51 protein-coding genes (2 of these 51 cut by a window edge) are annotated in these 56279 nt (G+C 71.3%); 23 read left to right on the top strand and 28 right to left on the bottom strand.

Annotated features, from left to right (window positions below; genetic code table 11):
• On the top strand, positions 1 to 1109 hold the 3' portion of the coding sequence (locus Q9S36_RS23995) for an MFS transporter (protein WP_311287414.1). Its footprint begins 340 nt before the window's first position; 1109 of the gene's 1449 nt are visible here — the last part of the coding sequence; the start codon falls outside the window, past its left edge; the stop codon is at positions 1107 to 1109.
• Here Q9S36_RS23995 and Q9S36_RS24000 read toward each other — a convergent pair.
• Positions 1102 to 1896, bottom strand: a complete 795-nt coding sequence (locus tag Q9S36_RS24000; protein WP_311287339.1) for an SDR family oxidoreductase — start codon at positions 1894 to 1896, stop codon at positions 1102 to 1104. The genes Q9S36_RS23995 and Q9S36_RS24000 overlap by 8 nt on opposite strands.
• Before the next feature lie 128 nt (positions 1897 to 2024).
• Here Q9S36_RS24000 and Q9S36_RS24005 point away from each other — a divergent pair, with 128 nt between their 5' ends.
• Positions 2025 to 3347: a bifunctional o-acetylhomoserine/o-acetylserine sulfhydrylase gene (locus Q9S36_RS24005; protein ID WP_251453197.1), complete on the top strand. Its 1323-nt coding sequence runs from the start codon at positions 2025 to 2027 to the stop codon at positions 3345 to 3347.
• A 72-nt stretch (positions 3348 to 3419) separates the two neighbouring features.
• Here Q9S36_RS24005 and Q9S36_RS24010 read toward each other — a convergent pair whose 3' ends face one another.
• Positions 3420 to 4118 carry an SDR family oxidoreductase gene (locus Q9S36_RS24010; RefSeq protein WP_311287340.1) on the bottom strand — a complete coding sequence of 233 codons (699 nt, stop codon included), beginning with the start codon at positions 4116 to 4118 and terminating at the stop codon, positions 3420 to 3422.
• 112 nt (positions 4119 to 4230) lie between these two features.
• Here Q9S36_RS24010 and Q9S36_RS24015 point away from each other — a divergent pair, with 112 nt between their 5' ends.
• The gene (locus Q9S36_RS24015; RefSeq protein ID WP_311287341.1) at positions 4231 to 4671 is read left to right on the top strand and encodes a hypothetical protein; all 441 of its coding nucleotides are present in this window, start codon (positions 4231 to 4233) and stop codon (positions 4669 to 4671) included.
• Between the two features lie 95 nt (positions 4672 to 4766).
• A complete protein-coding gene (locus Q9S36_RS24020) occupies positions 4767 to 5972 on the top strand; it encodes a homoserine O-acetyltransferase (RefSeq protein ID WP_311287342.1) in 1206 nt (401 codons plus the stop codon).
• Position 5973: 1 nt separating this feature from the next.
• Here the strand turns inward: Q9S36_RS24020 and Q9S36_RS24025 are convergent, their stop codons facing one another.
• From Q9S36_RS24025 to Q9S36_RS24045, 5 genes are all read right to left on the bottom strand, one after another.
• Positions 5974 to 6714 carry an NUDIX hydrolase gene (locus Q9S36_RS24025; protein WP_311287343.1) on the bottom strand — a complete coding sequence of 247 codons (741 nt, stop codon included), beginning with the start codon at positions 6712 to 6714 and terminating at the stop codon, positions 5974 to 5976.
• 9 nt (positions 6715 to 6723) lie between these two features.
• Complete coding sequence (locus Q9S36_RS24030) at positions 6724 to 7965, bottom strand: MFS transporter (RefSeq protein WP_311287415.1); 1242 nt, start codon at positions 7963 to 7965, stop codon at positions 6724 to 6726.
• A gap of 94 nt (positions 7966 to 8059) precedes the next feature.
• On the bottom strand, positions 8060 to 8389 hold the full coding sequence (locus tag Q9S36_RS24035; RefSeq protein WP_311287344.1) for a thiamine-binding protein: 330 nt from the start codon (positions 8387 to 8389) through the stop codon (positions 8060 to 8062).
• Between the two features lie 25 nt (positions 8390 to 8414).
• Positions 8415 to 9653 (bottom strand): hypothetical protein, encoded by a 1239-nt coding sequence (locus Q9S36_RS24040; RefSeq protein ID WP_311287345.1) that lies wholly within the window; start codon positions 9651 to 9653, stop codon positions 8415 to 8417.
• 9 nt (positions 9654 to 9662) lie between these two features.
• Positions 9663 to 10511, bottom strand: coding sequence for an ADP/ATP-dependent (S)-NAD(P)H-hydrate dehydratase (locus tag Q9S36_RS24045; protein WP_311287346.1), 849 nt, complete (start codon positions 10509 to 10511; stop codon positions 9663 to 9665).
• 35 nt (positions 10512 to 10546) lie between these two features.
• Here Q9S36_RS24045 and Q9S36_RS24050 point away from each other — a divergent pair, with 35 nt between their 5' ends.
• Entirely contained in the window at positions 10547 to 11623 is a 1077-nt protein-coding gene (locus Q9S36_RS24050) for an NADH:flavin oxidoreductase/NADH oxidase (protein ID WP_311287347.1), read from the top strand.
• Between the two features lie 57 nt (positions 11624 to 11680).
• Here the strand turns inward: Q9S36_RS24050 and Q9S36_RS24055 are convergent, their stop codons facing one another.
• The 3 genes from Q9S36_RS24055 to Q9S36_RS24065 all read right to left on the bottom strand — a co-directional run bounded on the left by Q9S36_RS24055 (position 11681) and on the right by Q9S36_RS24065 (position 14519).
• Positions 11681 to 12778 (bottom strand): hemolysin family protein, encoded by a 1098-nt coding sequence (locus Q9S36_RS24055; RefSeq protein WP_311287348.1) that lies wholly within the window; start codon positions 12776 to 12778, stop codon positions 11681 to 11683.
• A complete protein-coding gene (locus tag Q9S36_RS24060) occupies positions 12775 to 14109 on the bottom strand; it encodes a hemolysin family protein (RefSeq protein WP_311287349.1) in 1335 nt (444 codons plus the stop codon). The genes Q9S36_RS24055 and Q9S36_RS24060 overlap by 4 nt, the downstream gene beginning before the upstream one ends.
• 224 nt (positions 14110 to 14333) lie before the next feature.
• Positions 14334 to 14519, bottom strand: coding sequence for a hypothetical protein (locus tag Q9S36_RS24065; protein ID WP_311287350.1), 186 nt, complete (start codon positions 14517 to 14519; stop codon positions 14334 to 14336).
• 436 nt (positions 14520 to 14955) lie between these two features.
• Between Q9S36_RS24065 and Q9S36_RS24070 the strand changes: the two genes are divergently transcribed.
• Entirely contained in the window at positions 14956 to 15909 is a 954-nt protein-coding gene (locus tag Q9S36_RS24070) for a hypothetical protein (RefSeq protein WP_311287351.1), read from the top strand.
• Positions 15910 to 16138: 229 nt separating this feature from the next.
• Here Q9S36_RS24070 and Q9S36_RS24075 read toward each other — a convergent pair whose 3' ends face one another.
• Complete coding sequence (locus Q9S36_RS24075) at positions 16139 to 17605, bottom strand: GuaB1 family IMP dehydrogenase-related protein (protein ID WP_311287352.1); 1467 nt, start codon at positions 17603 to 17605, stop codon at positions 16139 to 16141.
• A 174-nt stretch (positions 17606 to 17779) separates the two neighbouring features.
• Between Q9S36_RS24075 and Q9S36_RS24080 the strand changes: the two genes are divergently transcribed.
• Positions 17780 to 21556: a multifunctional oxoglutarate decarboxylase/oxoglutarate dehydrogenase thiamine pyrophosphate-binding subunit/dihydrolipoyllysine-residue succinyltransferase subunit gene (locus Q9S36_RS24080; protein WP_311287353.1), complete on the top strand. Its 3777-nt coding sequence runs from the start codon at positions 17780 to 17782 to the stop codon at positions 21554 to 21556.
• Positions 21557 to 21637: 81 nt separating this feature from the next.
• Positions 21638 to 22555 (top strand): YegS/Rv2252/BmrU family lipid kinase, encoded by a 918-nt coding sequence (locus Q9S36_RS24085; RefSeq protein ID WP_311287354.1) that lies wholly within the window; start codon positions 21638 to 21640, stop codon positions 22553 to 22555.
• A 12-nt stretch (positions 22556 to 22567) separates the two neighbouring features.
• On the opposite strand, the gene Q9S36_RS24090 is transcribed toward Q9S36_RS24085, so the two are convergent.
• Together Q9S36_RS24090 and Q9S36_RS24095 are read right to left on the bottom strand one after the other, a co-directional pair.
• Positions 22568 to 22810, bottom strand: a complete 243-nt coding sequence (locus Q9S36_RS24090) for a zf-HC2 domain-containing protein (protein ID WP_311287355.1) — start codon at positions 22808 to 22810, stop codon at positions 22568 to 22570.
• Positions 22807 to 23487 carry a sigma-70 family RNA polymerase sigma factor gene (locus Q9S36_RS24095; RefSeq protein ID WP_311287356.1) on the bottom strand — a complete coding sequence of 227 codons (681 nt, stop codon included), beginning with the start codon at positions 23485 to 23487 and terminating at the stop codon, positions 22807 to 22809. The genes Q9S36_RS24090 and Q9S36_RS24095 overlap by 4 nt, the downstream gene beginning before the upstream one ends.
• Before the next feature lie 63 nt (positions 23488 to 23550).
• Between Q9S36_RS24095 and aroA the strand changes: the two genes are divergently transcribed.
• From aroA to bcp, 3 genes are read left to right on the top strand one after another with little or no spacing between them, the layout of a single operon-like run.
• On the top strand, positions 23551 to 24921 hold the full coding sequence (gene aroA, locus Q9S36_RS24100; protein ID WP_311287357.1) for a 3-phosphoshikimate 1-carboxyvinyltransferase: 1371 nt from the start codon (positions 23551 to 23553) through the stop codon (positions 24919 to 24921).
• Positions 24918 to 25982 carry a ribosome small subunit-dependent GTPase A gene (rsgA, locus tag Q9S36_RS24105; protein ID WP_311287358.1) on the top strand — a complete coding sequence of 355 codons (1065 nt, stop codon included), beginning with the start codon at positions 24918 to 24920 and terminating at the stop codon, positions 25980 to 25982. Before aroA ends, rsgA begins: the two co-directional genes overlap by 4 nt.
• 20 nt (positions 25983 to 26002) lie before the next feature.
• The gene (gene bcp / locus Q9S36_RS24110) at positions 26003 to 26479 is read left to right on the top strand and encodes a thioredoxin-dependent thiol peroxidase (RefSeq protein WP_311287359.1); all 477 of its coding nucleotides are present in this window, start codon (positions 26003 to 26005) and stop codon (positions 26477 to 26479) included.
• Between the two features lie 7 nt (positions 26480 to 26486).
• Here the strand turns inward: bcp and Q9S36_RS24115 are convergent, their stop codons facing one another.
• Positions 26487 to 26885, bottom strand: coding sequence for a histidine kinase (locus tag Q9S36_RS24115; protein WP_311287360.1), 399 nt, complete (start codon positions 26883 to 26885; stop codon positions 26487 to 26489).
• A gap of 241 nt (positions 26886 to 27126) precedes the next feature.
• Here Q9S36_RS24115 and Q9S36_RS24120 point away from each other — a divergent pair, with 241 nt between their 5' ends.
• Complete coding sequence (locus Q9S36_RS24120; RefSeq protein WP_251453216.1) at positions 27127 to 27375, top strand: WhiB family transcriptional regulator; 249 nt, start codon at positions 27127 to 27129, stop codon at positions 27373 to 27375.
• 54 nt (positions 27376 to 27429) lie between these two features.
• Here the strand turns inward: Q9S36_RS24120 and Q9S36_RS24125 are convergent, their stop codons facing one another.
• The 3 genes from Q9S36_RS24125 to Q9S36_RS24135 are packed head-to-tail and all read right to left on the bottom strand — an operon-like array spanning position 27430 to position 30773.
• Entirely contained in the window at positions 27430 to 28917 is a 1488-nt protein-coding gene (locus Q9S36_RS24125; RefSeq protein ID WP_311287361.1) for a histidine kinase N-terminal domain-containing protein, read from the bottom strand.
• A 9-nt stretch (positions 28918 to 28926) separates the two neighbouring features.
• Entirely contained in the window at positions 28927 to 30147 is a 1221-nt protein-coding gene (locus Q9S36_RS24130; protein WP_311287362.1) for a P-loop NTPase, read from the bottom strand.
• Positions 30144 to 30773 (bottom strand): SAF domain-containing protein, encoded by a 630-nt coding sequence (locus Q9S36_RS24135; protein WP_311287363.1) that lies wholly within the window; start codon positions 30771 to 30773, stop codon positions 30144 to 30146. Before Q9S36_RS24135 ends, Q9S36_RS24130 begins: the two co-directional genes overlap by 4 nt.
• Before the next feature lie 100 nt (positions 30774 to 30873).
• Between Q9S36_RS24135 and Q9S36_RS24140 the strand changes: the two genes are divergently transcribed.
• Positions 30874 to 31155 carry a helix-turn-helix domain-containing protein gene (locus Q9S36_RS24140; RefSeq protein ID WP_251453220.1) on the top strand — a complete coding sequence of 94 codons (282 nt, stop codon included), beginning with the start codon at positions 30874 to 30876 and terminating at the stop codon, positions 31153 to 31155.
• A gap of 12 nt (positions 31156 to 31167) precedes the next feature.
• Here the strand turns inward: Q9S36_RS24140 and Q9S36_RS24145 are convergent, their stop codons facing one another.
• Positions 31168 to 31773 carry a hypothetical protein gene (locus Q9S36_RS24145; protein WP_311287364.1) on the bottom strand — a complete coding sequence of 202 codons (606 nt, stop codon included), beginning with the start codon at positions 31771 to 31773 and terminating at the stop codon, positions 31168 to 31170.
• A gap of 128 nt (positions 31774 to 31901) precedes the next feature.
• Here Q9S36_RS24145 and Q9S36_RS24150 point away from each other — a divergent pair, with 128 nt between their 5' ends.
• Positions 31902 to 32345 carry an Rv3235 family protein gene (locus tag Q9S36_RS24150; protein WP_251453222.1) on the top strand — a complete coding sequence of 148 codons (444 nt, stop codon included), beginning with the start codon at positions 31902 to 31904 and terminating at the stop codon, positions 32343 to 32345.
• A gap of 66 nt (positions 32346 to 32411) precedes the next feature.
• On the opposite strand, the gene Q9S36_RS24155 is transcribed toward Q9S36_RS24150, so the two are convergent.
• On the bottom strand, positions 32412 to 33638 hold the full coding sequence (locus Q9S36_RS24155) for a pyridoxal phosphate-dependent aminotransferase (protein ID WP_311287365.1): 1227 nt from the start codon (positions 33636 to 33638) through the stop codon (positions 32412 to 32414).
• Between the two features lie 89 nt (positions 33639 to 33727).
• Complete coding sequence (gene secA / locus Q9S36_RS24160; RefSeq protein WP_311287366.1) at positions 33728 to 36529, bottom strand: preprotein translocase subunit SecA; 2802 nt, start codon at positions 36527 to 36529, stop codon at positions 33728 to 33730.
• A 229-nt stretch (positions 36530 to 36758) separates the two neighbouring features.
• On the opposite strand from secA, the gene Q9S36_RS24165 reads away from it, so the two are divergent.
• The 3 genes from Q9S36_RS24165 to Q9S36_RS24175 are packed head-to-tail and all read left to right on the top strand — an operon-like array spanning position 36759 to position 40561.
• Positions 36759 to 37379, top strand: a complete 621-nt coding sequence (locus tag Q9S36_RS24165; protein WP_311287367.1) for a PadR family transcriptional regulator — start codon at positions 36759 to 36761, stop codon at positions 37377 to 37379.
• Positions 37380 to 37436: 57 nt separating this feature from the next.
• Complete coding sequence (locus Q9S36_RS24170) at positions 37437 to 39167, top strand: DEAD/DEAH box helicase (RefSeq protein ID WP_311287416.1); 1731 nt, start codon at positions 37437 to 37439, stop codon at positions 39165 to 39167.
• Positions 39168 to 39205: 38 nt separating this feature from the next.
• A complete protein-coding gene (locus Q9S36_RS24175) occupies positions 39206 to 40561 on the top strand; it encodes a hypothetical protein (RefSeq protein WP_311287368.1) in 1356 nt (451 codons plus the stop codon).
• Positions 40562 to 40623: 62 nt separating this feature from the next.
• Here Q9S36_RS24175 and hpf read toward each other — a convergent pair whose 3' ends face one another.
• From hpf to mtrA, 5 genes are all read right to left on the bottom strand, one after another.
• Positions 40624 to 41283 (bottom strand): ribosome hibernation-promoting factor, HPF/YfiA family, encoded by a 660-nt coding sequence (gene hpf, locus Q9S36_RS24180; protein WP_311287369.1) that lies wholly within the window; start codon positions 41281 to 41283, stop codon positions 40624 to 40626.
• Positions 41284 to 41371: 88 nt separating this feature from the next.
• Positions 41372 to 41902 (bottom strand): phosphoribosyltransferase family protein, encoded by a 531-nt coding sequence (locus tag Q9S36_RS24185; protein WP_311287370.1) that lies wholly within the window; start codon positions 41900 to 41902, stop codon positions 41372 to 41374.
• A 258-nt stretch (positions 41903 to 42160) separates the two neighbouring features.
• Positions 42161 to 43828, bottom strand: coding sequence for an LpqB family beta-propeller domain-containing protein (locus Q9S36_RS24190; protein WP_311287371.1), 1668 nt, complete (start codon positions 43826 to 43828; stop codon positions 42161 to 42163).
• A complete protein-coding gene (gene mtrB, locus Q9S36_RS24195; RefSeq protein ID WP_251453229.1) occupies positions 43825 to 45540 on the bottom strand; it encodes an MtrAB system histidine kinase MtrB in 1716 nt (571 codons plus the stop codon). Before mtrB ends, Q9S36_RS24190 begins: the two co-directional genes overlap by 4 nt.
• 7 nt (positions 45541 to 45547) lie before the next feature.
• Positions 45548 to 46228, bottom strand: a complete 681-nt coding sequence (mtrA, locus tag Q9S36_RS24200) for an MtrAB system response regulator MtrA (protein ID WP_251453230.1) — start codon at positions 46226 to 46228, stop codon at positions 45548 to 45550.
• 181 nt (positions 46229 to 46409) lie between these two features.
• On the opposite strand from mtrA, the gene Q9S36_RS24205 reads away from it, so the two are divergent.
• The 6 genes from Q9S36_RS24205 (at position 46410) to aqpZ (ending at position 52737) form a co-directional block, all read left to right on the top strand.
• Complete coding sequence (locus Q9S36_RS24205; protein WP_311287372.1) at positions 46410 to 47699, top strand: hypothetical protein; 1290 nt, start codon at positions 46410 to 46412, stop codon at positions 47697 to 47699.
• Positions 47696 to 48352: a DUF4129 domain-containing protein gene (locus tag Q9S36_RS24210; RefSeq protein WP_311287373.1), complete on the top strand. Its 657-nt coding sequence runs from the start codon at positions 47696 to 47698 to the stop codon at positions 48350 to 48352. The genes Q9S36_RS24205 and Q9S36_RS24210 overlap by 4 nt, the downstream gene beginning before the upstream one ends.
• Positions 48349 to 49530 carry a DUF4350 domain-containing protein gene (locus Q9S36_RS24215; RefSeq protein WP_311287374.1) on the top strand — a complete coding sequence of 394 codons (1182 nt, stop codon included), beginning with the start codon at positions 48349 to 48351 and terminating at the stop codon, positions 49528 to 49530. Before Q9S36_RS24210 ends, Q9S36_RS24215 begins: the two co-directional genes overlap by 4 nt.
• Positions 49527 to 50513, top strand: coding sequence for a MoxR family ATPase (locus tag Q9S36_RS24220; RefSeq protein WP_251453234.1), 987 nt, complete (start codon positions 49527 to 49529; stop codon positions 50511 to 50513). The genes Q9S36_RS24215 and Q9S36_RS24220 overlap by 4 nt, the downstream gene beginning before the upstream one ends.
• Before the next feature lie 11 nt (positions 50514 to 50524).
• Complete coding sequence (locus tag Q9S36_RS24225) at positions 50525 to 51826, top strand: DUF58 domain-containing protein (RefSeq protein ID WP_311287375.1); 1302 nt, start codon at positions 50525 to 50527, stop codon at positions 51824 to 51826.
• A 98-nt stretch (positions 51827 to 51924) separates the two neighbouring features.
• Complete coding sequence (aqpZ, locus tag Q9S36_RS24230) at positions 51925 to 52737, top strand: aquaporin Z (protein WP_311287376.1); 813 nt, start codon at positions 51925 to 51927, stop codon at positions 52735 to 52737.
• A gap of 60 nt (positions 52738 to 52797) precedes the next feature.
• Here the strand turns inward: aqpZ and katG are convergent, their stop codons facing one another.
• The 3 genes in view from katG to Q9S36_RS24245 are tightly spaced (at most 36 nt apart) and all read right to left on the bottom strand, a layout consistent with a single transcriptional unit that may run on beyond the window.
• The gene (katG, locus tag Q9S36_RS24235; RefSeq protein ID WP_311287377.1) at positions 52798 to 55146 is read right to left on the bottom strand and encodes a catalase/peroxidase HPI; all 2349 of its coding nucleotides are present in this window, start codon (positions 55144 to 55146) and stop codon (positions 52798 to 52800) included.
• Between the two features lie 33 nt (positions 55147 to 55179).
• The gene (locus Q9S36_RS24240; protein WP_396653837.1) at positions 55180 to 55662 is read right to left on the bottom strand and encodes a Fur family transcriptional regulator; all 483 of its coding nucleotides are present in this window, start codon (positions 55660 to 55662) and stop codon (positions 55180 to 55182) included.
• A 36-nt stretch (positions 55663 to 55698) separates the two neighbouring features.
• Positions 55699 to 56279, bottom strand: partial view of a stage II sporulation protein M gene (locus Q9S36_RS24245; protein ID WP_311287378.1) — the 3' portion only. The gene runs 415 nt beyond the window's last position; the window shows 581 of its 996 coding nt (coding positions 416-996); the start codon falls outside the window, past its right edge; its stop codon occupies positions 55699 to 55701.

Consider the following 56279-nt stretch of genomic DNA (forward strand, 5'->3'; position numbering starts at 1 on the left):
AGATCGCCCTCATCTTCGAGCGCGGGCGCCGGCAGAACCGGGGCGTGTCGACCACGCGGCGCGCGGCCGGCCTTCTGGTCGTCGGGTTGCAGGTCGGCGCCATCGCCGGCGCGCTCGCAGCCGGACGCATCTTCGCCGCCACCGGCGGCGACCTGACCCTCACGCTGATCGTCCCGGCGATCGCCGTGTCGCTCGTGGCCGTGGTCATCTGGCTCGCCGTTCCCGAGTCCGAGCCGACACCCGATCGCTCTCTCGACACGGGAGGCTTCGTGATCCTGGCGCTGGGGCTGCTGCTGGTCACCAGTGCGCTGACCTTCCTGCGGCTGAACGGAACGGACTTCGTCGTGGTCTGGCTGCTGCTGGCGCTCGGCGTGGGCGCGTTCGCGTGGTTCGTCCGCTACGAGCTCGGCCAGGACGATCCCGCGATCGACATCCGGGTGCTCCGCCGGCCCGAGATGTGGCCGGTCCAGGCGACAGCCTTTCTGATCGGGATCAGTCTTCTGGGTGCCCAGGGGCCGCTGTCCACCTACGCCGGCACCGACACGTCTCTGGGGTACGGCCTCGGCCTCGACGCGACCGGAAGATCCAATGTCATCGGGGTCTACCTCGTGTCCCTCATCGTCGGGGCGGTGCTCTTCGCCGTCACGAGTCGCCGGGCGCCTCCTCGCGCGATCCTGATCGTCGCCGCAGGACTGGTCGGGGTGGGGTACGCCCTGTTCGTGCCGTTCCACCAGGAGCTCTGGCAGGTGCTTCTCAACCTCTCGATCGCAGGCCTGGGCTCCGGCGCCCTCGTCGGCGCCATGCCGGCTGCGGCGGCCGCCGCAGCCCCCCGGGGCCAGACGGGGGTCGCCTCGGCGCTGACCAACACCACGAAGACCGTCGGCGGCACGTTCGCCTCGGCGCTGTTCGGCGTCGTGCTGGCGGTCGGGGCAGGCACGCTCGCCAGCGAGACGGCCGCATCGCTCGGCGGCTACCAGCTGGTGTGGGCGGTGTGCGCGGCCGGCGGCTTCCTCGCGGCGGCGCTCCTGTTCGTCGTGCCGAAGGTCGCCTTCGCGGACGACGCGCCCGCGCCGGCGGACGCGGCGGCAGGAGAGTCTCAGATCATCTGACGGGGCCGTCGAGCACGCGCGCCCGCAAAGGTCCGCGCGCGAGCAGATGCTGTGCCGACTGCGCCACCGGGCGCATCGTGACCAGGTCGAGGTTGACGTGTCCGGGCGCGTCCAGCGCGTAGGCGATCACGTCCGCGACATCCTCAGCGACCAGCGGTGCCGGCACATCGTCGTAGACCCGCTCGGCGGCGTTGCGGTCTCCGCCCAGCCGGTTGAGGGTGAACTCCTCGGTGTGCACCATTCCGGGAGCGATCTCGACCACCCGGATCGGCTCGCCGTTGAGCTCCAGCCGCAGCGCGTGCGCCAGCATCGCCTCGCCCGCTTTGGCGGCGTTGTATCCCGCGCCGCCCGGGTAGGCCGTCTGGGCTGCGGTCGATGTGACGAACAGGGTGTCGGCGTGGCCGTCCACGGCGGCAGCTTCGCGGAGCAGCGGCAGCAGCGCGGCGACGAGACGCTGGCCCGACAGCACGTTGACCTCGAACATCCAGCGCCAGTCCTCCGGATCGCCGTCCTCCACGCGATCGGCACCGCGCGCGCCTCCGGCGACATGGACGAGGGCATGGACAGGCCCGGTCTCGGCGAGCCACTCGGCGAGGGCATCGACGTCGACGCCGCTCGTCAGGTCGGCGGCGTAGGCCACCGCGCCCGTCTCGGCCTGCAGCTGCTCCAGCCGTGCGGCGCGCCGAGCTACGGCGACGACCCCCCAGCCGCGCTGTCGCAGCATCCGCACCGTCGCCGCTCCGATCCCCGAGCTCGCACCTGTCACCACTGCACGCCGCGTCGTCATGAGCTCCACGCTACCCCCGCGAACACGTTACGCCGCGTGTCCCCGTCGTTGAGCGGAAGAGGGGGTATCCGTAGCCTCGAACCGGCCGGTCGCATTCGCTCCGGCCCGAAGACCCACAGGAGTGAGCCATGTCCGCACCCGAGAACTGGCGTTTCGAGACCAAGCAGGTCCATTCGGGCGCCCAGCCCGACCCTGTCACCAAGGCCCGTGCGACGCCGATCTATCAGACGACGTCCTACGTCTTCGACAGCACGACCCACGCGGCGAACCTGTTCGCCCTGTCGGAGTTCGGCAACATCTACACCCGCATCCAGAACCCCACCCAGGATGTCCTCGAACAGCGCATCGCGGCGCTCGAGGGGGGCACCGGGGCACTCGTGGTCGCCAGTGGCCAGGCGGCCGAGACGTTCGCGGTGCTCAACATCGCGCAGGCCGGCGACCACATTGTGTCGTCGAGCTCGATCTACGGCGGCACCTACAACCTCTTCAAGTACACGCTCGCCAAGCTCGGCATCGAGACCACGTTCGTCGAGAACCAGGACGACGCCGACGAGTGGCGCGCCGCGGTCCGCCCGAACACCAAGCTGTTCTTCGCCGAGACGATCGGCAACCCCAAGATCAACGTGCTCGACATCCGCACGGTCGCCGACGTCGCCCACGATTCCGGAGTCCCGCTCATCGTCGACAACACCATCGCGACGCCCTACCTCATCCGCCCGTTCGAGCACGGCGCCGACATCGTCATCCACTCCGCCACGAAGTTCCTCGGCGGCCACGGCACGACCATCGGCGGCGTGATCGTCGACGGCGGCTCGTTCGCGTGGTCGAAGAACGTCGACCGCTTCCCCGGCCTCACCGAGCCCGACCCCTCGTACCACGGTGCGAGCTACACCACCGCGGTCGGCGACGGGCTCGCCTACATCATCAAGGCGCGCGTCCAGCTGCTCCGCGACCTCGGCTCGGCCATCTCGCCGCAGAGCGCGTGGCTGCTCATCCAGGGCGTCGAGACACTCTCGCTGCGGATGGAGCGTCACGTTCAGAACGCACAGGAGATCGCGGAGTGGCTCGAGAACCACGATGACGTCGCCGCCGTCAACTACTCGGGACTGCCCACCTCGCCGTGGTACGCCGCCGCCAACACCTACGCGCCGAAGGGGGTGGGAGCCGTGCTCTCGTTCGAGCTGAAGGGCGGAGTCGAGGCAGGACGCGAGTTCGTCAACTCGCTCGCCCTCTTCAGCCACCTCGCCAACATCGGCGACGTCCGCTCGCTGGTCATCCACCCGGCCTCGACGACGCACTCGCAGCTGACCCCCGAGCAGCAGCTGACCGCGGGCGTCACGCCCGGCCTGGTGCGCCTCTCGGTCGGTATCGAGAACGTCGACGACCTCAAGGGCGACCTCGCCCAGGCTCTGGCCGCCGCGCGTCGCGTCTCGGAGGCCGCCCGCGCCTGATCGACCTCGTGCAAGGGGAAAGCGATGCCCCCGGCCGCATGGCCGGGGGCATCCGTCGTCATCGGGAGCCGGTCAGCCGCGCGCCTTCGGACGGACGTGACCGAGACCGCCGTCGACCCCGAGCACCTGCCCGGTGATCCAATCGTTCTCGGGGTCGAGGAGGAAGACGACCGCGCGGGCGACGTCATCGGGCTCCCCCAGCCGGCCGAGGGCGTGCATCGACTCCGACACCTTCCGCGAGGTCTCAGAGGCTGTGAGCGATGCCGTCAGCGGCGTGCGCGTCAGGCCCGGAGCCACGGCATTGACACGCAGGTTCTGCGAGGCGTAGCTCGCGGCGGCGGAGAGAGTGAGCCCGATCACGCCGGCCTTGGCTGCGGCGATCGCGTCGTGATTCGACAGCCCGGCGAGGGCCGCTGCGGACGACACGAGCACCACCGACCCGCCGCGGCGCATGTGCCGCCCGGCGGCGCGCACCGTCGCGAAGGCGGTCGTCAGCGACGCGGCGATGACGTCGTCGAACTGCTCGCGCGAGGTGAGGTGCGCGGGTTTGAGGAGCATCGTCCCGGCGAACGCCGCGACCCCGTCGAGATCGCCCGCCTGCGAGAAGACCTGATCGACCGCTGCGAAGTCCGTCGCATCGAGAGAGAAGTCCGTGCCGCCCGCAGCCTCGCGGCGCCCGGTCGTCACGACCTCGTGACCGGCCGCCCGCAAGCGCGCGGTCGTCGCCGCACCGATCGCACTGGTCGCCGCGATCACCAGGTATCTCGCCATGCGCACCATTGTGGCCCCGGCCACCCGATGTGAGGGCCGTCCTCCGGGATCCGCACGGCGTGGATGCCCCGCCTCGTCGTCGCGCACGGCAGGCGGCCGATACGTTGATCGGGTGAAGACCGTCTCCCTGGCCGCTGTCGCAGCTCTCGCCGTCCTCGTTCTCACCGGTTGCGCAAGCGCCGCCGGTGAAGTCGCCGCCCCCACCGCCACGGTGACCACCACCGCCACGGTCACCGCGACCGTGACCGCGACGCCCGGGCCCACCAGCGCGCCCGCGTCACCGGACGACCCGCTCACCGCACTCGACGCCTGGCTGCTGTGTTACGGGGCGACGTACGGCGAGTACCGCGAGACCTCGACGTTGTTTCCGTACACGGAGGGCTCGGCGTCGGGCAACCAGACCGTCACCGGCAATGCCGACGGCTCTTTCGAGGTGCTCGTCCCCTTCGCCCCCACCTCGGGAGAGGGCTACGGCGCCGAATCGATCTGCGTGGCCGGCGGGACGGTCGGCGAGCCCACGGTCGAGCTCCGGGGCGGACGCGACTTCGGCTGACCGACCCCGCCCTCCGCCGCCCGCCCACGCCGGCCCCGGCGAGACAGCGCGTAACACGCGTCCGCATCCCTCACCGTGACGGAGAGAATGGTCCGATGGACTGGCAGACCTCCGAAGACACCGTGCCCTCGGCACCGGTGACGGAGGCCGACGCGCGCCTGCTGCTCGGCCGCCCGCCCGCCACCGGAGCCTGGCGCGACGGAGATCCGGTCGGAGAACGGCACTTCGCCGCGTTCGGCGCCTTCCACACCGAAGGTGGGCGGGAGCTTCCCGGCTACCGCCTGGCGTACGAGACGTGGGGCGAGCTGAATCCGGCGCGCGACAACGCCGTCCTGATCCTCCACGCCCTCACCGGCGACAGTCACGTCCGTGGTCCCGCGGGCCCCGGGCACCCGACGTCGGGTTGGTGGGACGACATCGTCGGGCCCGGCGCTCCCATCGACACCGACCGGTGGTTCGTGATCGCCCCCAACATGCTCGGCGGCTGCCAGGGCTCGACGGGTCCGGCGAGCATCGGACCCGACGGATACGAGTGGGCATCCCGCTTCCCCTACCTCACGATCCGCGATCAGGTGGCCGCCCAGGTCCGCCTCGCCGACGCACTCGGTATCGATGTGTGGGCCGCGGTCGTCGGCGGCTCGATGGGCGGCATGCATGCACTGGAGTGGGCGGTCGGGTTCCCCGAAAGGGTGGCCCGCGTGGGCATCCTGTCCTCACCGCCCACCAACACCGCCGACCAGATCGCCCTCAACTCGGTGCAGATAGAGGCGATCCGCATCGATCCGCGCTTCGCCGGCGGCGAGTACTACGACGCGCCGGACGGCGACGGTCCCACGCGCGGTCTCGCCCTCGCACGGCGCATGGCCCTGCTGAACTACCGCTCCCCCACCGAGCTGAACCAGCGCTTCCAGCGCTCATGGCAGTCGGGTGTGAGCCCCCTCGGCCGCGGCGGACGCTTCGCGGTGGAGTCGTATCTGGACTTCCACGGCAACAAGTTCACGCGGCGCTTCGACGCCAACAGCTACATCGCCCTGGTCGAGGCGATGAACTCCCACGACGTGGGCCGCGACCGCGGCGGTGTCGAGGAGGCGCTCCGGCGGGTCTCGGCGACGGCGCTCGTCCTCGGCGTCGACAGCGACCGCCTGTTCCCCATCGACGGCCAGCACCGTATCGCCCGCAGCATCCCGACGACGCTCGACGGAGACCGCGCAGTCGTGCTCTCGAGCGACTTCGGGCATGACGGATTCCTCATCGAGACCGCCGTCGTCGGCGGGCACGTGCGCCGTCTGCTGGAGACCTGACTCAGAACTCCCGCTCGTAGACCCACGGCAGCGCGCCCGTGCGGAGGCGATGGCGACGACCGTCGCTGCCCGCGCCGTCGGCCCGCGCGGCTGCCGCGACCCCGGCATCCGCGCCATAGTCCGCGTCCTCGCGCCACAGCATGACCGGGCCCCCGGCACCCGCCAGCATGCGTGTCTCGAAGAGCTCGACGCCGCGCCGATCGGCGAACTCGAGAAGAGAGCGCGCGTCGCTGTGACCGCGGAGGCCGTGGAGGGTCACCCACGTCGGCGGGAACAGCGTCCGCTCGCCGCGACCGTGCTCGGCCAGTGCCTCCGCGGGCGTCCGCCACTGCGCGGCCACGATCTCGTCGGGCGCGAGCACCAGGTCGCCCCGGGGCGCCGGGGCCAGGAAGAACCACGTCCGGATACGCACGGGGATCCCCGGCGGCGGGTGCCATCGGGACAGGGCGACGAGCGCACGCGGGTCCACGGCGAGCCCGGTCTCCTCCGACGTCTCGCGCACCGCCGCCCGGCGCGCGGCGCGCTCCTCATCCTCGGCGGGCGCACCGTCGACGGGCTCGAGCCTGCCGCCCGGGAAGACCCACGCGCCCGGGAACGAGCCCGTCTTGGGCCGCTCGACCAGCAGCACCTCGGGACCGGAGGTCGCGTCGCGGACCAGGACGACCGTCGCCGCGATCGGGATGCCCTCGTCCGTGTGCTCCGCAGGGGGCGGATCGTCGCGGGCGGCGGTGCGGTCGGACACCCCGCCAGCCTAGGCGGCGGGCACCTCTTGCGGCTCGCGCGCGGCCGGGGCGTCTGCGGCGTCCGCGGCGTCCGCCCGGGAAGTCCGGCGCCGCTCGAGTGCGAGGCTGGCTCCGGCGATCGCCAGGCCGGCGAGGGCGAGCGCGACTCCCGCCCACGCGGGCGCGACGAATCCCCCTCCGGCGGCGATGACGGCACCTCCCAGGATCGCCCCCACGCTGTTGCCGATGTTCAGGGCCGAGTGGTTCAGCGCTGCGGCGATGGACTGGTTGTCACCCGCGACGTCCATCAGCCGGGTCTGGATCGTGGGGCTCAGGACCGACGCGACGACGCCGGTGGCGAAGACGAGCAGCGCGAGGGCCCACACCGACGCCGCGGTCACAGCGAGCAGGGCGAGGACGCCGGCGAGCGCGATCAACCCGCCGATGAGGGTGCGCCGCAGGTCGAGGTCGGCGAGGTAGCCGCCGGCGATGTTCCCCGCGGTCATTCCGACGCCCATGACGACGAGGACGATAGGCACCGCCCAGGCGGGGCTTCCGGCGACCTCGGTGACCATCGGGGCGACATAGCTGTACACCGCGAAGAATCCGCCGAATCCGACCGCTCCGATTCCGAGGGTCAGCCACACCTGGCCGATGCGGAAGACCGCGAGCTCGGCACGGAGGGTGCGCCCGGCGTCGCCGAGATGGGCGGGCACCGACGTGAAGATCGCCAGCGTCGCCAAGGCGAAGATCCCGACCACGACGAGGTACGCGGCGCGCCAGCCGAACTGCTGCCCGAGGAAGGTGCCGAGCGGCACGCCGATCACGTTGGCGATGGTCAGGCCGGTGAGGACGAAGGCGACGCCCTTCGCGCGCTTGCCCGGCCCGAGCACGTCGGCGGCGACGAGGGCGCCGATGCCGAAGTAGGCCCCGTGCGGCAGTCCGGCCAGCAGCCGCGACAGCGCGACCGTCTCGAACGTGGGCATGACCAGGGTGAGCGCGTTGAACAGGGTCAGCGCCAGGGCGAGGGCCACCATCACGCGGTGCCGCGGGAACCGGGCGACCGCGCCGGCGATCGTCGGTGCGCCGATCACGACGCCCAGCGCGTACAGGCTGATGAGCCAGCCCGCCTGGGCGATGGCGTCCTCGGGCCTGGTCGCCCAGGCCTGCGGCAGCAGGTCCTGTGCGATGTCGGGGAGCAGGCCCATGACGACGAACTCGGTCATGCCGATGCCGAAGCTGCCGATGGCGAGCGAGAGGAGCGCCCTCATCGCCGCACCCCTCGACGGGGTCGAGGTGGTCACGCGGTCATGCTAGCGCGCTGCGCGGCATCCGTCGAATCGATTCGGATGCCGCGACCGCGCCTCACGCCGGGTCGGCCTCGTCGACCGCACCCTCGCCGAGGGCCGACTCGAGCCGGTCGATCTTCGCGTCCAGTTCGCCGGTGTAGCCGGGCCGGATGTCAGCCTTCAGCACGAGCGAGACTCGGGACCCGAAGGGCATGACCGCTTCGGTGGCGCGGCGAACGACGTCGAAGACCTCGTCCCACTCCCCCTCGATCTCGGTGAACATCGAGGTGGTGCGGTGCGGCAGTCCGCTGTCGCGGACGATGCGCACAGCAGCGGCGACGGCGTCGTGGACGGAGCCGTCCGAACGGCCGGTGCCGCTGGGAGCGACGGAGAAGGCGACGAGCATGGAACCCTCCAGTGGTAGGGGCGGATCAGGGTGTCGAGGGGTCGACGAGGGAAGGACGAAGGCGGCGCGCGGACGGGCGCGCGCCGGTGCGGGCGACGCCGACGAGGCGGACGACGGCCCACAGCAGCAGTGCGGCCAGGGCCGCGTTGCGCAGCGTCAGGACGACGACCATCGCCGGCGAGAGCGCGAGCAGGGCGTCGTAGAACCAGGGGAAGATCACCTGCGTCATCGCCAGCAGCACGGCGACCACGATCGCCGGCGTCCGCCACCGCCGGCGGTCGACGACCAGGCCGACCACCACGGGCGGGATGAGCCACGTCATGTACTGCGGCGACCCCACCTTGTTGAAGACGACGAAAGCCAGCACGAGGGCCAGTGACAGCATCGGGAAGAGGCGGACGAACCCCGCGCCCCGCCACGCGGCGACGGCCCCCACCCCGGCGATGACGGCCATCGCGAGGGCCATGAGCGGCGTCATCGCCGCGATCACTGTGTCGACCTGAGGGCCCGTGACCTGGAACGTGATCATGTCCTGGTCGTAGTAGACCCACGCGGCGGGATCTCCGAGGACGGCGAGCCAGAGGTACACCGTGCTGACGGGGGCTTCGATCTGGAGCCCCCGTTCCGTCTGATCGCCGACGAACGAGAACAGATACGCGCCGCCGCCGAGCGCGATGACCGCCAGCATGATCACGAGCGAGACGCCCACCGCTCCCCCGACCACCGCCCAGCGCCGGCGGACCGCGACGAAAGCGGCCACCAGCATGGCGGCGGGCCACACCTTGAGCCACGCGGCCGCGGCCAGGAGCCCGGCGCCCAGCCACGGGCGTCCCACCAGCCACAGTCCGCCGGCGATCCCCGCCGGCACGGTGAGCGCGTCGAGCCGGAACATCCCCACACCGCCGAGCGCGGCCGCACCGGCCAGCCAGAACCATGCTGCGGCCAGGCGGCCTCGCGATCGCCCCCGGCCGAGGAGCATGGCGAACGCGAGCGCGTCGACGGCGGTGATCAGCAGTCCCCACGACAGGGTGTAGTCGACGAACGGGATGACGCGCGAGAGAAGCATCGGCACGAGAGCGAAGGCCGGGTACACCCACTCCTGGGTGACTCCGGGCACGCCGGCACCCAGGATGACGGTGTCGGCCCACCACCGGTACATCTGATCCACGTCCCACGATGCGGCTTTGCCGAAGACGAACTCCCCCGCGATCAGCAGCACATGGACGACGACGAACGCGACCCACGACCACGCCCGCTTCGACACGGTCCCATGCTAGGTGTGCGCGGCCGATGCGACCGCGCCGGCGACAGCGCGGGGCAGGGCGGCGGCCACATCCATCGCCGTGATGGGTCCGCCCGCGGCTCCGAGGTCGCCGGAGGCGAGCGAGGCCGCACGCCCGTGCAGCCAGACGCCCGTCGCGACCGCGTGGGCCAGGGGCGCGCCGTGTTCGGCGGTCGCCGCCACCACGGCCCCGATGGCACCCGCCAGGACATCGCCCGTGCCCGCCGTCGCCAACCACGGCGTGCCCGAGCCGACCTGCGCACACCACCCGTCGGGGGCGGCGACGATCGTCGGCGAGCCCTTGAGCACGACGACGCCGCCGAGGGCGCGCGCCGTCTCGGCTGCGGCGGCCGAACGGGCCGCGACATCGGTGAGCTCGGCAGCCGGCGCCAGCCGCAGCAGGCTTCGCAGACGGTCGTGCTCACGGGCGTGCGGGGTCACCACCAGCGGAGCGGCCGCTCCTTGGACCAGGTCGAGGGCGCCGGCGTCCACGACGACGGGATGATCCCCCGACAGCACTTCGCGCAGCGCCGCGGTCTCGGCATCCGATCGATCGGACGGGTCCGTACCCGAGCCGATCACCCACGCCTGCACCCGACCCGCCGCGGCGACGGTTTCGGGGCGTGCCGCGAGCACCAGCGCGGTGGGGCGTTCGTCGCCGAGGTAGCGCACCATGCCGATGCCGGTGCGCCACGCCGCCTCGACGCCCAGCACCGCCGCCCCGGGGTACCGATCGGACCCCGTGCGCATCCCGACGACACCGCGGGAATACTTGTCGTCGGCGGCGGTTGGCACCCGCAGGACACCCGAGGCGTCCGCCGCCGTCCATGTCACCGGCATGGCGCCACCCTATCCGTCAGGAGCGACACCACACGATGAGCCTGCTGTTCGAACCCCTGTCCATCCGCGGGATCACCGCCCGGAACCGGCTGTGGGTGGCGCCGATGTGCCAATACAGCGCCGTCGACGGCGTGCCGCAGGAGTGGCACCACACGCATCTCGCGCAGTTCGCGTCCGGTGGCGCGGGCATCGTCATCGCCGAGGCGACGGCGGTCACTCCCGAGGGACGGATCTCGCCCGAGGACACGGGCCTGTGGAACGACGCCCAGCGCGACGCGTGGAGTCCGATCGTCGCCGCCGTCCACGCGCGCGGAGCCCTCGCGGGGGTGCAGCTCGCGCATGCTGGACGCAAGGCGTCGACGTGGTCGCCGCTCACCGGGCGACGCGGGTCGGTGCCGCACGACCGGGGCGGGTGGACGACCGTCGCCCCCTCGGCGGTGGCGTTCGACGGGTTCGCCGATCCGGTCGCCTTGGACGCCCCCGGCATCGAGCGCATCGTGTCGGCCTTCGCCGACGCGGCCGTCCGCGCCGTCGTGGCCGGCTTCGACGTCCTCGAGGTGCACGCCGCGCACGGGTATCTGCTGCACCAGTTCCTCTCGCCGCTGTCGAACCGACGCGACGACGAGTACGGCGGTGAGCTCGAAGGACGCGCGCGCCTGCTGCTGCGCGTCGTGACGGCGATCCGGGATGCCGCGCCCGACACCGCGGTCTTCGTGCGCTTCTCGGCCACAGACTGGGCCGACGGCGGGCTGACCGTCGACGAGGTGGCCACGGTCGCCGCCTGGGCCGCCGAGCGCGGCGCCGACCTCTTCGACATCTCCAGCGGCGGGCTCGTCGCGCACCAGTCGATCACGGTGGGTCCGGGCTACCAGGTCCCGCTCGCCGCCCATGTACGCCGCACCACCGGGGCGCTCGTCAACGCCGTGGGGATGATCGACGACGCCGCAGAGGCCGAGGCGGTCCTCGCCGATGGCGCCGCCGACGCCGTCATGGCCGGGCGCGAGTGGCTGCGCGACCCGCACTACGCGTTGCGGGCGGCGTGGGAGCTCGGCCACGACATCGACTACTGGCCGGCGCAGTACGTCCGGGCGCGGCCGCACGCCCGCAGCTGAGCACCAGGGGTGCGCCCGATCGGGCGCACCCCTGGTGTCTTGGGCTCTGTGTCCTCCTCAGCGCAGACCGCGTCGGGTGGCGTCCTGCACCTCGCCGACGAGCTCCTCGAGGATGTCCTCGAGGAACAGCACCGCCGTGACCCGGCCGGTCTCGTCGCGCACCTGCGCGAGGTGCCGGCCGGCGCGGCGCATGAGCGCGAGCGCGTCCTCGAGGTCGGTCGTCTCCTGCACCGGCACCATGTGGTGGATGCGCTTGGCGGCGATGGGACGCGACCACACCGGCTCGACCGGCGCACCACCGCTTCCCACCGCGGCCGCCGCATCGGCATCCGGGTCCTCCGCCGCGCGCAGCACGTCCTTCAGGTGGACGTAACCGGCCGGAAGGCCCTCGTCGTCGACGATCACGTACCGCGAGAAGCCGTGCTTCGCGACGGCGCGCTCGATGCGGTGCGGCGTGGTCGTGGCGGGCAGGGTCACCAGATCGGCGAGCGGCACGGCGATGTCGGCCGCCTTCTTGTCTGTGAACTCCATCACCGCCGCCACCGTTCCGGCGCTGTCGTCCAGCACGCCCTCGATGCGCGACTGGTTCACGATCGTCGCCACTTCTTCGAGGGTGAACGTCGACGCGGCCTCGTCTCTCGGCTCCACGCGGAACAGACGCACGATGTGGTTCGCGATCCAGTTGAGCGTCACGATCACCGGGTGGAACAGCTTCGACACCCACACCAGCGGCGTGGCGAGCATGAGCACCGAGCGGTCGGGGAGCGAGAACGCCAGGTTCTTCGGCACCATCTCGCCGAACACCACGTGCAGGTACGACACGATCAGCAGCGCGATGACGAAGGCGATCGTGTCGACCGCTCCCTCGCCGAGTCCGGTCAGCTTGAGCGGCTCGGCGAGCAGGTGGTGGATCGCCGGCTCCGAGACGTTCAGGATCAGCAGCGAGCAGATCGTGATGCCCAGCTGCGAGGTCGCGAGCATGAGCGTGGCGTGCTCCATGGCGTACAGCGCCGTCTTGGCCGACTTCATCCCCCGTTCCGCCAGGGGCTCGATCTGAGATCGGCGAGCCGAGATCACGGCGAACTCGGCGCCGACGAAGAAGGCGTTCGCGACGAGGAGCACGAACAGCCAGGCCAGTCCTGCCCAATCGTTCATCGCGCACCCCCCTTCTGCGCGGCGGCCGGGTCGTCCTGGTGCACCATGGTCGGGGTGAATCGGACGCGGTCGACGCGGCGACCGTCCATGCGCTGGACTTCGATGGTGCCGTCCTCGATCTCGACGGTGTCGCCCACCACGGGGATGCGCTCCAGCACGCTCATGACGAATCCGCCCACCGTGTCGTACACCTCGTCTTCGGGGATGCGGATGCCGGTGCGGTCGCGCACCTCGTCCGGGCGCAGGTCGCCGGGGAACAGCACGCTGTCCTGCGCGCGCACGATCCCCGCGCGACGCCGGTCGTGCTCATCGAGCACCTCGCCGACGATCTCCTCGACGAGGTCTTCGAGGGTGACCACGCCCGCGGTCCCGCCGTACTCGTCGACGACGACCGCCATCTGGTAGCCGCGAGCGCGCAGCTCTTCCATGAGCGAGTCGAGGTGGACCGCCTCGGGGAACCGCAGCGGCTCGGTCGCGAGGGCTCCGGCCGGAACGTCGGCGCGACGGTCGCGGGGAACGCTGACGGCGGCCTTGAGGTGGACGATGCCGGTGATGTCGTCCATCGACTCGTCGTAGACGGGGAACCGGCTGTGTCCGGTGCGCCGGGCGAGCTGGATGACGTCTTCGGCGCTGTCGGACGCGGCGAGCGCGTGCACGCTCGGGCGCGGCGTCATGACATCGGCGGCGGTGAGGCGTGAGAACGTGAGGCTGCGATCGAGCAGCGACGCGGTGTCCTTCTCGAGAACGCCCGCGCTGGCGGAGCGGCGGACCAGGCTCGACAGCTCCTCGGCCGTGCGGGCGCCCGAGAGCTCCTCCTTCGGCTCGACGCCCATCGCCCGCAGCACGCCGTTGGCACTGCCGTTGAGCACCGAGATGGCGGGGCGGAAGACGGTGGTGAAGGCGACCTGGAAGGGCATGACGAGCTTCGCGGTCTGCCGGGGCACCGCGAGGGCGAAGTTTTTGGGCACGAGTTCGCCGATGATCATCGAGAAGACCGTGGCGACGGTGATGCCGATGACGGCCGACAGAGGGGAAACCAGCCCTGTCGGCATGCCCCACCCCTCGAACACCGGACGCAGCAGGTTCGAGATGGCCGGCTCCATCGTGTAGCCGGTGAGGAGCGTGGTCAGGGTGATGCCCAGCTGCGCGCTCGAGAGGTGGGTCGAGGTGATGCGCAGCGCGCTGATGGTGAGGGACAGCCGCGATTCGCCCGCGGCCATCCGCGATTCCAGGTCGGCCCGGTCCAGGTTCACCAGCGCGAACTCGCTGGCGACGAACAGGCCGGTGCCGATCGTGAGCAGAAGCCCCACGCCCAACATGACGTAATCCATCACACGTCACCCCCGATCACACGGGAGGAGGGTCGGTGGGGCGAGCGTCTGCAACTGGGAGGGTCGTCCATCGTGCGAAACAGTGTACGGCAGTCGGCCTCGCGCGCGGCCGTGAGCTCTGCCCGGGACCGCTCGGTCCGGCCCGGGGTCCCCGTCGCCCTACCGCGCCATGTCGCGGCATTCGCGCCAGGTTGCGGCATCCGCGCCACCCTCCGACGCGTTCGTCACACCACCGCGCCACCTCGCGGCATCCGCGCCGCCGATCGATACAGCGGATGCCGGAACGTGCCGCGGTCCGACACGTTCGCCACGCCACCGCGCCAGGTGGCGGCATCCGCGCCACCCTCCGACACGTTCGTCACACCACCGCGCCACCTCGCGGCATCCGCGCCACCCTCCGACACGTTCATCCCACCACCGCGCCAGGTTGCGGATGCCGGAACGTACCGCGGTCCGACACGTTCGCCACGCCACCGCGCCACCTCGCGGCATCCGCGCCGCCGATCGATACAGCGGATGCCGGAACTTGCCGCGGTCCGACACGTTCGTCACACCACCGCGCCATGTCGCGGCATCCGCGCCACCCTCCGACGCGTTCATCCCACCACCGCGCCATGTCGCGGCATCCGCGCCACCCTCCGACACGTTCGTCACGCCACCGCGCCAGGTTGCGGCATCCGCGCCGCCGATCGATACAGCGGATGCCGGAACGTGCCGCGGCGGCGTGACGGGACCGCCCGCCGGCCCTCGCCTGCCGGCTCCTCCCCAGGCGGGATGCCGGGAGCAACCACCCACCGACCGGTGGCCGAGCGCCAAACACGGCCGTGTCGCCGGGAGAGTGTCGGGGTGGCCCCGAACGACGCCCTTCCCCTCGAGGTGATCCGCCGATGCGAGCGCGACGATCCGATCGACGACCGAAGGCTCCGCGCACTTCTGGCGGCCGGCGCGTGGGCGAAGATCGCGCCCGGATCCTTCGCCCTCTCGATCGACTGGGACGGGCTGGCGCCGATCGAGCAACACCGGGTCCGGGTGCTCGAGGCGTGCCGGCGAATGCGACCCGGTGCCGTGGTCTCGCATTTCGCCGCCGCTGCCGTCTGGGCGATGGACATCCTCGGCGCGTGGCCCTCGACGGTCGATGTGACCGTCGCCCCCGCCCGGGGAGGGCGCTCGAGTGGGCTGATCCGGCGCCATCCCGCATCGTCCGTGACGCCGCACACCGTCGATTTCGGCGCCCACCGCATCACCACGCCCGCGCAGACGGCCCTTGATCTCGCGCGTGTGCTCCCTTTCGCTCAGGGCGTCGCGGTCGTGGACCAGGCGATCTGGCAGGACCGCGACGGCGGTCGGCTGACCACGCGCGACGACATCCTGGCGCGGCTGGACGACCCCGGACATCGACGCGACCCTCGGGCGCTCCGCGCCATCGGCTTCGCCCGCGGAGAATCGGCGAACCCCCGTGAGTCGCAGAGCCTCGTTGTGCTCGTCCGGCTCGGCTTCCCGCGCCCCCGCCAGCAGGAGCGCCGGGTTCTCCGGAGCGGCCGCCTCGTCTTCGGGGACTTCTACTTCCCCGAGCACGACCACTGGTGCGAGCTCGACGGAAGGGGGAAGTACCTGAGCCCGCAGTTCGGCGCGGACCGCACGGCGGCCGAGATCGTCATCGACGAGAAGGACCGCGAGAACGAGATCCGCCGCGAGGTGCGCGGCTTCTCGCGCTGGGAGCCGGCCGACACCGACCACCCGCGACGCCTCTACGACATCCTGACGTCGGACGGCCTGCCCAGTTCTCTCCCCCGCCCGTAGTCACCCTCGACGTCGCCGTCGCCCTCCCGCGCCAGGTCGCGGTAACCGCGCCAGGTCGCGGCATCCGCGTCACCTTCCGACGCGTTCGCAACACCACCGCGCCACGTTGCGGCATGCGCACCACCTATCCGCGAGTTCGCCACACCGCCGCGCCAGGTCGCGGCATCCGCGGCTCCGATCGATACCGCGGATGCCGCGATGTGCCGCGCCGGCGTGAAACCGCCGCGGGTCACCAGCTGACGGGGAGCGCCTTGCCCTCCTCGTAGCCGGCGGCCGACTGAAGTCCGACGCGGGCGCGGTCGCGGAACTCCGGCACGGACGCGGCCCCGGCGTAGGTGAAGGACGAGCGCACGCCCGAGGTGATCATGTCGATCAGGTCTTCGATGCCGGGGCGCAGCGGGTCGAGGTAGATGCGCGACGACGAGATCCCCTCGGCGAACAGCTCTTTGCGGGCCAGCTCGTACGGGTCGAGGCGCCCGAACCGGTCGTGCACCGCCTTCGTCGAGGCCATTCCCCACGACTCCTTGTATGCCCGGCCGTCCGCGTCGAGCTGCAGCTCGCCGGGAGCTTCGATGGTTCCGGCGAACCACGACCCGATCATGACGGATGCCGCGCCCGCCGCCAGTGCCAGAGCGACGTCGCGTGGGTAGCGGACTCCTCCGTCCGCCCAGACGTGCGCACCATGGGCGCGCGCGGCCTCGGCGGTCTCGAGGACGGCGGAGAACTGGGGACGCCCGACAGCCGTCATCATGCGGGTCGTGCACATCGCGCCCGGGCCCACACCGACCTTGAGGATGCCGGCGCCGGCGGCCACGAGGTCGTCGACGCCGTCGGCGGTGACGATGTTGCCCGCGGCGACGGGTATGTCCAGGCCCGCGCCGGCGACGGCCTGGAGCGCGCGCAGCATCCCCTCCTGGTGACCGTGCGCGGTGTCGACCACGAGGACATCGACGCCGGCCGCGGCGAGCGCCGTCGCTTTGGCCGCGACATCGCCGTTGATCCCGACCGCAGCGGCGACGATGAGGCGACCCGACGCATCGACCGCGGGCCGGTAGAGGGTGGAGCGCAGGGCGCTGCGGCGCGAGAGCGTGCCGACGAGGTGGCCGTGGTGGAGCACGCACACGGTGTCGGCGCCGGTGGCGACGATCAGGTCGAATGCCGTGCGCGCACTGTCGACGTCGTCGGCGTCGATCGAGGCCGACCTGCCGCGGGCGAGATCCCCGAGGCGGGCGTCGGGGAGTGCTGTGCCGAGGCGCAGCGCGGGGACGATGCCGAGGATGTCGTCGACGGCGATGCCCTCGGCGGGTGCGTGCGACGCGTCGGCGACGACGATGCCGTGACCTTCCGTGGCCGGCAGGAGGCGGGCGGCGTCGGCCACCGTCGCCTCGGGAGGAAGCACGAGGGCGGTGTCCCATGTGACGGGCTGGGACTTGACCCATCGGATGGCCGCATCGAGCTCTTGGAGGGGCATGTCCTGCGGCAGCACGCCGAGTCCGCCGCGCCGGGCGAGGGTGGCGGCGAGCCGCGCTCCGGTGACCGAGTTCATGTTCGCCGAGACCAGCGGGATCGTCGCCGCCGTGCCGTCACGAGGCGACAGGTCGACGTCCAGGCGGCTGGCGACGCCGGAGCGTCGAGGCACCAGGAAGACGTCCGAGTAGGTCAGGTCGACGACGGGCCGCTCTCCGTAGAACTCCACCCATCAAGATTAGTGATTCTTTCCCCCACGGATGATGATGGCGATCCGACGGCCCGCGGCCCCGCGTTTCCGAAACCCCGAGACGCAGTCTGGGATACGCTTAACCCTCGTGCGTGCCGGCGCGAGGCGCCCCGCACTTTCTTGATCTTCACCGATGAAAGCAGGCGATCGAGCGTGTCGAGCCAGGTGACGGGCGTCGGGGTTTCGAACGAAGGCGAGTTCGGAGCGAACGAGTGGCTCGTCGACGAGTTGTACGAGCAGTTCCAGAAAGACAAGAACTCCGTCGACAAGGCGTGGTGGCCGATCCTCGAGTCCTACCACCCGGTGGACTCGTCGGCTCCGCGCGTGCCGTCGGCTCCGACGCAGCCCGCGTCCGAGGCCGCGAAGCCCAGCGCCGCGGCGCCGGCGACGCGGACGCCCGCAGCAGCGCCCGCCGCTGACGCACCCGCGGCGGCCGCCCCCGCAGCCGGGGCCGCCCCGACGACCGATCCCAACGGGAACGGCAACGGCTCGCAGCCCGTGGCTCGAACGACGGCGCGCCCGGCGTCGCCACAGCCCATCCCCGCGCAGGCGCCCAAGGTCGCCCCGCCGACGGCCGAGGAGGCCGCCGAGGACAAGGTCACGGTCCTCAAGGGCATGACGAAGGCTCTCGCGGCGAACATGGACGAGTCGCTCACGGTGCCCACCGCGACGAGCGTTCGCACCGTCCCGGCGAAGCTCATGATCGACAACCGCATCGTGGTCAACAACCACATGTCGCGCACGCGCGGCGGCAAGGTGAGCTTCACCCACCTCATCGGGTGGGCGATCATCCGGGCGCTCAAGGAGTTCCCGAGCCAGAACGTCTTCTACGCCGAGATGGACGGCAAGCCGTCCGTCGTGGCACCGGCCCACGTGAACCTGGGCATCGCCATCGACCTCCCGAAGCCCGACGGCACCCGGGCGCTCATGGTCCCCAGCATCAAGCGCGCCGACACCCTCAGCTTCGGCGAGTACCTCGCCGCGTACGAGGATCTCGTCACCCGCGCCCGCGGCGGCAAGCTGACCGCCTCGGACTTCCAGGGCACGACCATCTCGCTGACCAACCCCGGCGGCATCGGCACGGTCCACTCCGTGCCCCGTCTCATGAAGGGGCAGGGCTGCATCGTCGGAGCGGGGGCGCTGGAGTACCCGGCGGAGTTCCAGGGCGCGAGTGACAAGACCCTGCACGAGCTGGCGATCGGCAAGACGATCACCCTCACCAGCACCTACGACCACCGCGTCATCCAGGGTGCGGGCTCGGGCGAGTTCCTCAAGAAGGTCCACGAGCTCCTCATCGGCGAGCGCGGCTTCTACGACGACATCTTCTCGGCGCTGCGCATTCCGTACGCCCCGATCCACTGGGCCAACGACATCAACGTCGATCTGGCAGAGCGCGTCGACAAGACCGCACGCGTCCAGGAGCTCATCAACTCGTTCCGCGTCCGCGGGCACCTGATGGCCGACACCGATCCGCTGGAGTACATGCAGCGGACGCATCCCGACCTCGAGATCGAGAACCACGGCCTGTCGTTCTGGGACCTCGATCGCGAATTCGTCACCGGCGGGTTCGGCGGCAAGCGCCTGATGAAGCTGCGCGACATCCTGGGCGTCCTGCGCGACTCGTACTGCCGCACGATCGGCATCGAGTACATGCACATCCAGGACCCGGGCCAGCGCGCCTGGTTCCAGCAGAACGTCGAGGTCAAGTACCAGAAGCCCAGCCACGACGAGCAGCTGCGGATCCTCGAGAAGCTCAACCAGGCCGAGGCGTTCGAGACCTTCCTGCAGACCAAGTACGTGGGCCAGAAGCGATTCAGCCTCGAAGGCGGAGAATCGCTGATCCCGCTCCTCGACGAGATCCTGCAGGGCGCAGCGGAGGCCGGCCTCGACGGCGCCGCGATCGGCATGGCGCACCGCGGGCGCCTCAACGTACTGACCAACATCGCCGGGAAGACGTACGGACAGGTCTTCCGCGAGTTCGAGGGATCCGTCGCCATCGGATCGAAGAGCGGGTCCGGCGACGTGAAGTACCACCTCGGCACCGAGGGCACGTTCATCGCCGACGGCGGCGAAGAGCTGCCGGTCTACCTCGCCGCCAACCCCTCCCACCTCGAGACCGTCGACGGCGTGCTCGAGGGGATCGTGCGCGCCAAGCAGGATCGGATGCCGATCGGCTCGTTCTCGTGGCTGCCGGTCCTGGTGCACGGCGACGCCGCGTTCGCCGGCCAGGGGGTCGTCGTCGAGACGCTCCAGATGTCGCAGCTGCGCGGCTACCGCACCGGCGGCACGGTCCACGTGGTGGTGAACAACCAGGTCGGCTTCACCACGACGCCGCAGGACGGCCGTTCGTCGGTGTACGCCACCGATGTCGCCAAGACCATCCAGGCGCCGATCTTCCACGTCAACGGAGACGACCCCGAGGCCGTGACCCGGGTCGCCCAGCTGGCTTTCGCGTACCGCGAGCGCTTCCACCGCGACGTCGTGATCGACCTGATCTGCTACCGCCGTCGTGGTCACAACGAGGGCGACGACCCGTCGATGACGCAGCCCCTCATGACCAACCTCATCGAGGCGAAGCGATCGGTGCGCCGGCTCTACACGGAGGCCCTGGTCGGTCGCGGCGACATCACCGAGGAAGAGTACGAGCAGGCCAAACGCGACTTCCAGGACCGCCTCGAGATCGCCTTCGCCGAGACGCACGCCGCCGAGACCGGTGCGTCGGCGGTCGTGGAGCCCGACGACGACGCGGCCGAGCCCGCCGTCGGCGAGCCCGAGACCACCGGCGTGTCCCGCGACGTCGTCGAGGCCATCGGCGACGCGTTCGTCAACAAGCCCGAGGGCTTCACCGTTCACACCAAGCTCCAGCAGCTCCTCGACAAGCGGCACGACATGAGCCGCAAGGGCGGTATCGACTGGGCGTTCGGCGAGCTGCTGGCGTTCGGCTCGCTCCTGCTCGAGAAGACCAACGTCCGCCTCGCCGGGCAGGACTCCCGGCGCGGCACCTTCGTGCAGCGCCACTCGGTGCTGCACGATCGCGCGAACGGCCAGGAGTGGATCCCGCTCACCAACCTCAGCGAGGATCAGGGCCGCTTCTGGGTCTACGACTCGCTGCTGAGCGAGTACGCGACCATGGCCTTCGAGTATGGGTACTCGGTCGAGCGGCCCGACGCCCTGGTGCTGTGGGAGGCGCAGTTCGGCGACTTCGCCAACGGCGCCCAGTCGGTGGTGGACGAGTTCATCTCCTCCGCCGACCAGAAGTGGAGCCAGCAGTCCAGCCTCACGCTCCTGCTCCCCCACGGCTACGAAGGCCAGGGGCCGGACCACTCCTCGGCCCGCATCGAGCGATACCTGCAGATGTGCGCGCAGGACAACATGACCGTCGCGCGTCCTTCCACACCCGCGTCCTACTTCCACCTGCTGCGCCGTCAGGCCTACCAGCGCCCGCGGCGGCCGCTCATCGTCTTCACGCCCAAGGCCATGCTGCGCCTGCGCGGTGCGACGAGCCCCGTCGAGGACTTCGTCGAGGGCCGGTTCCAGCCGGTGCTCGATGACACGCGATCGCTCGACAGGAACGCGGTGAAGCGGGTGCTGCTGCACTCCGGCAAGATCCACTGGGATCTGAAGGCGGAGCTGGAGAAGAACCCGAACCCCGAGGTCGCGCTGGTCCGTGTGGAGCAGTTCTACCCCGCGCCGATCGACGAGCTCAACGCCGTGATCGACACCTACCCGAACGCACACCTGGTCTGGGTTCAGGACGAGCCCGAGAACCAGGGCGCCTGGCCGTTCATCGCGCTCGAGATCGTCAAGCACCTGCACGGGCGCACGATCCGCCGCGTCTCGCGCCCGGCTGCCGCGTCCACAGCCACGGGCTCGCCCAAGGTGCACGCGCTGGAGCAGGCCACAATCATGCAGAAGGCCCTCACGCTGTAATCTCGGACCACGACAGCGCGATGGCGGCGGGCTCCGGCTCCGCCGCCATCGCGCTTCCTCCCTGTCGCGAACGGAGCGCGCGTGGATCTGCTGCTGCTGGTCAACCCGACCGCCCGCTCCGGGACCGCCCGCCGGATCGCCGCGCACGCGGCGCGGATGCTCCGCGAGCGCGGCGTCGTCACCACGGTGGTCGTAGGCGGGGACGCCGACGGCTCCCGCGCCCTCGTGCGCGAGGCTCTCTCCTCCGGCGCGGACGCCGTCGCCGTGTGCGGTGGCGACGGCACGGTGCGGCTGGCGATCGAGCAGATGGCCGGCAGCGGCATCCCTCTCGGGATCATCCCCGCAGGGACGGGCAACGATGTCGCGGCCTGCCTCGGGATCCCCCACCGGGATGCCGCAGCCGCCGTCTCGGCGATCGTCGACGGCACCACCCGGCACATCGATCTCGGCGTCGTGACGTCCACGCCGGCCGGGACCGACCGGGTGTCGCGGACGCTCTACGCGAGCGTCCTGGCCTGCGGCTTCGATGCGCGGGTCAACGACCGCGCGAATCGCATGCGGTGGCCGAAGGGATCCGCTCGTTACACCCTGGCGATCCTCCGCGAGTTCCTGACGCTGCGCGCCACGCGGTTCACCCTCGACCTCGAGCTGCCTGACGGCACGTGGGAACGCAGGGAGGAGGAGCTGCTGATGGCGACCGTCGCGAACGGTCCGACGTACGGAGGCGGCATCCCCATCTGCCCGGTCGCCGATGTCGGCGACGGGCTGCTGGACGTCGTGCTGATCCGTCCGATGACGCGGGTCCGGCTGCTGCGACTGCTCCCCCGCCTGTACGCCGGAAGACACCTCGATGCGCCCGAGGTGCGGATGACGCGTGTGCGCTCGGTGCGCGTGTCCGCCGAGGGTCAGCGCGCCTATGCCGACGGTGATATCGCCGGTGAGCTGCCGGTCACCGTGACCGCGATGCCCAGGGCGGTGGAGGTCTTCGTCGCGACGTGACGTCCGCGCCGATCAGTGGGCGGGGTGCGCGTCGCGCAGCTTCGCGAGGACCTGTGCGCGCAGCTCTTCGGGAGCCGTCTCTTTGCAGGCGCGCGCCAGAACGTCGGTCAGCGTCCGAGCCACGAGCGCCTCGTCGCGGCATCCCGGACAGTTGTCCAGGTGCTCGGTGATGTCGGAGTGCTTCGTCTTGCAGACCTCGTCGCGCAGGTACTCCTCGAGGTCGCGGCGCGCCTTCTCACAGCCGCAGTCGGTCATTTCTTGCTCCTCGTGGCGGCGGTGAAGCCGCGCTCAGTGGCGTAATCGGCGAGCAGTTCGCGAAGCATCCGTCTGCCGCGGTGCAGCCGGCTCATCACGGTGCCGATCGGGGTTTTCATGATGTCGGCGATCTCCTGGTATGCGAAGCCCTCCACGTCTGCCAGGTACACCGCCAGGCGGAAGTCCTCGGGGATCGCCTGGAGGGCGTCCTTCACCGCGGATGCCGGCATGTGGTCGATCGCCTCGGCCTCAGCGGAACGGCTGCTCGAAGCGGTCGTGGACTCCGCCCCGCCCAGCTGCCAGTCCTCGAGCTCGTCGATCGTGCCCTGGAAGGGCTCGCGCTGCTTCTTGCGGTAGGTGTTGATGTAGGTGTTGGTGAGGATCCGGTACAGCCACGCCTTCAGATTCGTCCCCTGCGTGAAGGTCGCCCACGAGGCGAACGCCTTGACGAACGTCTCCTGGACGAGGTCGGCGGCGTCGGCGGGGTTGCGGGTCATGCGCATCGCCGCGGCGTACAGCTGGTCCATGAAGGGCAGAGCCTGCTCTTCGAACTGCGCGCTCGCGTCCTGCTCCTGCTGGGGCTGCTCGATCATCACGGGCCAGTCTACGGCGGGCTGCGTCGAATGCCCGGGGACGAGGGCGTCGACGGCATCGGCACGCTCGAGGGTGGCGATCATGCGGCTCCGTTCACGGCGAGTGTGCGAGGGTCCGGACTTCCGGGTTCAGTAGGGTAGGAACCGATGACAGTCAACGGGTATTCCCCCGCACGCGCACAGGGTTCGCGCGCGGCGTGGCGCGCGCCGCGCGCGGAGCGTCCGGTGCATGCCACCGTGACCGTCCCCGGCTCGAAATCGCTCACCAATCGCGAGCTGATCCTGTCGGCGCTGGCCGACGGTCCGAGCCGGCTGACCGCTCCCCTCCACTCCGACGATTCCGCGCGCATGCTGGGGGCGCTGACCGCCCTGGGCGTGGACATCGCCCGCGAGCCCGGCACGGGGCCGTTCGGCGACGACCTGCACATCACCCCCCACTTCCCCCTCCGCGGCTCGACCGAGGTCGACTGCGGCCAGGCCGGCACGGTCATGCGCTTCGTCGCCGCTCTGGGCGGCTTCGCCGCGGGCGATGTGACCCTGACCGCCCACGAGAGCGCCCTGCACCGCCCGATGGGTGCGATGATCTCGGCGCTGCGCGATGTCGGCGTCGACATCGACGACGGCGGACACTGGTCGCTGCCGTTCACGGTGCGCGGGCACGGTCATGTCCGTGGCGGCGAGGTCACGATCGACGCCAGCGCGTCGAGCCAGTTCGTCTCCGGCCTCCTCCTCGCGGCACCGCGCTTCGACGTCGGCCTGCACCTGGTGCACCGAGGCGCGCGACTGCCCAGCATGCCGCACATCGACATGACCGTCGAGGCCCTCGCCCACCGGGGCGTGCACGTGGAGCGCCCGCGGGTGGGGGAATGGATCGTCCCGGCCGGGCCCCTCCGAGGCAAGGACGTCTCGATCGAACCCGATCTGTCCAACGCCGCGCCGTTCCTGGCGGCGGCCATGGTCACCGGCGGCGCCGTGACCGTGACCGGCTGGCCGGCCCGCTCGACCCAGCCGGGGGCGATGCTCAGCGACATCCTCTCGCTCATGGGCGCCAAGGTCTCCCGGCGCGGCGGCGCCCTCACCGTCACGGCGGGTTCCGGCATCCACGGGGTGGATCTCGATCTCTCGGCGGCGGGCGAGCTCACGCCGACGATCTTCGCGCTGGCCGCTCTGGCGGACGCCCCGACCACGCTCTACGGCATCGGTCACATCCGCGGTCACGAGACCGACCGGATCGCCGCGCTCGCGGGCGAGCTGCGGCGCCTGGGCGGCGAGGCGCACGAGCTGGAGGACGGCATCCGGATCGTTCCCCGCGACCTGCGCGGCGGACTCTGGCGCGCCCACCACGATCACCGCATGGCCACCACCGGGGCGCTGCTCGGTCTCGTCGTCCCGGACGTCCTCGTCGACGACATCGGCACGACCGCCAAGACGATGCCCGAGTTCCCCCAGCTGTGGCAGGCCATGCTCGACGGCTCCCCCGGACACGGCCCGGCGCCGGAGGCCCTGCACGCATCGTGAGCTGGCTCGACGACCTGGACGACGACGAACCCGAGTTCGACGAGGCCGACGTGCGGGTGAGACCCAATCCGAAGGCGAACCGCCCGCGCACCAAGCGGCGCCCCGCACACGCCGACGCCCGCACGGCCCGCGTCCTGGGCGTGGACCGCGGCCGCTACACCGTGCTGGTCGACGAGGACGGCCCCGACGAGCACTCGGTGCTGGCGGTCCGTGCGAGAGAGCTGCGGAAGATGCCCATCGTGACGGGCGACCGGGCCCGCGTCGTCGGCGACTCCTCCGGCGACCAGGGCACCCTCGCCCGGCTGATCGGCATCGAGGATCGCACGTCGCTGCTGCGCCGCAGCGCCGACGACACCGATCAGGTCGAGCGCATCGTCGTCGCCAACGCCGATCAGATGCTCGTGGTCGTCGCCGCTGCGGACCCCGAGCCGAGGGCGCGGCTCGTCGACCGCTATCTCATCGCCGCCCTGGATGCCGGCATCCGCCCCCTCCTCGTGGTGACCAAGACCGACCTCGCCGACCCGGCACGCTTCCTCACCCACTTCGAGGGCCTCGATCTCCAGGTGTTCACCAGTGCCCGCGAAGACATGCCCGTCGATCGCATCGGCGCCGCCCTGGTCGGTCACTCCACCGTCTTCGTCGGCCACTCCGGCGTCGGCAAGTCCACCCTCGTCAATGCCCTCGTCCCGAGCGCGCAGCGCGCGACAGGCCACGTCAACGTCGTCACGGGCCGCGGGCGCCACACGTCCAGCTCGACGGTTTCGCTGCGCTACCACGGTCACGGGGGCCGAGGATGGGTGATCGACACGCCCGGCGTGCGCTCCTTCGGTCTCGGTCACGTCGACCCGGCGAACATCCTTCGCGCGTACACGGACCTCGCCGAGATCGCCGAGGAGTGCCCGCGCGGCTGCACGCACCTGCCGGACGCGCCGGACTGCGCGATCGCCGACGCTCTCCAGCAGGGGCGCCTGGGCCCCCGCGGAGCCGAGCGGCTGGACTCGCTCCAGCGACTGCTCGGGACCTTCGCCGACCGCCCCGCAACCCGCGGATCGGACACGTGACCGGCCGTTAGGGTGGTCGGATGAGCGATGTGAAACTCGAGCCCGGCGACACCGCCCCCGCCTTCTCTCTGCGCAACCAGGACGATCAGCTCGTCGAGCTGTCGTCGCTGCGCGGACGGAACGTCATCGTCTTCTTCTACCCTGCGGCGATGACCCCGGGGTGCACGACCGAAGCGTGCGACTTCCGGGACAGCCTCGCCCCGCTTCAGTCCGCCGGGTACGAGGTCGTCGGCATCTCGCGAGACGACACCGCGAAGCTGCGCGAGTTCCGCGAGCGCGACGCGCTGACCTACGACCTGCTGAGCGACCCCGACCACGCCGTCCACGACGCGTACGGCGCGTGGGGCGAGAAGACCAACTACGGCAAGGTGGTCCAGGGCGTCCTGCGTTCGACCTTCGTCATCGACGGTGACGGCCGCGTGTCCGACGCGCTGTACAACGTCAAGGCCACCGGCCACGTCGCGCGCATCCGCAAGCTCGTCGGACTGGACGCCTGACGCGGGCTCAGCCGTCGGCGCCCGGGCGCTCGCGCGCCGGAGCGGCACGTCGGACGGCGAGCACCAGCAGAGCCAGGACGACGAGGGCGGGCACGGCGAGGGCCACCGCTGTCGTCGGGGCCGCGTAGGCGCCTGTCGCAGCCCCGAGCGCGACCGCCAGGATCAGCAGCTGCGTCACGATCCCGCCCGATCTCCCCCACGAGAGTCCGCGCCACACCGCGACGGCGAAGGCGAGGATCGCCACCCCGCCCAGGGCGGTGAGCACGAGCAACGCGATCGCGCTGCTGAGCGACCCGGTGTCACCGGACGCCAGCGCGGCGATCTCCCACGCCGCCAGTCCCAGCACTCCCAGGCCTTCGGCGGCGAGGAGCACCGCTGCCAGCCGGCTGACGACATCCGTGGCCATCGATCACCGATCCCTTTCGTTCCCCGGCCCGATCGCGCCTCGGCGCGGGGGCGGAAGCACGCGAATCCCGCACGCGAGTGGCGATTCGCCCTTGATCCAGGTAAACGGCTGTGGGACGATGGGTGAAGCCGTGTGCTCCCACAGTGCCGTGGGGCGAGCAGAAGCTCGCACATCCCACCAGGGTATCGGACCCGAACCGGGCCCTCGACACTCGATCATCATCGTCACAAGGAGCATCACCATGGATTGGCGCGACAAGGCAGCCTGCCTGACCGTCGACCCGGAACTCTTCTTCCCCGTGGGGAATACAGGGCCGGCCGTCGACCAGATCGAGAAGGCGAAGGCCGTGTGCGCCACGTGCACCGTCACCGAGGTCTGCTTGCAGTACGCCCTGGAGTCCGGTCAGGATTCGGGCGTGTGGGGCGGCCTGTCGGAGGACGAGCGCCGCGCGCTCAAGCGTCGCGCAGCCCGCGCACGACGCGCTTCCTGAGCATCGCCGACGAAGCCTGAGCGGATGCCGGGGCCCACAGCCCCGTCGATCCGCTCAGGCTTCTCCGCGTCCGATGTAGCGCATCGGGATCTCGATCGTCACTTCTGTTCCGCTGCCCATGATGGTGTGCCAGTCGATGGTGCCGCCCAGTTCACCCTGGATGAGCGTCCGGACGATCTGCGTGCCCAGGCCCCGGCCCACCTGCCCTTCGGGCAGACCCGAGCCGGTGTCGCGCACGCGCACCTCGAGGCGCTCGTCGGAACGGTCGGCGACGATCTCGACGTCCCCCTCCTGACCCGCCAGGCCGTGTTCGACGGCATTGGTGACGAGTTCGGTCAGGGCGAGCGCGAGAGGTGTCGCGTACTCGCTCGGGAGGGTGCCGAAGCGCCCGGTCGAGCGCGTTCGCGCGCGGGTGTTGGGAGCGGCCGCGACCTCGGCGACGAGCTTGAGCACGCGGGCGAAGACGTCGTCGAAGTCGACGTTCTGCGCCAGTCCCTCCGACAGGGTGTCGTGGACGACGGCGATGGCCGACACACGTCGCATCGCCTGGGTCAGTGCCTCACGCGCCTCGTCGGAGTGGGAGCGCCGCGCCTGGATGCGCAGCAGCGACGCCACCGTCTGCAGATTGTTCTTGACGCGATGGTGGATCTCGCGGATCGTGGCGTCCTTGGTGATGAGCTCCTGCTCCTGATGGCGGATCTCCGTCACGTCGCGGCAGAGCACGAGCGCACCGATGCGTCGACCGTGATCGCGCAGGGGGATGGTGCGCAGCGACACGGTGACGCCGCGGGACTCCAGATCGGCCCGCCAGGGCGCACGTCCGGTGACGACGACGGGAAGCGACTCGTCGAACTGGCGTTTGACGGGGAGGATCGAGGTCACCACCTCGACCAGGGACTCCCCCTCGAGCTCGTCCTCGAATCCCAGGCGGTTGAACGCCGAGAGCGCGTTGGGGCTGGCGAACGTCGCCATGCCGTCGACGTCCAGCCGGATGAGACCGTCCGACGCGCGCGGCGCACCTCTTCGCGGCGACGTCGGTGCGGTCATGTCCGGGAACTCCCCCGACGCCATCATCGCGAACAGATCGTCGGCGCACTCGTTGAACGTCGTCTGCTGACGGGAGGGGATGCGGGCCTCGCCGAGATTGGTGTGACGGGTCACGACGCCGATCGTCTGGGAGGCCTCGCCGTTGCCGGATCGGACGATCGGCACCGCGCGAACCCGGGTGGGAGTCTCTTCGAACCAGTCCGGCGACGCCGAGTCCACGATGCGGGCCGACATGAACGCGTCCCGCACCTGGGTCCGCCACTGCGGACGCACCCGATCGCCGACGATGTCGCGATAGAACAGCGTGGCGGCACCGCTGGGTCGGGTGTGCGCGATCGCGATGAAGGAGTCGTCTTCCGTCGGCACCCAGATGACGATGTCGGCGAAGGCCAGATCGGCCAGGAGCTGGCCGTCCCCCGCGAGGCGGTGGAGCCATTCCACATCGGCCGCGCTGGAGCGGCCCTGGGCGTAGACGAGATCGCTGAGGGTCGACACCCGTCAAGGCTAGCGGCGTGACGGGACGGGAACGACCGCGTCGCCGACGAACCGCCGCACCGCGGTCGTCAGCGCGGACCGCGGTGCGACGTCCGCGACCGGGCGGGCCGCCAGCAGCGCGGCGTCCACGGCACGCAGATCGTGGGGCACGAACCAGACGTCCTCGATCCCCCCGAACCGGTCGAGCGTGCGTCGGATCTGGCCGCGTGCGTCGATGCCCAGGGCGCCGGGACGGAGCGAGTTGGCCACGACCGCCACGGGGGTGGAGCCGATGGTCGCACGAAGCTCGGGGTAGGCACGCAGGAACCTGCTCACCCCGAGCGGGTCCGCCCGCACGACGGCGACCACGAGCTCCGCCGAGCGCAGGGCGGCCAGCGTCGCGGCGTTCCGTCGCGGACCGGCGAGGTCGCTGACGATCTCCTCGTCCCGTTCGAGGGATGCCGCCACGTCGACGACGGTGTAGTCGGCCCACTCCCGGCACACCTCGAGCGCCGCTCCGACGCGCGCGTCGGAGAGCTCGGGCCACCGCGACGGGCGGTTGAGGCCGGTCAGCACGTCCACACCGGTGCGGGCCAGCGGCAGGCTGATGCGGTGGAGCTCGCGCACATCCAGGCCGCCGAGTTCGGCCTGCCGGCAGGCGGCGGCGAAGCCCGGCCCCTCGTCGGGGAGCCCGAGCGCCAGCGCGATCGACGGCGCGTGCGTGTCGGCATCGACGAGTCCGACGTGGCGTCCGCCTCGGGCCAGCTCCACGGCGAGCTCGACGGCGACGGTGGAACGGCCGGGCGAGCCCTGCGCGCCCCACACCGCGATCGTGCGCGGGCCGAGGCCCTCGGGCGCGAGCGGTGCGGCCATCGGGCGGGGCGGCTCGGCGAGTACTTCGACGATGCGCCAGGGCTCGGTTCCGTCGGCCAGCGGCCGCTCGAGCCCGAACGACGCCGCCAGGCGCTCGTCCTCGGGCGTCGTCGCCCACGGCACGATGCGCGCACCCGCCCGATCGCACAGCGCCACAGCGGATGCCGTGAGCGATGACCGCGAGACCCCGAGGACGACGGCATCGCTCTCGACCAGCGCACGCACCACGAGGTCGGCGTCGTCTCCCGGCATGTCGTCCGCGGCCGCCGCGGCGATCGCGTCCGGGGCGATGACCGCGGGCACGACGACACCCTCGCGCTCGAGGCCCGCCGCGACGGACGTCGCACGCGCGCCGCCCAGCGCGACGACGACGTTCATCGGCCGGACCCCGCGGCAGGGACCACCGACAGCGCGGAGCCGTCGGCCATGGCTGCCAGCGTCGCGGCGACGTCGGCCCGCGGGATGACGATCTCGAGCGCCGCCGCTCCCCCGCCCATCATCGTGTCGTCGCGCTCCACCGCGACGACCGTCGCGTCTGCGACCAGGATGCGCGGTGCGTCGTACTCGCCGGCCTCGATGAGTGGCGCCGACCATACCTCCACCACGGCGCCGGCTCCCACCGACGCCGGCACGTCGATGGAGCTGCGGACGACCAAGGTGGTCGTGCGCACCGTGCGATCGTCCCCGAGTGCGCTCCGGGCGACGAGCTCGCCCGCCTCGATGGTGCGGGTCGCCACCGCGCCCGACTCCAGCTCATCGGCACCGAGGTACACCTCGGCGACGGTCCCGAGCCCGACGTCCACCGTTCGCAGGTCGGCGGCGGTCACGGCCTCGCCCGGGACGATCGTCCGGGAAGCGGCGTAGACCGGCTCGGTCTGCCGCGACGCGGCGACGACGAGCCACACGCCGGCGACCGACCCGACCACGAGCGCGATGCCGAGGAGGAACCGGAGGTCGCCCCAGAACGGGCGGCGGGAGGAGCGGACGGCGGCGGAGGCGGTCATGCCACCATGGTGGCGCACGGCGCGCGAAGCCTCCGTTCGTTATCCACAGCACGCCGCGCGCCCCGCGCGACACCGCCCACCCGGGTCGATAATGGAGTCCATGCCCGATTCCCCGACGTCGGACCTCCGGCTCCTCGCACCCTCGCAGGTGGGTGAGATCCTCGGCGTGAGCGTCGACGAGGTCATGAGCCTGGTCGGCGAGGGGCGCCTTCGCGGCGTGCGAGTAGGATCTCCGGCATCCTGGCGGGTGGACGAGGCGAGTGTGGCCGACTACTTGGACGATCAGGCCGAGGAGGCGCGGCGCATGGCGCTGTGGCGTCAGTCGAACGCCGCCAGCTTCCCGGAGCTGTGGGGCACCGGGGTCGTTCGCCGACCCGATTGACCGATCCTGGTCTCACAGGACCGGCGGACGACCGTCCACACGGATGCGGGAGACGGCGGCGAACGCGATGACCCGGTACCCCGAGACCGCTTCCGCCCGACGGGGCGCACCCTGCTCGTGGACGGCCAGATCGAAGTGGTCGGCGCCGGCTCGATCGATCGTCCCCGACAGCGTGCGTCCGTTCGAGAGGTGCACCATCACCGGAGAGCGGCGCCGCACGAGGTCGCGCAGGGCGAATCCGAACGTCAGACGCTCGGCCAGGGGCGACCGCGCGGGAGCAGGGCGAGCACTGCGCAGCAGATCGGCGTGCGGCATCCCCACCCCGGCGATGCCGGTGAAGGGCGCGACGACGGCGGCCCGAGGCTGCGACGGCGCGTCGAGGGCCACCCAGTCGGCCCCGACACCGGTCACCTCCGCGGCGAGCGTGCCGCCGTCGGTGAAGTCGAACGTCGGCGCGGTCATCCCCCGTTCGCGCTCGGCGAGCATGAGGAGCCGCTCGCGCAGCGACACCCTCGACAGGCGCAGTCGCTCCGCCTCGGTGTCGAGTGCGGCGCGCTCAGCTTCCCACTCGGACGCGAGCTGATCTTCGAGATCGTCGAAGAACCGTTCCCACCGCATCCCGCGAGCGTAGGACACGGGTGCCGTCGGTCCGGCGAACTTATCCACAGTCCGCGGATCGGCTTCGCCTGGGAGTTGGCTGTGTGCTGTACTGGCAGGAGGAAGACACCTACCAGAGAGGGCTCCTCATGGCAGCGAAGCCCGCGGGCGCGACCCGCGCGTATTCCTCGGCGATCGAGGCGGAAGAGGAGCTGTCGGCGCTCTTCGCGCCTCAGCGGACCTCCTCCCACGCGCTGCCGGACCCCGAGCCGCTGCTGCGCAACCTCACCCTCGGCGTGCTGGAGGTCTTCGCCGGCGTCCGCGAGGTCGATCAACTCGCACGATGGCTCACCGAGGAGCCGTACCGCAAGCTGGTGGTCCGCGCCAATCTGGCCGCCCGGGCGCGCAGCGCCCGCGGACTCCCCGCCAAGCGACCGGTCCACGCCATCCTGTCGCTGCGTCACTCGTCACCTGCGGACGGCGTCGTCGAGGGGGTCGTCGTGGTGCAGGGCCCGGCCCGCACCCGCGCGATCGCGCTCCGACTCGAAGGCATGGACGGACGGTGGCGCGCGACGTCGCTCGCGTTGCTCTGACCCACCTCGCCTCACCAGGCTCGGGCCGTCCCCGACGATGTGGTCGGCCCGATCAACCCACCGGCGTCACTGCGAATACGACGCCAGGAAGTTGCCGAGCCGCTCGACCGCCTCGGACAGCACGCGGGCTTCGGGCAGGGTCACGATACGCACGTGATCGGGCGTCGCCCAGTTGAACCCGGTCCCCTGCACGAGCAGCACGTGCTCGGCCACGAGGAAGTCGTACACGAACTTCGCGTCGTCCCGGATGTCGTACACCTCGGGATCGAACCGGGGGAAGGCGTAGAGCGCGCCCGCCGGCTTGACGCACGTCACCCCGGGGATCGCCAGCAGACCCTCCCATGCGGCGTCCCGCTGCTCGTGCAGGCGACCCGAGGGGCCGATGAGGGCGTCGATGGACTGCACACCCGACAGCGCCGCCTGCACCGCGTGCTGCGCGGGGACGTTCGGGCACAGCCGCGTCGAGGCCAGGAGCGTGATGCCCTCGAGGAAGCCCGAGGCGTGCGACTTCGGGCCGGTGATCACGAGCCACCCGGACCGGTAGCCGGCCACCCGATAGGTCTTCGACAGCCCGTTGAAGGTCAGGCACAGCAGGTCGGGGGCGACCGAGGCCATCGGGATGTGCTGCGCGTCGTCGAACAGGATGCGGTCGTAGATCTCGTCGGAGAGCAGCAGCAGCGAGTGCTCGCGCGCGATCGCGGCGATCCCCTCGAGCACGTCGCGCGAATAGACCGCGCCGGTGGGGTTGTTCGGGTTGATCACGACGATCGCCTTGGTGCGCGGAGTCACCTTCGCCCGGATGTCCTCGAGGTCGGGCTGCCATCCGTTCTGCTCGTCGCACACGTAGTGCACGGGCGTCCCGCCGCCGAGGCTGGTCATCGCCGTCCACAGCGGGTAGTCGGGAGCGGGGATCAGCACTTCGTCGCCGTCGTCGAGCAGAGCCTGCATCACCATCGTGATGAGCTCGGACACTCCGTTGCCGAGGTAGACGTCGTCCGGCTCGAACGCGGGGAACGACTCGTCCTGCTCGTACCGGTAGACCACGGCGCGACGGGCCGACATGATGCCGCGGCTGTCGCTGTAGCCGTGGGCGTGCGGCACCGCCTCGATCATGTCCCGCACGATCTGATACGGAGCCTCGAATCCGAACGCGGCGGGGTTGCCGGTGTTGAGCTTCAGGATCGTGTGGCCCTCGGCCTCGAGCCGATCGGCCTCGACGAGTGCCTTCCCCCGGATCTCGTAGAGGACGTCCTTCAGCTTCGTGGACTGGTCGAGGGGGCGCAGCGGGCTCATCGGATCAGGATATCCGGGGGCCGGCAGAGCCAATGGCGCATGCGTGGCCCGCTGCCGCCGGACCGCGCATCCCGACGCGCTCGTCGGCGTCACTTGCGCTTGTCGGCCGCCCGGCGCTCGGCCCGGTTCGATGCCGGCGCGGAAGGGGCGGCATCCTGCCTCTGGCCGAAAGCCCCGCGCGGAGCCTCTGCCCCGGCCGGCTCCTCGCCAGCGGATGCCGCGGCCGCAGCCTGTCGCAGCTTCGACGTGGCCGCCTGCTGCACCTGACCGCGTTCGTTGCGGACTTCGACCTCGCCTGCGTCGTTGGGGGCGGTGTACTGCAGTCGCTGCCCCTCGACGGCGGGGGTCGACAGGCCCTTGGCCTCGACCTCGGCCTGGTCGCCGTCCGCGCGGCGGACCTCGACTTCGAGGTTGTAGAGGTACCCGACGGTCTCTTCCTTGATCTGGCCCATCATCGACTGGAACATCTGGTAGCCCTCGCGCTGGTACTCGATCAGCGGATCGCGCTGGGCCATCGCGCGCAGGCCGATGCCGTCCTTCAGGTAGTCCATCTCGTAGAGGTGGTCGCGCCAGCGGCGGTCGAGCACCTGCAGGACGACGCGTCGCTCCAGCTCGCGCATGGCCGGCGAGCCGAGCGACTCCTCGCGCTTCTGATACGCGATGCGCGCGTCCGAGAGGATCTCGCGCTTGAGACCCTCGGCGGTGATCCGTCCCTTCGTGCCCGCATCGGCCACGACCTCGTCGATCGTGACGCCGACCGGGTAGAGCGTCTTGAGCTCGGTCCAGAGCGCGTCGAAGTCCCAGCTCTCGTTGTGACCCGACCCGGTGTGGTCGTCGATGACGGCCTCGATGGCGTCCTCGACGAAGTGCTGCACCCGGTCGGCGATGTCATCGCCGTGCAGGATGTGGCGGCGGTCGGAGTAGATCGCCTCGCGCTGGCGGTTGAGGACGTCGTCGTACTTCAGCACGTTCTTGCGGATCTCGGCGTTGCGCGCCTCGACCTGGCTCTGCGCGCTCTTGATCGCGCGCGACACCATGCCCGACTCGATCGCGACGTCGTCGGGGAAGTTGGTGCGGGCGAGGATCGCCTCGGCCGCGCCCGACTGGAACAGGCGCATCAGGTCGTCGGTGAGCGACAGGTAGAAGCGGCTCTCGCCGGGGTCGCCCTGGCGGCCGGAGCGGCCGCGCAGCTGGTTGTCGATGCGACGCGACTCGTGCCGCTCGGTGCCGAGGACGTAGAGGCCTCCGGCGGCGATGACCTTCTCGGCCTCCTCGTTCACCACGTCCCTGGTGGACTGGTAGACGTCGTCCCACGCGGCTTCGTAGTCGTCCGGCGTCTCGACCGGGTCCAGACCCTTGGCCTTCATCTCCTGGACGGCCAGGAACTCGGCGTTGCCGCCGAGCATGATGTCGGTACCGCGGCCTGCCATGTTGGTGGCGACGGTGACGGCGCCCACGCGCCCCGCGCGTGCGACGATCTCTGCTTCTCGCGCGTGGTTCTTGGCGTTGAGGACCTCGTGCTTGATGCCCTTCTTGGCCAGCAGCCGCGAGAGGTACTCGCTCTTCTCCACGCTCACCGTGCCCACGAGCACGGGCTGGCCCGCTCTGTTGCGCTCCACGATGTCTTCGACGACCTGCGCGAACTTCGCCTGCTCGTTCTTGTAGACCAGATCGGACTGGTCCTTGCGGACCATCGGCTTGTTCGTCGGGATCGGCACGACGCCCAGCTGATAGGTCGACATGAACTCGGCGGCCTCGGTCTCGGCCGTGCCGGTCATGCCCGAGAGCTTGTCGTACAGGCGGAAGTAGTTCTGCAGCGTCACCGTGGCGAGGGTCTGGTTCTCGGCCTTGACCGGCACCGCCTCTTTGGCCTCGATGGCCTGGTGGATGCCTTCGTTGTACCGCCGGCCGACGAGGATGCGGCCGGTGTGCTCGTCGACGATCATGACCTCGTCGTTCATCACGACGTAGTCGGTGTCGCGCTTGAACAGCGCGAGCGCCTTGATCGAGTTGTTGAGGAAGGAGATGAGCGGAGTGTTGGCCGACTCGTAGAGGTTGTCGATGCCGAGGTAGTCCTCGACCTTCTCGATGCCGGGCTCGAGGACGCCGATCGTGCGCTTCTTCTCATCGACCTCGTAGTCGACGCCGGGCTCGAGCGTCCGGGCGACCTTCGCGAACTCGACGAACCAGCGGTTCGCCTCCCCCGAGGACGGGCCCGAGATGATGAGGGGGGTGCGGGCCTCGTCGATGAGGATCGAGTCCACCTCGTCGACGATGGCGAAGAAGTGGCCGCGCTGGACGAGATCCTCGCGGCGCCAGGCCATGTTGTCGCGCAGGTAGTCGAACCCGAACTCGTTGTTCGTGCCGTACGTGATGTCGCACTCGTACTGGGCGCGGCGGACCTCGGGCGTCTGCCCCGAAACGATGGTGCCGGTGGTCATGCCGAGGGCCCGGTAGATGCGGCCCATGAGCTCGGACTGGTAGGACGCCAGGAAGTCGTTGACCGTGACGATGTGGACCCCCTCGCCGGCGATGGCGTTGAGGTAGGCGGGGAAGGCCGCGGTGAGGGTCTTGCCCTCACCGGTCTTCATCTCGGCGATGTTGCCGAGATGAAGGGCGGCGCCGCCCATGATCTGCACGTCGTACGGGCGCTGGCCGAGTGTGCGCTTGGCGGCTTCGCGAACGGCGGCGAACGCCTCGGGCATCAGGCGTTCCAGCGTCTCGCCGCCCTCGTGCCGCGTCCGCAGTTCGGCGGTCTCGCTGCGCAGTTCCTCGTCGGTGAGCTGCGCGTAGTCCTCTTCGAGCGCGTTGACGGCCTTCACGACCTGCTGCAGCCGTCGCAGGATGCGCCCCTCGCCGGCACGAAGCAGTTTCTCGAGAGGGTTTGCCACGAAGTGTCTCCATCTGTCGGATCCGGCGCGGGCCGCGCCGCCGCGCACGGGCGACCTGCGCCCGGGCATACCTGCCCCATGTTATCGGGCTGTGACCTCGGCGTGCGCTGGGTGGGATGCGGCGGCTTGCGGATCGGACACGCCGAGAGGCGGCATCCGAGGGCCCATGCCGGGTATGCATATGCTCGGAATCCACATACCGGGTATGCAGAAACAGGGCGGAGAGCACATGTCGGTGAGGCAGAGCCTGCTGGCCATCCTCGATCAGGGGCCGTGCTACGGCTACCAGCTCCGGGCGGAATTCGAGCGTCGCACGGGCTCGACCTGGCCGCTGAACGTCGGCCAGATCTACAACACGCTCGACCGGCTGGAGCGAGACGGGCTCGTCGTGAAGGGCGCGACCGACGACCACGGTCACGTCTATTACGAGATCACGGATGCCGGAACCGCAGAGGCCCGGCGCTGGCTCACCTCTCCCGTGGACCGACCGTCCGGCACCCGGGACGAGCTCGCGATCAAGCTCGCCCTCGCCGCCACTCTTCCCGGAGCCGATGCGGGCGCCATCCTCTCGGCGCAGCGCCGCGCAGGCACCGAGCGACTGGCGCGGCTGCGCGCGTCGGCTCCGACGGACCCCGAGGGGCCTGAGGCCCTCGCCCGGGCCATCGTGATCGACGGCCTGGTGCTTGCCGCCGAGTCGGAGCTGCGGTGGCTCGATCGGACCGCCGAGCGCCTGTCGCGGCATCCGGGTGGGCGCTCCGGGCTCGAGCTCTCGGCTGCGCGGCCGCGCCGCGGACGCCCCGCCCGGGCGCGGGGCGCTCTGGCTCCTCCCAGCCCGGTCGCACTACCCTGAACTGTGTCCACTGACGAGAACCCGATCGAGGCCGAGGCTCCCGCCGAGCCCGCCGCGATGACATTCGCCGACCTGGGGCTGGGCGACGCCGTCCTGAAGGCCCTGCGCGACGTCGGATACGAGACCCCGTCGGCGATCCAGGCCGCCACCATCCCGACCCTGCTCCAGGGGCGCGACGTCGTCGGACTGGCGCAGACCGGAACGGGCAAGACCGCCGCCTTCGCCCTTCCGATCCTCGACCGGCTGGACGTGTCGCAGAAGACGCCGCAGGCCCTCGTGCTCGCCCCCACGCGCGAGCTCGCTCTCCAGGTGTGCGAGGCCTTCGAGAAGTACGCCTCCCACGTCAAGGGCGTCCACGTCCTGCCCGTCTACGGCGGCCAGGGCTACGGCGTGCAGCTGTCGGCGCTGCGGCGCGGCGTCCACATCGTCGTGGGCACCCCCGGCCGCATCATGGACCATCTCGACAAGGGCACGCTCGACCTTTCTCAGCTGACGTACCTCGTGCTGGACGAGGCCGACGAGATGCTGAAGATGGGTTTCGCAGAGGACGTCGAGACGATCCTCGCCGAGACGCCCGACACCAAGCAGGTCGCCCTCTTCTCGGCAACCATGCCGGCCGCGATCCGCCGGATGTCGCAGCAGTACCTGCACGACCCCGAAGAGATCACCGTCAAGACCAAGACGACCACGTCGGCCACGATCACCCAGCGCTACCTGATCGTGTCGTTCCAGCAGAAGATGGACGCCCTGACCCGCATCCTCGAGGTCGAGAACTTCGACGGGATGATCGTGTTCGGTCGCACCAAAAGCGTGACCGAGGAGATCGCCGAGAAGCTGCGCGCCCGGGGGTACTCGGCCGCGGCCATCAACGGCGACGTGGCCCAGCCCGTCCGCGAGAAGACCGTGAACCAGCTGAAGTCCGGCAAGCTCGACATCCTCGTCGCGACCGACGTCGCCGCGCGCGGCCTGGACGTCGAGCGGATCTCGCACGTGGTCAACTTCGACATCCCCACCGACACCGAGTCCTACGTCCACCGCATCGGCCGCACCGGCCGGGCCGGCCGCAGCGGCGACGCGATCAGCTTCGTCACCCCCCGCGAGCGCGGCCTCGTCCGCGCGATCGAACGCGCGACGCGCCAGGAGCTCACCGAGATGCGCCTGCCGAGCGTCGACGAGGTGAACGTGACGCGCCTCTCGCGCTTCGACGACCGGATCACCGCCGCACTGGCCGAGACGGAGCGCATCGACGGCTTCCGCGACATCGTCGCCCACTACGTGCGCAACCACGACGTGCCCGAGGTCGACGTCGCCGCCGCTCTCGCGGTGGTCGCCCAGGGCGAGTCGCCGCTGCTGCTCGAGCCCGAGCCCGAGCGTCCCGTCCGCGAGCACCGCGACCGCGACGACCGCGACCGCGGCCGCGACGACCGGGGCACGCGACCGGAGCGTCGCCCGCGCGAGGGCATGGCCACGTATCGCATCGCTGTCGGCAAGCGCCATCGCGTCGAGCCCCGGCAGATCGTGGGAGCCCTCGCCAACGAGGGGGGCCTGCGCCGCGACGATTTCGGTGCGATCCAGATCCGCCCCGACTTCTCGCTCGTCGAGCTGCCCGCAGACCTGCCGCGCGGCACGATGGAGCGTCTCTCGGACACGCGCATCTCGGGACGCCTCATCGAACTGCGACCGGACACCGGCGGACCGGGCAGACGACGCGAGAGCGACCGCGGACCCCGCGAGGAGCGCCCCGCACGAGACGCGCGACGGCCGCGCCATTCGCGCAGCGACGGCTGACGCGGTCCTCGGGCGGAGTCGACGCATAGGATCGGTTCATGGCCGGTTTCTGGGGCAAGCGCAAGCGCGACGATGAACAGCTGCAGGCGCAGGACGCCGATCTGGCGCGTCGTGCGCGGACGGCGCTGGTCGCGGCCGATGAGCGCATCCGACTGACCACGGACGAGCTCGCGTTCGCCGAGGCGGAGCTCGGCTCCGGCGCCACCGGCGACCTGCGCGAGGCGCTGGACGCCGTCCGCACGCACCTCGCCGAAGCGTTCCACCTCCATCAGCTGAACCACGACGAGATCCCCGACACCCCCGAAGAGCTGCGCACCCGCAACGCGCGCATCGTGCAGCTGTGCGAGTGGGCCGAAGACCTGCTCGACGACCGCACGTCCACCCTCGCCGAGGCCATCGAACGCGCACGGCGCGCACCCGAGATCATCGCCGGCGTCCGACGCGATGCCGACCTGCTGCGGTCGCGTCTGCCCCAGGCTCGTGAGACCGTGCAGCGCCTCGCAGCCCGGTACTCGCCGCACGCCCTGTCGCAGATCGAGTCCAATCCGGGCGAAGCCGACCAACTGCTCGGCTTCGCCGAGCACAGCGCCGGGATCGCGGAGCGGCGACGGGACGCCGGACACCGCGAGCAGGCGAACCTCGCCCTCGAAGCCGCGACGGAATCCGTGCGGCGCGCCGAGACGCTCCTCGACGCCGTCGAGACGTTCGAGATCGAGGCCCTGCGGGCCGAGTCGACGCTGGCCGCCGTCGTCGAGGACTCGCGCGACGATCTCGTGGTTGCACTGCGCGAGCCCCACACCCCTGCCGTCAGCGCCGCGATCGCAGACCTGCAGCACGCGCTGGCCGCTCTTCCCGCCGCGGGGGTCAACACCGATCCTTTCGCACAGCTCACGCGGCTGCGCGAGGCCAACGCCGCGCTGGATGCCGCGATCGCCAAGGCGCGGGAACGAGCGGCCCGCCCGATCCCCGACCTCGCGCACGTCCGGCACGCGATCGACGACGCCGACCGGCAGCTCGCCGTCGCGCGGGACGTCATCGCCGGCCACCGCGGGTGGATCGGCGCCGACGCCCGCACGCGTCTGGCCGAGGCCGAGCGGACGCGCCTGGACATCGACCGCTACGTGGGCACCTCGGCTGCCGCGGCGGCGACGATCGAGGAGGACCATCGCGAGCAGGTGTTCGCCCTCGCCCGCCGCGCCGCCTTCCTCGCCAGCGAAGCGCTGCAGCTCGCGCAGCGCGACATCGACCGCTCCCGCCCGCAGGGCGGACCCGATCAGTGGGGCGGCCCGCAGCAGGGGTGGGGCGGCGGACGACGCGGCGGCGGCGGCGATGTCATGGGCGGCATCCTCGGTGGCCTCGTCATCGGCGGCCTCCTCGACGGCATGTTCGACTGACGTCTCGCTCTGACGACGACGATGCCCCGGATCCGCGGATCCGGGGCATCGTCGTCAGTCCGTCAGGAAGCCAGCTCGGCGGGGGCCGCCTGGGTCGTCAGGGAGATGACACCGTAGTCCCACCCCTTGCGCCGGTAGACGACGCTCGGGTGATCGGTGCGCGCGTCCACGAAGAGGAAGAAGTCGTGGCCGACCAGCTCCATACGGTCGACCGCCTCCTCGACGGTCATCCATTCGGGATCGAACTCCTTCGTGCGGATGACGACGGGGGTGTACTCCTCCTCGTCGTCCGCGGCGGAGATGATCGGCACCTCGCCCGTGGCCAGTGCACGCAGCACCTCGACCGAGGCCGGCTCGACGTCGATGCCCTCGAGCGTGCCCTTCTCCTTCTCGAACTTCGCCCCCCGCGGGTGATTGCGGGCGTCGACGCGCTTGTCCTTCGCCCTGCGGAGCTGCTCGCACAGCTTGTCGACGGCGAGGTCGAGCGCGGTGAACTTGTCGCCGTCCGTGGCCTCGGCCCGCACGATGGGGCCCTTGCCGTTGACGGTCAGTTCGACGGTCTCGTCCTCCATGCGACCGTTGTGGTAGGTGCGATGCGTCACCTTCACGTCGACCCGCTGCGCGCGCGGGGCGAGGTGCTCGATGCGAATGGCCTTCTCTTCGACAACCGAGCGGAATCGATCGGTGATCCCCACTCCCACGCCGACGATGCTGGTTTCCATCCTTGACCTCCTTGTTCCGGTCCGCCCGGTCAAGGGCGGACCATCAGTCGCCTTGTACCCCCCACGCTAGCCCGGTGGCAGACGCCTGTCACGCATGAAAACGGGTTGTGTCCGGCGGGTGTACGCTGTGCGCGAAGCGACGCCGGGTCGCGGCGATCGTGACCGCCCCGAGAACCTCCGCGCCGCCCTCGCGCAGGGCGCGTGCCGCTTCGGCGAGCGTGGCCCCGGTGGTCACGACGTCATCCAGGAGGAGCACGCGCAGCCCTTGCGCGCGGGACGCGCGCATGCTCCCCGCGACGTTGCGCCGTCTGCCGTCGCGATCGAGCCCGCGCTGGTCGGCTGTACGTCGCGTGAGCCGCAGCAGCCGCGCGACCGGGATGCCGGCGCGAGCCGCCACCGTCTCGGGAACGCGGTACCCGCGGCGCCGGTAAGCCGCTCGAGAGGTGGGCACCGGCACGACGACCGCGCCGCTGTGCCCGAACGCCGCGACGGCGGCGATCAGCGCGGGGGCCAGCGCGTTCGCCAGTGAGGTGCGGCCGTCCTCCTTCAGCGCGCGGATCACGCGCGCGGCGACTCCGTCGAAGTCCAGCCCGCTGACGATGACGATGTCGTCCGTCATCGCCCGTCGCGGACGCGGGCGCAGCGCGCTCCGGCAGGACGCGCACAACGCGCGGTCGGGTTCATCGCACCCGGCGCACGCCACCGGAAGAAGCAGCGCCACCGCGTCTGCGAGGGCGTCGGCTACACACTCTCGGATCCAGCGGGGCCAGGGCACGGAGGAGGCGCTCATGCCGTCAGCGTGCCGGACGCCCGGTCACCGGCGCCGTCGCGCGGCCAGGTTGTGGACCGTTGCGACGGGGCGACGGGGTGGGGAGGGCTACTGCGGAGCGCCCTGCTGCGTGGCCAGCACGGCGATCCCGGTCGCCGACTCCTGCCAGTTCGCGCCACGACGGACCAGAAGGGTGCCGTCCTCGGTTCGGAGGCGGACGTTGGACACCGTGGCTCCGCCGGCGATGTCGGCGACGTCGACCGGCGCCGAGGTGGTCGACGCCGGCCCCCCGACGACCTGCTCGTAGACCGTGCTCGCATCGTCCTCGGCGGTGAGGACGCCGACAGCGGCCTCGTCGAGCCACGCGAGTCCGCCGGGCACGCCGGTCACGGCGCCGAGGATGCGCGGCTCGGCCAGCCGGACGGGTATCCCCTCGTCGCGGACGACACCGGCTGCCCAGATCTCGGATCGCGCCCCGGTCGTCACGACGGCCGCCATCCGGGTGCCGTCCCTCGACACCGACAGAGCGGCGATGCGGCTCGCACCGGGGAACGCATCGGCGACCTGCACGACCGCGCCGTCGGGCATCACCGCCACCAGCGCCGAAGGATCGGTGGCCGGGACGCTCCATACCGCCCCGTACCCGTCGATGGTCGGATCCACCAGCCGGTCCCGCTCGTCGACCGGAACGGCGGTGTCGTCCACCACCCGGTAGACCCTGCCGTCGTCCGCGTGCACGGCGGCGGCGTCGCGGTCGGGGCCCACCTGCACGGCCCGCGGCGCGAGTGCGGGGATGACCGACGACAGCCCCTCCAGGGCGGTGAGCTCGTCGCCGCTGAGGAAGCCGAAGCCCTCTTCGACGAGGACGAGCGGCGGTCCCGACACCCGGGCGGAGCGTGTGGAGACGGCATCCGCGTCGATCGGCGCCTGCGCGACCGACATCTCCACGCGCGTCACCCCGGCGGTGGCGAGACTCGCCTGGAGCTGGGTGTACATGCGGTCGAGGGTGTCGGCGTCCACGTCGAGTGCCTCAGCGCTCAGTTCAACCTGGGCGATCCCCGACTCGACGGGGACGGCGGCGCGAACGGTCACCTCCTCCGGGAAGGACGTGACGACGGAATCAGCCAGCCATTCGGCCACGGGCCGGTTCACGAGGGCGTCGGCCACGCGGGTGGCGGCGTTCGTCGTCGGGAACCACCGCAGATCCGGGACGAGGTACTGCCACGTCGGGTCGAAGTAGGAGACCGAGTACCGCTGGTACACGCTCGGGAAGACGTCGCGGTCCAGCACGATCCCGTCGGGCGCGTCGGTGATCCGCCACTCGCCGTCGGACTGCTGAGCCAGCCGGTACGACAGCACGGTGGTGCCGGCCGCCACCGGCTCGTAGGCCCCGCCGTCGTCGACCGTGGCGATCGCGACGACCGACAGGGTGACGGTGCCGTCCTCCCCCACGTCGTAGATGCGGTCACCGGGAAGGACCACGGTGACGCCCGCCTCGGGACGCCAGTCGGTGAACTCGGGTGCAAGGAACTCGCGCGCCCGCGCCCAGCTGTCGGTGGGCCCGGAACCGGCGCGGATGAATCCCTCCACGATGTCCTCGGGCGCAGCGCCGGGCTGCGGACGATCGGGCAGGAAGATCGTGTCCTGCGGGGCACCGGTGTCCTCCGCCTCCTGGCCCGGATACACCGGACCGCTCGTGGGCAGGCCGGCGCATGCGGTGAGCGCGACCGCGAGGATCATGGCGAGCAGGGCGGCGAGGCCGCGACGAACCGTCATGCGGAGCCTCCTGCCGGGGCGGCCCGGCGCGCGTCCTGGGCGAGATCGGCCGGCGGCACCTCGATCGGCTGGGTCAGTCCGAGGGCGTCGATCCCGGCGGCGGCGTCGTCGGCGGGATGCACGTCGATGGGGGACGTCACCTCGCCTGTGCCGCTTCCTCTCGGGAGCGTCAGGACGAAATGGGTGCCGCGGCCGGGTTCGCTCCACACCGCCAGCTCGCCGCCGTGCAGACGCGCGTCGCCGAGGGCGATGGACAGTCCGAGCCCGGTGCCGCCGATCGTTCTGGTGCGGGACGGGTCCGCGCGCCAGAAGCGGTCGAACACCCGCTCGGCGTCCTCCGGTCGCATCCCCAGACCGTAGTCGCGCACGCCGATCGCCACGGCCTGCTGGCTGCTGTCGACGGTGACCACGATCGGTCGTCCCTCGCCGTGCTCGATGGCGTTGCCCAGCAGATTGCGCACGATCCGGCGCACGCGCCGCGGGTCCATGTCGACCGGAGAATACCCGCCCGGGGCCACCAATCTCACGTCCGTGCCGTGCTGCTCGGCGAGCTGGTGCATCGAGGCGATGACATCCTCGGCGAGGTGGGCGAGGCTCGTCGGCTCGAGCTCGAGCTGCACCGAGCCGGCGTCGTAGCGGCTGATCTCCAACAGGTCGGTCAGGAGGGTCTCGAATCGCTGCACCTGCGCGTTGAGGAGTTCGGCGGCGCGTCCGGTGGTCGGATCGAAGTCCTCGCGCTGGTCGTAGATCATGTCGGCGGCGAGGCGGATCGTGGTCAACGGCGTGCGCAGCTCGTGCGACACGTCCGACACGAAGCGCTGCTGGACGAGCGACAGGTCCGCGAGTTCTTTGATCTGCGACTCGATGCTGTCGGCCATGGCGTTGAAGGATCGACCAAGGGTGGCCAGCTCGTCCTCTCCCCGCACCGGGAGACGGACGCCCAGACGACCCGCGGCGAGCTTCGCGCTCGTCTCCGCCGCCTCGGCGATCGGGATCGTCACCGAGCGCAGCACGAACCACGAGATGCCGCCGATGAGGACCACCAGGGCGATACCCGAGAACCACAGCGTGCCGTGCACGAAGCCCAGCGTCTGAGCGGCCCCGGCCAGGTCGTAGGCGAAGTACAGCTCGTACGGACCCACATCCGGCACCTGCAGCTGCTGCCCGATCATGATGCCCGGCACCTCGCCGCCCTCGGCGGGGAGGGCGACGGACTGCCACCACTGCTGGTCCGCGCCGAGCTGAACCCGATCGCGCAGCCCGTCCGAGATGATCTCCTCCGCCCACGGGGCGGTGGCGAAGTCCTGGGGGGCGTTGTCGGTCGGCGGTCCGATGCGGAAGACGGCGAACATATCCGCGGCCGACTGCTGACGCAGTTCGGTGTTGACCGCGGTCATGACGTTCTGCAGCCGCACCTGATCTCCCTGCGGCGCCGCACTGTCGAGGGTGGTCTGAGCTGTCGCGGTCGCCCGCTGGGCATCGGTGAGGACTTGGCGGAGCCGTGAGTCGAACAGGTCGTTCTGAATCGCCAGCGCCATCCACACGCACGCCACGGCGACCGCGAGGGAGGTCAGGCCGAGCGTCACCACGAGCGTCCGGAACCGCAGCGACCGCCGCCAGAGGCTGGCGACCCGCCGCGGCCACGTGCGCCACTCGCGCCAGGTGTCCAGCGACGCCGTCGTCGCCGTCACGCCCGTGCCGGTGGAGACCACAGCAGGCTCACACGACGGCGCCGGCGCGGTACCCGACGCCGCGGACCGTCGTGACGATCTTGGGGTTGTCGGGGTCGCGCTCGACCTTCGCCCGCAGGCGCTGCACGTGCACGTTCACCAGCCGGGTGTCCGCCTTGTAGTGGTAGCCCCACACCTGCTCGAGGAGCATCTCGCGCGAGAACACCTGCTGCGGCTTGGACGCCAGGGCGACCAAGAGCTCGAACTCCAGCGGCGTCAGCCCGATCGGCGCGTCCCCGCGGCGGACCTCGTGGGCCGAGACGTCGACGATGAGGTCTCCGATACGCAGGACGTCGCCCGTGGGGCTGCCCGCGGGGCGCAGTCGCGTCTTGATGCGGGCGACGAGCTCTTTCGGGTTGAAGGGCTTGACGATGTAGTCGTCGGCCCCCGACTCCAGTCCCTTGACGACATCGGCGGTGTCCGTGCGGGCCGTGAGCATGATGATCGGGATGCCGGACTCGGCGCGCACGCGGGTGCAGATCTCGATTCCGTCCATCCCCGGCAGCATGAGGTCGAGCAGGATGAGGTCGGGCCTCTCGGAACGCCAGGTCTCGACCGCCTGCGCGCCGTCGGCGCAGAAGACCGTGTCGAACCCCTCGGTGCGCAGGACGATGCCGATCATCTCAGCCAGGGCGGTGTCGTCATCGACCACCAGGATGCGTGATGTCATCTGCCGCGTCGTCCTTTGCGTCGGGATGGGGGCACGGCGATGAGTGCACCGCTCCCCGTGCGCTCCCCACAGAGTAGTCGACCTCACGCGCGGTGCCGCCCAGCGCGCGCCGTGCGTTCGCCCAGCATCGCCCGCCCTGTGTGCCACGATAGGGATGGCCACGACGCACGAGGGGGACACCGTGACCGCCTATCCCGCCTGGACGCCGGCATCCCGGCCGGGCATCATCCCGCTGCATCCGCTGTCGTTCGGGACGATCCTCGGCCGCTCGTTCGCCGCGCTGCGGCAGAATCCGCGCGTCCTGCTCGGCTTCGCGCTCCTCGTCCAGACCGTGGGGTACCTGGTGGTGCTCGCCGCCGTCGGGGGGATCGCCATCGCGTCGTTCTCGCGACTGGACACGGTGCGTCCGGGCACCGAGGAGTTCGACCAGATCACCGCGGGTTCCGTGGCGATCACCCTCGTGGCGGGGCTGGTGCTCGGCCTCGCCGCCGGCGCGCTCGGGGTCATCGTCCAGGGCATCGTGGTCACCGAGGTCTCGCACGCCGCTGTCGCCGAGAAGCTGTCGCTCGGGGCCCTGTGGCGTCAGGTCAGGCCGGTCGCCCTGCGTCTGATCGGCTACGCGTTCCTCGTGGCGCTCGCCGTCCTCGCGGTCATCGCGATCGTCGTCGCCCTGCTGTTCGCGATAGGCATGGCCGCGCCCCCCGCCGCCATCGGGCTGGCGGTGCTGGTCTTCTTCGCGGCGCTGCCCCTCAGCCTGTGGCTGTCGACGAAGCTGCTGCTGGCTCCCGCGGCGATCATCATCGAGCGCGCGACGATCCGCGCAGCCGTGGTCCGGGCGTGGACCCTCGTGCGCGGACGCTTCTGGTCCACACTCGGGATCATCGTGGTGATCTCCCTGGTCTTCGGCGCCGTGGCCCAGGTCGTCACGCTCCCCTTCTCCTTCCTCTCGGCAGGACTGTCCTCCATCATCGCCCCGACCGGCGCCCCCGACGCGGCGGCGGTGATCGGGATGATCGTGACCCTCCTGCTCGCGCAGGCGGTGACGCTCCTCATCCAGTCGGTCGCCGTCGTGGTGCAGTCCACGACGACGGCCATCGTGTACATCGACTGCCGCATGCGGCGCGAGGGCCTCGATCTCGACCTGCTCTCGTACGTCGAGAAGAGGGATGCCGGGACAGCGGATCTCCCCGATCCCTACCTCGTCGGCATCGGTCGCCTCGCCGCCCCGCGCTTCCTCGCTCCGTACGGCGCCCCGCCCCACCCCGGGGTGCCGCCGTACCCGGCCGCTTCGCACGGCGCGCCACCACGCTATGCGCCGCCTCCGACCGCGCCTCACGTCGCGCCCCCGGCCGCGCCGCCGAGCGTTCCGCCCTACGCCGGTGGGCCGGGCGTCCCGCCCGCTCCGCCGCATGCGACGCAGTGGGCTGCGCCGGGTGCCGCTCCTGACGACCGCGGCGCATCGGCGTCGTGACCGCGACGCCGGCCGCAGCCCCGCCGCTCATCCCCGACGGGGAAGAAGGGCGCGAGTGGGCGCGGCGCGAGCTCGCCGATCCCGCGTACGACGCCGCCGAGCCGACGTTCCTCGACCGCGCGGCGAGCGCCGTCGGCGAATTCTTCGCCGATCTCTTCTCCGCGGATGTGCCCCCCGCGATCGGGTCCACTTTCGCGCTGGTGGCGGCGGTCGTCGTCGCGGCGGTCATCCTCGCCGCCTTCCTCATCTGGGGGGTGCCGCGCGGCACTCATCGAGCGCGCGGCACGACGCAGACCCTCTTCGACGAGGACGATGAGCGGACGGCGGATGAGCTTCGCCGCGACGCCGCCGTTCACGCCGATCGCGGTGAGTGGGCCGCCGCGATCGTCCTGCGGTTCCGTGCACTGGCGCGCGGCACGGTAGAGCGCGGGGTCGTCCACACGCCGCCCGGCACGACGGTGCACGGCTTCGCGCGCGCCGCCGCTCGCGCCTTCCCGGGCTGTGCGGGCGTACTCGAAGACGCCGCCGCCGCCTTCGACGACGTCCGCTACCTGCGCCGACCGGGCACCGAGGCCCTGTACCGGGCCGTCGTGACGGCCGACGAGGCGGTCGTCTCCCAGCGTGCGGCGACCGCCTCGGCGGTGCCGGCGTGACGCCGGCGGAGACCGACGCGGTCGCGGCTGCACCGTCGCGTCGTCGCCGCATCGCGGCATGGACGGCGATCGGCATCGTGCTCCTGGTGGTCGGCGGCGCAGGAGCGTGGATCTCGGGCCTCGGCGACTGGACTCAGCGCGGTGCGCTCGATCCCGAGTCGGCCGGCCCCGCAGGCACCCGCGCCATCGCCCGGATCCTCGAGCAGAACGGCGTCGAGGTCATGGTGACCCGGGATCGACTCGCCGCCGCCGAAGCCCTCGCACAGCGCTCCGCCACCCTCGCCCTGCCCGATGCGCCGGCGCTCTCGGACGACGGTCTGCGCGCGCTGACGGCCGGCGCCGCGGACGTCGTGCTCCTGGACCCGCGCTCCCGCACTCTCGAACTTCTCCTGCCGGGGTCGTCGCCCGTCGGCGAGGCGGACGGCGCACCCGTCGATCCGGCCTGCCCGCGGGACGAGGCGCAGCGCGCGGGCGCGGTGATGCCGGGAGCGGTCTACCTCGCCGGCGACGAGGTCACCGCGTGCTATCCGTCGGGCGCGGGCGCCGGCCTGCTCGTGGCCGAAGACGGCGGCACGCGTGTCGCCGCGCTGGACGCGCGTGCGCTCCTCGCCAACGACGTCCTCGCCGATGACGGCAACGCCGCACTCGGTCTGAACCTGCTGGGGCGCCACGCGGTCGTCGTCTGGTATCTGCCCACCCTGGCCGACAGCGACATCGAGGACACCGACGTCACCCTCGGCGAGCTGACACCGCCGTGGGTGAGCCCTGCCATCGTGCTGCTGCTGGCGGCAGGCGTCGCCGCCGGCGTCTGGCGCGGCCGCCGATTCGGGCCTCTGGTGGCCGAGCGCCTTCCCGTGACCGTGCGTGCGGCCGAGACGGCGGAGGGCCGCGCGCGACTGTACTCACGGGCGCGCGACGCGGGGCACGCCGCCGATCAGCTGCGGCTTGACACGCTCGATCGGCTGGCGCGGCTCGTCGGACTCGGACCGAGCGCGAGCGCGCTCGAGGTGTCGGATGCCGCGGCAGCGGTCTCGGGACGGGATCCCCGTGCGGTGCGCGCCGCCCTCGTCGACGGGGTCCCCGCCTCCGACGCCGACCTCGTCGCCCTCAGCGTGACTCTTCGCGATCTGGAGCGGGCCGTGCACGCGGCCGCCCGACAGGAAAGGACCAACCGATGACCGACTCCCCCGCGCGCCCCGGCGCCCCGGACGATGCCGCCCTGCGCGACGCGATGAACCGCGTCCGCGTCGAGGTGGGAAAGGCGGTCGTCGGACAGGACGGAACGGTGACCGGGCTCCTCATCGCGCTGCTCGCCCGTGGCCACGTGCTGCTGGAAGGTGTGCCGGGGGTCGCGAAGACACTCCTCGTGCGCGCGCTCAGCACCGCCCTGGGACTCGAGACCCGGCGCGTGCAGTTCACGCCCGATCTCATGCCCGGGGACGTCTCCGGGTCGCTCGTGTACGACGCGCGGACGGGTGAGTTCGAGTTCCGCGAGGGCCCGGTGTTCACGCACGTGCTGCTCGCCGACGAGATCAATCGCACCCCGCCGAAGACCCAGGCCGCCCTGCTCGAGGCGATGGAGGAGCGGCAGGTCTCGACGGACGGCGTCACGCGCCCGCTCCCGGACCCGTTCCTGGTAGCCGCGACCCAGAACCCCATCGAGCACGAGGGCACGTACACGCTGCCCGAGGCGCAGCTCGACCGCTTCCTGCTGAAGCTCGTCGTCGATCTTCCGGCGCGCGACGCCGAGTTCGCCGTCCTGCGTCGCCACGCCGCCGGCTTCGACCCCCGCGATCTGGCCGCCGCGGGCCTGGGACGGGTCGTCACCGCGGACGAGATCCGCGCAGCACAGCGCGCCGCGGCATCCGTCACCGTGTCGGACGACGTGCTCGGCTACGTCGTCGACCTCGCCCACGCGACGCGGCGGAGCCCCTCGGTGCAGTTGGGGGTGAGCCCGCGCGCTTCGACCGCGCTGCTGGCGGCGGCGAAGGCGTGGGCCTGGCTCGGCGGCTATCCGGCGATCACACCCGACCATGTCCAGACGATGGTGGTGCCCACGTGGCGGCACCGCATCCGGCTGCGCCCCGATGCGGAACTCGAGGGCGTCTCGGTCGACGCCGTGCTCGGCTCGGTCCTGCAGCAGACGCGCGTGCCGATCTGACCCCGCACCGCATGTTCCTCTCCGCTCGTTCCCCGCTCCTGGTCGCCGCCGGCGTCGTTCCGGTGGTGCTGCTCTCGCTCGCGGGCATCGACGCGTGGCTTGCCGCGGCCGGCTGGCTCGGGCTGTGTCTCGTCGTGATCGCCGCCGACGTCGCACTCGCCGCCGACCCGCGCCGCGTCGAGATCACCCGCGACGTGCCCCGGCGGGTGCGCCGCGGCGAGCCGGCACGGGCGAGCGTGACCGTGCGCAACACCGGAACGCGCCTGCTGCGCGGGCGCGTGCGCGATGCGTGGCAGCCCACGGCGGGAGCCGACCCGTCCCGACCCCGCGTCCTCATCCCCCCGGGCGAGGCGCGCACGGTCGGCGTCGCCCTCCTCCCCCGGCGTCGCGGCGAGCTGTCCAGCGAGTTCGTGGTCGTGCGCTCGCTCGGGCCCCTCGGCTTCGCGGGCCGGCAGGCGTCGATCCGCTCGCGCGGCGCCGTGCGCGTCCTGCCCCCGTTCACCTCGCGGCGCCACCTCCCTTCCCGGCTCGCCAGGCTGCGAGAGCTCGACGGCAACACCAGCCTGCAGGTGCGGGGGCAGGGCACCGAGTTCGACAGCCTGCGCGAGTACGTGCGGGGCGACGACGTGCGCTCCATCGATTGGCGCGCCACCGCCCGCTCGGCCACCACGATGCTGCGAACCTGGCGTCCCGAGCGGGACCGGCATGTCGTGATCGTCATCGACACCGGCCGGACGGCCGCCGCGCGCGTCGGCGACGGGGTGAGACTGGATGCCGCGATGGAGGCGGCGCTGCTGCTGGCGGCACTGGCCTCTCGCGCCGGCGACCACACCCACCTGCTCATGTTCGACCGCGTCGTGCGCGCCCGGGTCACGCGCGTGGACGGGCCCGGCCTCCTCCCCGCGCTGGTCGACGCGATGGCGCCCGTCGAAGCCCAGCTGATCGACACCGACTGGACTGCGGGGTTCGCCGCCGCACGCGCCCTGACATCGCGACCCTCGCTCGTGGTGCTGCTCACGGCCCAGGACGCACCCGACGCCGCCCGGAGTTTCCTCGGATCCCTCCCCTCGCTGGCTGCGCGGACCCGCGTCCTCGTCGGCACGGTCACCGACGAGACGCCCGAGTTCCCCGACCGGCCCGAAGCCGAGGACGTCTATCGCGCCGCCGCCTACGCACGCAGCGCCCGCGACGCCGACGCGGTCGCCCTCGCCATCGGTCGCGCCGGAGGCGAGGCGATCGCCGCCGGTCCGGACGACCTGCCACCGCGCATCGCGGACCGCTATCTGGCACTCAAGGCGGCCGGGCGCCTCTGAACCCCCTCCTGCCCGCGCGGACACGCGGGCCCCCGGGACGGGATCCTGCGCGCGGACCCCGGGCGGCGATATCCTCGCGGCGAGAGAAGGAGCTCGCCATGCCCTCGTCCAGAACCCCGCGCGACACCGTCGCCTCCGCCCCCGCCTACACCACCACCGAACGCCTCGTCGCTGAGGCGCTCGGCACCTTCCTGCTCGTCTTCGGCTCGATCGGCACGGCGCTGTTCGCCGCCGACTTCGGCGCGAGCGACGCCGGCACGTCTCTGGGCGTCGGCTTCGTCGGCGTCGCCCTCGCCTTCGGCCTCACCCTCTTGGCCGGCATCTACACGTGGGGCCCGATCTCGGGCGGCCATTTCAACCCCGCCGTCACGGTGGGCCTCGCCGCGTCCGGGCGCTTCGCGTGGAAGGACGCACCGGGCTACATCGCCGCCCAGCTCGTGGGTGGCGCGGTCGGAACGACGCTGATCGTCCTCATCGGCATCTTCGGCCCCGGAACCTGGCTGAGCGATGCGCAGAACGCCGGCTTCGCCAGCAACGGCTGGGACGAACTGTCGCCGGGCGGCTTCGGATTCGGCGCCGCGGTCATCGCAGAGATCCTCTTCACGGCGATCTTCCTCATGGTGATCCTGGGCGTCACCCATCCCCAGCGCGGTACCGCGGGCTTCGCGGGGATCTCGATCGGGCTCACACTGACGTTCATCCACCTGGCCTCGATTCCCATCGACAACACCTCGGTCAACCCCGCACGCTCGATCGCCACGGCGATCTACGGCGGGGGCATGGCGCTGGGCCAGCTGTGGGTGTTCATCGTGTTCCCGCTCGTGGGCGGCCTTCTCGGAGGCCTCATCCACCGCGCCCTGTTCGAGCGCGGCGGCGTGGCCCCGGCTCCGAAGGTCGCGCGCGTGCGCTGAACCGCCGTCGCGACGGCAGAAGGCCCGCCCCCGGACGGGGACGGGCCTTCTGCCGTGTCGTCAGACGAGATCGAAGCGGTCCAGCTCCGTGACCTTGCCCCACGCGGCGGCGAAGTCGCGCACGAACTTCTCCCGGGCATCGTCCGCCGCGTACACCTCGGCGAGGGCGCGCAGCTCGGAGTTCGACCCGAACAGCAGATCGACGCGGGTGCCGACGCCGACCCGCTCGCCCGAGCCGTCCTTGGTGCCGAGGAAGGCGTGCGAACCCGGGTCGACCGGCTTCCAGGTGGTGCCGAGGTCGAGCAGGTTCACGAAGAAGTCGTTCGTCAGCACGCCCTTCCGGTCGGTGAACACCCCGTGGTCCGACTCGTCCCAGTTCGCACCGAGCACCCGCAGGCCTCCCACGAGCACCGTCATCTCGGGCGCGCTGAGGGTCAGCAGGTTCGCCTTGTCGATGAGGTGGTGCTCCTGGGGCAGCGTGGCGTCCGGTCCGTAGTAGTTCCGGAAGCCGTCCGCGACGGGCTCGAGGTACGAGAACGACAGCGCGTCGGTCTGCTCCTGCGTGGCGTCGGTGCGCCCGGGGTGGAAGACCACCTCGACGTCGTGACCGGCATCCTTCGCCGCCTTCTCGACCGCGGCGTTGCCGGCGAGCACGATGAGATCGGCCAGCGACACCTTCTTGCCGTCCGCGCGTCCCTCGTTGAACTCCGCCTGGATCTTCTCGAGCTCTGCGAGGACGGTCGCCAGACGCGCGGGGTTGTTGGCCTGCCAGTCCTTCTGCGGCGCCAGGCGGATACGCGCGCCGTTGACTCCGCCGCGCTTGTCGCTGCCGCGGAAAGAGGATGCCGCGGCCCACGTGGTGGCCACCAGCTGCGACACCGTGAGACCGCTGTCGAGGACCCGGGCCTTCAGCGCTGCGGCATCCGCGGCGTCGATGAGGTCGTGATCGACAGCCGGCACGGGATCCTGCCAGATGAGCTCCTCGGCCGGAACCTCGGGCCCGAGGTACCGATCGATCGGTCCCATGTCGCGGTGGGTCAGCTTGAACCATGCCCGGGCGAACGCGTCGCCGAAGGCGACGGGGTCGTCCTTGAAGCGACGCGAGATCCGGTCGTAGTCGGGATCGACGCGCAGGGCGAGGTCGCTCGTGAGCATGCGGGGCTCGCGACGGCCGTCGGAGTGGGCCAGCGGCACCATGTCGGCGCCCGCGCCGTTGACCGGCCGCCACTGGTGGCCGCCGCCCGGGCTGCGCATGAGCTCCCACTCGTACGCGTAGAGGATGTGGAAGTACTCGTTGTCCCAGCGGGTGGGGTGGTAGGTCCACGTGACCTCGAGCCCGGAGGTGATGGTGTCGTCGCCCTTGCCCGTGCCGAAGTTGTTCTTCCAGCCGAGACCCTGCATCTCGAGACCGGCGGCTTCGGGGTTGTTCTCGAGGTGGGTGTCGGGAGCGGCGCCGTGGGTCTTGCCGAAGGTGTGTCCGCCCGCGATGAGCGCGACCGTCTCCTCGTCGTTCATGCCCATGCGGCCGAACGTCTCGCGGATGTCGCGTGCCGACGCGAGCGGGTCGGGGTTGCCGTTGGGTCCCTCGGGGTTGACGTAGATGAGACCCATCTGGACCGCCGCGAGCGGGCGCTCCAGTTCGCGGTCGCCGGTGTAGCGCTCGTCGCCCAGCCACGTGGTCTCGGGGCCCCAGTACACGTCGTCGTCGGGCTCCCACACGTCGGGGCGCCCGCCGCCGAAGCCGAAGGTGTTGAACCCCATCGACTCCAGCGCGACGTTGCCGGCGAGGATCATGAGGTCCGCCCACGACAGGCTCTGGCCGTACTTCTTCTTCACCGGCCACAGCAGACGGCGGGCCTTGTCGAGGCTGACGTTGTCGGGCCAGCTGTTGAGGGGCGCGAAGCGCTGCATGCCGGCTCCGCCGCCGCCCCGGCCGTCGGTCACGCGATAGGTGCCGGCGCTGTGCCACGCCATACGGATCATGAACGGCCCGTAGTGGCCGAAGTCGGCCGGCCACCAGTCCTGCGAGTCGGTCATGAGCGACTCGATGTCGCGCTTGACCTCGGCCAGATCCAGGCTCTCGAAGGCGGCCTTGTAGTCGAAGCCCTCACCCAGGGGGTTGGAGACGGCCGGGTTCTTGGCCAGGACCTTCAGGTTGAGCTGGTTGGGCCACCACACGCGATTGGCCGACCCCACGGTCGGGTGCGGCTGCGGACCGGTCCAGGTGGCCGCCGCCGGGCGGGACTCGCCGTGGATGACGGGGCACGAGCCGGCGTCGTCGGGGTTGGACCGGGGGCGGTCCTCGCCGTCGAGACGCTCGTCGACAGGCGTGTCGATGTCGGTGACGGACTGGTCGATGCCGGTCGGGTTCTCACCGATCTCGGGCACGACGTTCTCTTTGTCGGTCATGGATGTCCTTCCATTCGGGCGGTCAGGGGTGGTTCAGGCGATGCGGGAGGGCTGGTCGACGGCGCACGCGGCGCAGACGCCCCAGAAGGTGACCTCGGCAGTGGCGACGCGGAAGCCGTGACCGTCGGACGGGGCGAGGCAGGGAGCCGCGCCGACGGCGCAGTCGACGTCCTCGACCCGGCCGCACGTCGTGCACACCAGGTGGTGATGGTTGTCGTCGACGCGCAGCTCGAAGAGACCCGGGCGGCCGGCGGGCTCGATGCGCCGGACGAGCCCCGCGTCGGCGAAGTCGGTGAGCGCGTTGTACACCGATTGCAGGCTGGTGGCGGGGAGAACGGACGCCACCCTGCGGTAGACGTCGTCCGCGCTCGCGTGGGGAGCCGCCGCGAGCGCATCGAGGACCGCGCGACGGGAGTCCGTCACCCGCAGCCCGGCGGACCGCAGCACCGCTGCGGTGTCGACCGCGTCGGCCGACGCGCGGGTGGCCGACGCGCGGGTGCGGGCGGGGCTGGTCACGCCGGCCAGTCTAGCCTTGTTTTGATCGAATCAAAACTACCCGGCGACGACCGTCGGCGTGCCGGCTTCGTACTCGGTCAGGTCTCCGGTCTCGCCCAGCCGGTGGGCTCGGCGACCCACCACCAGCATGTAGACGAGGAAGAGCGCGAGCGCGAGCGCGCCGATGCCGATCTTCACCGGCCACGGCCAGGGCTGGCCGGTGACGAACCCCTCGATGGCGCCCGCGACGGCGAGGACGAGCACGAGGCCGATCGCCACAGCCGCCAGCGCGCGGCCCTCCGTCGCGAGCGCCTCGCCGCGACGGCGTGGTCCCGGCGCCACCCACGCCCAGAAGATGTGGAGGCCGGCGGCAGCCGCGACGAAGATGCTCGTGAGCTCCAGCAGGCCGTGCGGGAGGATGTAGAGGACGAAGACGTCCCCGCGGTCGAACGCGAGCATGACAGCCGCCGCCGTCCCCACGCCGACGGCGTTCTGCACGAGGACCATGAGCGGCCAGATGCCCGTGATCCCGAACATCACGCACTGCGCCGCGATCCACGCGTTGTTCGTCCAGACCGTGCCGGCGAAGACGGCGGCGGGGTTCTCGCTGTAGTACTGCGTGAAGTCGTTCTCGGCAT

The sequence above is a fragment of the Microbacterium sp. ARD31 genome (assembly GCF_031844425.1).

What these genes read in the sequence shown, in the direction of transcription:
- Q9S36_RS24145 (WP_311287364.1), bottom strand. Translation starts at nt 31,773, where the DNA reads ATGCGGTGGGAACGGTTCTTCGACGATCTCGAAGATCAGCTCGCGTCC.
- Q9S36_RS24035 (WP_311287344.1), bottom strand. Translation starts at nt 8,389, where the DNA reads ATGCTCGTCGCCTTCTCCGTCGCTCCCAGCGGCACCGGCCGTTCGGAC.
- Q9S36_RS24135 (WP_311287363.1), bottom strand. Translation starts at nt 30,773, where the DNA reads ATGACCGCCTCCGCCGCCGTCCGCTCCTCCCGCCGCCCGTTCTGGGGC.
- Q9S36_RS24010 (WP_311287340.1), bottom strand. Translation starts at nt 4,118, where the DNA reads ATGGCGAGATACCTGGTGATCGCGGCGACCAGTGCGATCGGTGCGGCG.
- Q9S36_RS24060 (WP_311287349.1), bottom strand. Translation starts at nt 14,109, where the DNA reads ATGGATTACGTCATGTTGGGCGTGGGGCTTCTGCTCACGATCGGCACC.
- aqpZ (WP_311287376.1), top strand. Translation starts at nt 51,925, where the DNA reads ATGCCCTCGTCCAGAACCCCGCGCGACACCGTCGCCTCCGCCCCCGCC.
- aroA (WP_311287357.1), top strand. Translation starts at nt 23,551, where the DNA reads ATGACAGTCAACGGGTATTCCCCCGCACGCGCACAGGGTTCGCGCGCG.
- Q9S36_RS24115 (WP_311287360.1), bottom strand. Translation starts at nt 26,885, where the DNA reads ATGGCCACGGATGTCGTCAGCCGGCTGGCAGCGGTGCTCCTCGCCGCC.
- Q9S36_RS24175 (WP_311287368.1), top strand. Translation starts at nt 39,206, where the DNA reads ATGGCCGGTTTCTGGGGCAAGCGCAAGCGCGACGATGAACAGCTGCAG.
- Q9S36_RS24140 (WP_251453220.1), top strand. Translation starts at nt 30,874, where the DNA reads ATGCCCGATTCCCCGACGTCGGACCTCCGGCTCCTCGCACCCTCGCAG.
- Q9S36_RS24045 (WP_311287346.1), bottom strand. Translation starts at nt 10,511, where the DNA reads ATGCCGGTGACATGGACGGCGGCGGACGCCTCGGGTGTCCTGCGGGTG.
- Q9S36_RS24225 (WP_311287375.1), top strand. Translation starts at nt 50,525, where the DNA reads ATGTTCCTCTCCGCTCGTTCCCCGCTCCTGGTCGCCGCCGGCGTCGTT.
- Q9S36_RS24020 (WP_311287342.1), top strand. Translation starts at nt 4,767, where the DNA reads ATGGACTGGCAGACCTCCGAAGACACCGTGCCCTCGGCACCGGTGACG.
- Q9S36_RS24095 (WP_311287356.1), bottom strand. Translation starts at nt 23,487, where the DNA reads ATGATCGCCACCCTCGAGCGTGCCGATGCCGTCGACGCCCTCGTCCCC.
- Q9S36_RS24155 (WP_311287365.1), bottom strand. Translation starts at nt 33,638, where the DNA reads ATGAGCCCGCTGCGCCCCCTCGACCAGTCCACGAAGCTGAAGGACGTC.
- Q9S36_RS24165 (WP_311287367.1), top strand. Translation starts at nt 36,759, where the DNA reads ATGTCGGTGAGGCAGAGCCTGCTGGCCATCCTCGATCAGGGGCCGTGC.
- Q9S36_RS24050 (WP_311287347.1), top strand. Translation starts at nt 10,547, where the DNA reads ATGAGCCTGCTGTTCGAACCCCTGTCCATCCGCGGGATCACCGCCCGG.
- Q9S36_RS24150 (WP_251453222.1), top strand. Translation starts at nt 31,902, where the DNA reads ATGGCAGCGAAGCCCGCGGGCGCGACCCGCGCGTATTCCTCGGCGATC.
- Q9S36_RS24030 (WP_311287415.1), bottom strand. Translation starts at nt 7,965, where the DNA reads ATGAGGGCGCTCCTCTCGCTCGCCATCGGCAGCTTCGGCATCGGCATG.
- Q9S36_RS24185 (WP_311287370.1), bottom strand. Translation starts at nt 41,902, where the DNA reads ATGACGGACGACATCGTCATCGTCAGCGGGCTGGACTTCGACGGAGTC.
- Q9S36_RS24130 (WP_311287362.1), bottom strand. Translation starts at nt 30,147, where the DNA reads ATGAACGTCGTCGTCGCGCTGGGCGGCGCGCGTGCGACGTCCGTCGCG.
- Q9S36_RS24190 (WP_311287371.1), bottom strand. Translation starts at nt 43,828, where the DNA reads ATGACGGTTCGTCGCGGCCTCGCCGCCCTGCTCGCCATGATCCTCGCG.
- katG (WP_311287377.1), bottom strand. Translation starts at nt 55,146, where the DNA reads ATGACCGACAAAGAGAACGTCGTGCCCGAGATCGGTGAGAACCCGACC.
- Q9S36_RS24120 (WP_251453216.1), top strand. Translation starts at nt 27,127, where the DNA reads ATGGATTGGCGCGACAAGGCAGCCTGCCTGACCGTCGACCCGGAACTC.
- Q9S36_RS24000 (WP_311287339.1), bottom strand. Translation starts at nt 1,896, where the DNA reads ATGACGACGCGGCGTGCAGTGGTGACAGGTGCGAGCTCGGGGATCGGA.
- bcp (WP_311287359.1), top strand. Translation starts at nt 26,003, where the DNA reads ATGAGCGATGTGAAACTCGAGCCCGGCGACACCGCCCCCGCCTTCTCT.
- Q9S36_RS24065 (WP_311287350.1), bottom strand. Translation starts at nt 14,519, where the DNA reads ATGAACGTGTCGGAGGGTGGCGCGGATGCCGCGAGGTGGCGCGGTGGT.
- Q9S36_RS24005 (WP_251453197.1), top strand. Translation starts at nt 2,025, where the DNA reads ATGTCCGCACCCGAGAACTGGCGTTTCGAGACCAAGCAGGTCCATTCG.
- hpf (WP_311287369.1), bottom strand. Translation starts at nt 41,283, where the DNA reads ATGGAAACCAGCATCGTCGGCGTGGGAGTGGGGATCACCGATCGATTC.
- mtrA (WP_251453230.1), bottom strand. Translation starts at nt 46,228, where the DNA reads ATGACATCACGCATCCTGGTGGTCGATGACGACACCGCCCTGGCTGAG.
- Q9S36_RS24055 (WP_311287348.1), bottom strand. Translation starts at nt 12,778, where the DNA reads ATGAACGATTGGGCAGGACTGGCCTGGCTGTTCGTGCTCCTCGTCGCG.
- Q9S36_RS24170 (WP_311287416.1), top strand. Translation starts at nt 37,437, where the DNA reads ATGACATTCGCCGACCTGGGGCTGGGCGACGCCGTCCTGAAGGCCCTG.
- Q9S36_RS24220 (WP_251453234.1), top strand. Translation starts at nt 49,527, where the DNA reads ATGACCGACTCCCCCGCGCGCCCCGGCGCCCCGGACGATGCCGCCCTG.
- Q9S36_RS24090 (WP_311287355.1), bottom strand. Translation starts at nt 22,810, where the DNA reads ATGACCGACTGCGGCTGTGAGAAGGCGCGCCGCGACCTCGAGGAGTAC.